This is a genomic window from Candidatus Hydrogenedentota bacterium (assembly GCA_035450225.1).
GTDB lineage: Bacteria > Hydrogenedentota > Hydrogenedentia > Hydrogenedentales > SLHB01 > DSVR01.
Window position 1 is genome coordinate 1 of sequence record DAOTMJ010000025.1, and the last position, 57,671, is coordinate 57,671.

A 57,671-nucleotide genomic window follows, 5' to 3' on the forward strand; every position below is an offset into this window, starting at 1 on the left:
CATGATGGGCGGCATGGGCGGTTATGGCGGCGGCATGATGGGCGGCATGCGTGGCGGTATGGGCGGTTATGGCGGCGGCATGATGGGCGGAAGTTTCGGCGGCGCGGGCGGATTCCCGAACATTTCGATGCTTTTCGGCTCCATCAGCGACCTGTCCGTGGGTGAAACGCCTTCCATCATCGGGATGGCCGGTCTGAGTTCCGGCGGCACGGGCGCCTTGGCGCGGACCGGCGGCCTGTATGGCGGCGGTCTTACCGGCGCCACCGGCGCGGCGGGCCTCGGCGGCGCGGCGGGCCGCGCCTTGAGCGCAATGGGAGACGAACCCGAAATCGTCCGCTTGCTCCGCATGCTCATTGACGATGTGTACGAGCCGGGCAGTTCAGAGCCGGTTTCACGAATGATCTATGTGCCGCACACCAATCTGCTGATCGTGCACAATACCCCCACGAATATCGCCAAACTGGAAAAACAGCTGGCCCAGCTCGATGTTACACCCAAACAAGTAAGCATCGAGGCGAAGTTCCTCACGGTCAAGACCTCCGACCTGAAGAACATCGGTTTTCGCTGGAACGTTCCGCAGTTGTCCGACATGAATAACCAGGCGCGGAAACTCCCGACGCTGACGGGCAGCACCTCGACCACCACCACCGGCACGGGCACCACGGGCACCACAAATTCGCTGACCGGTTATACCTATAATTACGACATAAACGGCGACGGCGTGGCCGAACCCATTCCGTTTTACAGCCGGCCGGATGGAACCAGCATCATTACCAACACAATCGCTTCCGCGGCCATGGCGGCGTTCGCCAGCCCCGGGGCCCAGACGGGCGTCAATCCCGGCTCGTTCAGCCTTACGGGCGTGCTGACCAACAACAAGGATGGCGACAACGCGACCGTGGCCTTCGACTACCTGAGCACGCTGGAAGAATCCGAGTTGCTGAGCGCGCCGCGCGTCACGACGATGAACCGGAAACCGGCCGTCATCGCCGATTTGAGCAGCGAATATTATGTGGCCGAAGTTCGCACGGAGCTCGTTTCCACGACGGGCAATCTTGGCAGCAGCGGCAATATCGGCTATACCCAGAGCGTCATGCCAACGCGGTTCGATTTCGGCATCACGCTTTCCGTGACCCCGCAGATCAGCGGCAGTGATCAGGTTCGCCTATGGCTCAATCCCCAGGTCACCGCCAAGGGATCGGACAAGACCTTCGTGCAACGATCCATCGTCAACGGAACAGAGTTGAACGATCAGATTACGCTGCCCAATATGACGACGCAGGCCGTGTGGACCAACGTCATCGTGCATGACGGCGACACGCTGGTCTTGGGCGGCCTAGTAGCGGATCGCACCGTCAAGGGCAAGCAGAAGATGCCGTATCTGGGCGACATTCCAATTCTGGGTTTCTTCTTCCGGGGCAAATCCAAGAGCGTTAGCCAGTCGAGCCTGTTGATTTTCGTTACGCCGACCATCATTGACACAACGGGCAGCCGCTTCTTCGAAGCGGGAACCACCAGCGCGCCCATCGCATCCGAGAAATGGACGGCGCCGCCCGTGGATAATGCGGGCACGATGGCTCCGACCGAGCCTGCGGCGGCTGCGCCGGTTGATGCGGGTGCTCCCGCGCCTGAAACCGCCCAACCGTCGGACGTGACGGCGCCGGTGGCGGCTGTGCCCAAGGCGGAACCTAAAGCCCCCAAAAAGCCCGTGAAACCGGGGCCGAACGATAAAAGGCGTCTGGACTGAGATCGTGTGGATTGAGTTAAGCAGTCGAAGGCGTGACGCCGAAGTTTTCTTTGGCTGATTCGCCAACGCCCGGGCCGAATCGGATTTCGGCGCTACAAGCGCATGTATCTTTTGTATCGTGCAATTACATCCATGGCCGCTCCCGTGGGTGCGGCGTGGCTTGCCATAGGCAAACGCCACCAGCCCTTGCGTGCCCGTTGGAACCCGCCTCCCCCCGAAACGATTCCGAATCGCCCGTTATGGATTCATGCCTGCAGCGTGGGGGAGATTGGCGTTGCGCGCCCGATTTTGGCGGCCCTTGCCGAACATCGGCCCGGCTTTCCCGTGCTCCTGACCTCCTCGACCGTTGCCGGCCGCCAGTTGGCCCGGGAGACTTGCCCCGGCATTCCCCAGACGTGGTTTCCGTTCGATACAGTAGCGACGGTGCGGCGGTTTCTGGCCTGGGCGCGACCGTGCGCGCTTGCGCTCATCGAAACCGAATTATGGCCGAACGTCCTGCGGGAAACCCGCCGTATAGGCGCTCCGGTTCTTTTGATCAATGGCCGCCTGAGCGACAAGCACCACGCGCGGTATGTGCGATTTGCGCGCTGGTTGCGTCCCGTCGTTCGGCAGTTGTCAGCGGCCGGCATGCAGAACGCGGAATATGCGAAACGCCTTGTCGAACTTGGCGCCGATCCTGTCCGCGTGCGCATTACGGGCAGCGTCAAATTCGACGGATTGCGCATGGGCGCCGATCCATCCGCGGTCGCCCGCCTGCGTTCCGGACACGGTCTTCCGGAAGACGCGCCCGTCTTGGCCTTTGGAAGCACCCGTCCCGGAGACGAGGCGCTGGCCGCGCACTGCTGGAAAGCGCTTCGCGATCGGTTTCCCTCGCTACGGCTCCTCCTCGCGCCGCGCCATGCCGCACGGATTGCGGAGGCTGTGGCGCCTTTCAACGAACCGATTCAGCGGCGATCGGAAATTCTCGGTGGCGGAGCGCCGTCAAACGCGCGGATTATCCTGCTCGATACCGTCGGAGAACTGGCGGATTTCTATGCGCTGGCGACGGTTTCCGTCGTTGGGGGAAGTTTCTATCCGGGCGTGAACGGCCATAACCCGCTGGAACCCGTCGCGGCGGGTTCACCGGTCGTATTCGGACCCTATATGCGCAACTTCATGGATCCCGCCCGCGAACTCGTTGCGCACGGCGGGGCGATTCAGATCCGGACACCGGACGAGTTGTTGCCGGTCCTCGAACGTCTCTTGACTACGCCCGGAGAACGGCGGGAATTGGTCGAGCGGGGACGTGCGGCGATTGCGGCGAACCGGGGCGCCGTCGGCCGCACGATCGCCCTGATCGAGGAATTCGTGCCGGAATTGCGCGCCCACGAGGGTTCCATGGGCGAATGAATATCCTGGAAAGCATCGCGCGTCTTTTCGACAGTTTCCTCGAACGGCTTGATATTCTTTTTGATCAAACTCGGTGCCGTCTTGGCGGCGATGGCGTTCTGGCCGTATTTTTATCGGCCCCAGCCTTGTTGGTGCTGGGGATGTTCGGCGTGTTTCCCCTTTTCCACGCGGTTCACATGAGCCTTTACGGCGGCAAGTACGGCATGGGACGTTTCGTCGGGCTTGCCAACTATGCCGAAGCGTTGCGATCGGAAACGTTCTGGCACAGTTTTTTCGTTACCGTCTACTATGCAATAGGAACGATTCCCGCCACGATGGCTTTGAGTTTCACGATTGCCTACGGCCTTCACCGAATCGTGCGTGGGCGCGGATTCTTTCGCACGGTTTACTTCCTGCCCTATGTGACGTCCGCCGTGGCCGCGGCGATGATTTGGCGCGCCCTGCTCAATCCGCAATACGGCCTGGCGAATGTCGTTCTCGGATATGCCGGCATGGCGCCGCAAGACTGGCTGCTTGAACCGCGCGGCGTTTTGCATCTGCTGACCCAGGGGCATGTGCCCGCAACTATCGGCCCGAGCCTTGCCCTTTGCTGCGTCATCCTCTTCGAGATCTGGCATTCGAGCGGTTTCATGATCGTCGTTTTTCTCGCGGGTCTTACCGCGATCCCGCGCGAGTTGGAGGAGGCGGCGCGCATGGATGGCGCCGGCGCGCTTCAGGTCGTCCGAAACGTTGTGTTGCCGCTGTTGTCGCCGACGATTTTCTTTCTTGCAATTGTCAGCGTCATCAAGGCGTTCCAAGCGTTCAACAACCTGTATGCCCTGACGGGCAACGGCCGCGGTCCCGTGGACACCACGCAAAACGTGACCGTTTACATCTACTCGAACTTCTACGAATACCAGCGATGGGGATACGGCGCGGCCGTGGCCACGCTGTTGTGCATCGCGATTGTCGCGATGACGCTTGTTCAATGGCGGCTGGCCGGGCGGCGGGTGCATTACGAATGATCGGGCGCATTCTTCTTTATATCTTCCTTGCCGCCGGCATGGCCGCCACGACCTTTCCGTTCCTGTGGATGATTACGACCGCGTTCAAAACCCTCCCCGAAGCGCTTTCGCCTTCCCTGCATCTGCTGCCCGTCCAGTGGCAGTGGCGCAATTTCATCGAAACGTTTCAGGCCGCTCCGTTCGGCCGGTATTTCTTCAATTCCTTCCTGGTGGGAACCGCCGTGACGGCGGCGGTGATCGTCTCGTCGCTCATGGCCGGATATGCGTTTGCCCGGCTGGACTTTCGCGGCCGTTCGCTGCTTTTCGGAGTTGTGCTGGCGACGATGATGGTGCCCTTTGAAGCGACGCTCATTCCTAATTTCGCCATGATTCGGAGGCTGGGCTGGTACAATGCCTATCCCGCGCTGATCGTCCCGTGGTGCGCGAACGCGTTTTCGATTTTTCTGATGCGGCAAGCCTTCATGGCGCTGCCCGGCGACTATTTCGACGCGGCCAAAGTGGATGGTTGCGGCCACCTGCGCTTCCTGCTGCGTGTGGGATCGCCGCTGGTCAAACCCGCCTTGGTCACGGTGGGGTTGTTTGCGTTCCTGGGCAGTTACAATTCGTTGATTTGGCCGCTCGTCGTCACCAGCGAGGACACAATGCGGGTCGTTCAGGTGGGCCTTACCGTGTTTTCGGGCGCGGAAGGCGTTCGCCTGCACCTGCTCATGTGCGCGTCCACTATTGTGATTTTGCCTACCGTGGCGTTATACTTCGCCGCGCAAAAAAACTTTCTCGAAAGTTCGCTAGGCTCCGGATTAAAAGGATAAGAAAACCATGTTCCGATGGTGCGTGTGGGGGTTCGTGTGCGCCTTCCTGACTTCATGTGGAAGCGGAGGGCCGGCCGGCGCCCCGTCGGCCTCCGAAAAGCCCCCATTCAAGCCGATTGATCCCTCCGTGGCCGTCTTTTGGGACCGGCAAACCACCGAAACCGGGGCATTGATTCGCACGCTTGTGGATGAATTCAACGCGAAACGGCCCCATGGCCTTTCGATCAAGATTGAACACACCGGCGGGTACAGCGACATTTTCCGGAAAGTGTCCGCCAGCATTCAAGCGGGCGCCTTACCGGCCATGGCGGTGGCCTACCAGAGCATGACCGCCGAATACGCGCAAGCCGGCGCCGTAGCCGATCTCGAACCATTTGTACACGACGCCAAATCGGGACTCGGTCCGGAGGAACTGGACGATTTCTATCCCGTGGTGTTCGAAACCAACCGATACCCGGACTTCGGCGGCAAAATGCTGTCCTTCCCCTTCTGCAAAAGCGTTCTGATGTTATATTTTAATAAAGAAGTATTGTCCAAGGCGGGTTTCGACGCGCCGCCGGCGACGTGGGATGAATTCATCCATCAATGCCGCCGGATCAAGGCGAAAACCGGCAAGCCCGCCTATGCCGTTTCCGTGGATTGTTCGACCATTACCGGCATGATTTTCAGCCTCGGCGGCGACCTCTGCGACGGCAAACGGACATTGTTCGATTCGCCGCAGGCCATCCAGGCTTTCGAGATTATCGAGACGCTTGCAAAAGAAAAATTGGGCTATCAAATAACGCCAGGATCCTACGACGATGAGACGGCGCTTGCGCAAGGCAGCGTGGCGTTTTGCATTCGTTCGAGTTCAGGCCGCACCAACGTGGCCATGCTCATGCAGGGCGCCCAGGATCAATGGGGGATGGCGCGCCTACCCCAGGGCGATCCCGCCAATCCGCGCACCGTTCTGTTCGGGCCGAACATCTGCATTTTCAACACCACCCCCGAACAACAGCAGGCCGCGTGGGATTTCGTCAAGTTTTTTACCTCGCGCGAGATTGGCGTGCGCTGGGCGCTGGGCACCGGCTACCTGCCCATCCGCAAGTCGGCGGCGGACGATCCGGGCCTGAAAAAATTCTGGGATGCGTGGCCCTATAATCGGGCTGCGTTCGATTGTCTGCCTTTTGCCAAGTCCGAGCCGAATCTTGGGGGATGGCAGGAGGTGCGCGCGTTGGTTGAAAAAGCGGAAACGGAAGTCTTGGCCGGGCTCAAGACCGGGCGGGATGCCGCGATTGAACTCAAACGCAAGGCCGACGCGGTTCTCTCCACCCAGTAAAACCGGACCGGATGTTACAAATGCCCGCCGTGTTCTCCGGCGAATTCGTCAAGCGCTTCGTTGATCATGGCGCGGTGATCTGTTTTCAGAAGTTCGCGATCGGCCTTGCGCCGGTACATCCTGCGCCGTTCATGCGCCAGTTCGCCATCCTTCCGCGCCAGCCGACGATCCCCGCCGGATCGCCGGTCCAGCTGCCAGCGTCCATACTTGTCCTTATAATACCCGTCACGGAATTCCTCGCTGGTCATTGCTTCGCCTTTCCTTTCGTGTTCCGGCAATGATCGCCGTTGTTCCATGCGCAGTATAAGCGGCGCCCCAAAAGGCGTCAAGCAATTTGTTTGCGCCGACGGCCTTGAGGTTGGGATCTCCCGAATATCAACCGAGACTATCTTATATTGCTCCGGCGGAGACCGGATAAAACTTGCAGGAGGTTGGACCAATTTCATAATCTGCCCAGACTGGCTTTTGAAAGGTGGAGATGATATGCGCATAGTGGTTCTCGTAAAACGCGTGCCGGATACCGCATCGGTCTTCAAGATTGGCGCGGATGGCAAGTCAGTGGACCTTTCCGGCCTCAAGTATGTGATGAGTCCCTACGACGAATATGCCGTCGAGGAGGCGGTAAAAATCAAGGAAACCGGCGGCGCGGATGTTGTTCTGCTGGGCGTAGGTCCGCCGGAAACCAAGGACATTATCCGCGCGGGCTTGGCGATGGGGGCGGATTCCGGCGTCTTGATTCTATCGCCCGCCGAAACCGCCTTGACACCGCGCGGCACGGCCCACGCGCTTGCGGCGGCTCTACGCGACTTGGCGGCGGATCTTGTGCTTGCGGGCAAACAGGCGGTGGACGACGATGCGTCACAGGTTCCGGAACGGGTGGCCGAGTTGCTCGGCTGGCCGCATGTTTCGACGATTACCCAATTGGCGTTGTCGGGAAATATCGCCACGGTGCACCGCGAAATTGAAGGCGGTTACTATGTGTATGAGACGCCATTGCCGGCCGTGTTCAGCACGCAAAAGGGGATCAATGTGCCGCGGTATCCCACCTTGCCCAATATCATGAAGGCCAAGAAGAAGGAGATCCGCGAAATTTCGCTTGACAGTCTTGGCTTGTCCGGGGCGATGTTGGAACCCGGCATGTCAATCGTGTCGGCGGCATTGCCGCGACAGGCGCGGCTGGGGCGCATTCTCGAGGGTGAACTTGACCAGCAGGTCCGGCAACTGGTTGCCATACTGCGCGAGCAGGAAAAAGTGTTGTGAGAAAGGGGAACCGATGAGTATTCTTGCCATTCTCGAACAACGCGGCACGTTGAAGCCGTGCGCATTGGAAACCGCTTCCGCCGCACGCCGTGTTGCGCGCGACGCCGGCTTGGCGCTCGATGCGGTCTATATTGGCGCGGATCCGGGCGATCAGTTGTCCCAACTGGCGGGTTTGGGCATCCGTCGGCTGTTCTGTCATGCGGATCCGGCATTGGAGCACTACACGAACGATCGCCATGTTTCCATCGTTGCCGACCTTGTGCGCGAACTGAACGCGGCGGTTGTCTTGGGATCCGCGACGGCTTTGGGCAAGGAATTGTGCGCGTCCGTGGCTGCGCGGCTCGATGTCGATCTGACGCAGGACTGCGTGGAAGTGTGGTGGGACGGCGGCCTGATGACCCGAAAACCAATCTATGCCGGCAAGGTGCTGGCCGATGTTCGCATGACGCATGTGCCCGCGATGGCAACGCTGCGTCCGAACGTCACACCCGTCGAACGCGATGGCGACGCCATGCCGGAGATTGTCATGCGCGGCGCGCCTGCCGTGTCCTGCCGCACCGAACTCAAAGAAGCCGTCATGACGGCCGCGGGTGCGATCGAACTAACCGAGGCCAAGCGCGTCGTCTCCGGCGGGCGCGGCATCGGCGGACCGGAGACGTGGCCGGTGCTCCAGGCGTTGTGCGACGCAATCGGCGCGGCGCTTGGCGCGAGCCGCGCGGCGGTGGACGCGAAATGGATCGAACCCAGCCACCAGGTCGGTCAGACCGGCAAGGTGGTCAGCCCGGACCTGTACGTGGCGTGTGGCATTTCGGGCGCGATTCAACATCAGGCGGGCATGCGAACTTCCCGGATTGTCGTGGCCATCAACAAGGATGCGAACGCGCCCGTGTTCAAAATATGCGATTACGGGATCGTGGGCGATCTCTTCGAGGTGGTCCCGCTGCTTACCCGGGTCGTCACCGAAGGGCCGAAGGGATAATCCCGCCGCATGTTGACGCTTCCCGAGAAGGTGGTATTCGCTGTCATTGTGGCGGTTTCCTTGGGGTATTTCACCTACCGGGCGTTCGTGCTCGTGCGCCTCATCCGGCGCGCGGGCAAGCCGGATCCCGAAGATCGCCTCCACGATCTGGGAGCCCGCATGACCGGCGCGGCGATTGACGTGCTGTTGCAGCGGCGGACATTTCGCAAACCGTGGATAGGCTCGCTGCACTTGTTGATCGTGTGGGGATTCTTCGTGTTTGCGGTCAACACGATCAACCATTTTGCGGGCGCGTTCCTGCCGGGCTTCAACCTTTTCGGACAAACGTTCCTTGCGAACATTTACGCGGCGACGGCCGATCTGTTCGCCGTGTTGATCATTGCGGGCATTGCGGGTCTGGCGTTTCGCCGACACGTGCTGCGGCCGGACCTGTTGACGCGTCCTTCGCCGGAATCGGCGATCGTCTTCACGTTTATCGCGGGCGCGATGGCCGCCTATCTTTGCGCGAAAGCCACGGAGATGGCCTTGGGAAAATTGCCTAATGCCGAATGGCATTTCGTGGCGTCGTGGCTTGCGCGCGGGTTTGCCGCTGTTGGACCCGGTCCGCTTGTCGTGGCGGCGCATGTCGCATGGTGGTGCGATGGACTGATGCATCTTGCCCTGATTGGGCTGCTTGTCATTCCCACCAAGCATGTCCACCTTGTCGCGGGACCCTTCAATCTGCTTTTCCGCCGGTTTCGCCCGCGCGGTCAGATGACGACACTCAATCTGGAAGATGAAAACGCGGAATCGTTCGGCGTGTCGCGCATGGCGGAGTACTCCTGGAAACAACTGCTCGATTTGTATGCCTGCATCGAGTGCGGCCGTTGCCAGGAGTTTTGTCCAACCCACGTTTCAAAGAAACCGCTAAGCCCCAAGAAACTCGTCGTGGATCTAAAACATCATCTGTTGTCCAATGCGTCGCCGCTGCTTCGCGGGGACGAAACCGGCGCGCTTGTCGGCGGACCGATTGCCGCCGACGCCGTATGGGCGTGCACGACCTGCGCGGCCTGCATGGAACATTGCCCGATGGCCATCGAGCATATTGACAAAATCACCGATATGCGCCGCCATCTTGTGCTCATGGAGTCCGATTTTCCCGAAACCGCCGCCACGGCGTTTCGCAACATGGAAACCGCCGGCAATCCATGGGGTTTCGCCCGCAACGACCGCGCCGCGTGGGCCGACGGGCTCGAAGTGCCGGTGATGGCGGAGAAGGGCGGCGCGGACGTGCTGTACTGGGTGGGCTGCAGCGGATCCTACGACGATCGATGCAAAAACATCTCGAAGGCGATGGTGCGCATTCTGAAGGCGGCGGGCGTGGATTTCGCCATGCTCGGCGAAGAGGAGCGCTGCACCTGCGAAAGCGCGCGCCGTCTGGGCAACGAATACCTGTTCCAGATGGCCGCGCGGGAAATCGCCGAAACCCTGAATACCTACGCCTTCAAGCGAATTCTCGTGACCTGTCCGCATTGTTACAACACGTTTAAAAACGAATTTCCCGCCTTCGGCGCGGCATACGAGGTGGTGCATCATGCGGCGTTCATTCAGGAGATGATTGAGTCCGGCCGCCTGAATCTCGAAACGAACGGCGGCCCGCTCGTCGCGTTTCACGATTCCTGCTATCTGGGCAGGCATAACGGCCTCTACGATGCGCCACGGCGCGTTCTGGCGTCCGCCGGCCAAAAAATGGCGCCCGTGGCGCGCGACCGGGAAAAAGGTTTCTGCTGCGGCGCGGGCGGCGGCCGCATGTGGCTTGAGGAACATCTCGGCGAACCGATCAACGTCCTTCGTTTCAATGAATTGACGGCAGGCGGGGCGGATTGCATTGCCGCCGCATGCCCCTTCTGCATCACGATGCTGTCCGACGCCGCAAAGCGCGAGGGACAGGACACTGAAGTGCTGGACCTTGCGGAAATTGTGGCGCGGCAATTGTCCCTCTAACGCCGGATCAGGCCTTCGCCTCTTCCAGCGCCTTCGCGAAAATATCGCGGATCTCCCTGGAAAACAGGACAAATCGCACGCGTTCGATGGACGGATTTTCCCGGAGGAAATTCGCGACGGTTTCAACGGCAATCCGGGCGGCATCGGGGATCGGATACCCGTAGACGCCGCAACTGATGGCCGGGAACGACACGGTTTTCAATCCATGCTTGACGGCCACTTCAAGGCTGCGCCGATGGCAACTGGCCAGCAAGGCCGGTTCATTGTGCCTGCCGTCGCGGTAGACCGGTCCGACGGTGTGAATGACGTGCCGCGCCTTGAGATTGCCGCCCGTCGTGATTTTGGCGTCGCCCGTTTCGCAGCCGTTGAGTTTCCGGCACTCCGCCAGGATCGCCGGGCCGCCGGCGCGATGGATGGCGCCGTCCACGCCCCCGCCGCCCAACAGGCTTTTGTTGGCGGCGTTTACAATCGCGTCCACGTCCTCGCATGTCAGATCGCCCTGAACCACCTCGATGATCGAAGAACCTATGCGTTTTTCCATCGTCGTTTCTCCCGGCCCCACCGGCCATCCGAACGGTTCCATTATAGCATTTGCGTGACGGAGATACTCCGGCGGTCGGATCTTTGTAGGGATGATTGCGCGGCATTCACGGTTGCTGGTAGCATGTGGCGTGACTACGGAAGGAGCGGATCGTCATGAAAATCGGCATCATCGGTCTGGCCCGGTCGGGCAAGACCACCTTGTTCAATGCGTTGAGCGGCGCGCATGCGGCCGTCGGCGCATTCGGCAGCCGGGACGCCAACGTCGCCGTCATCAAGGTGCCCGATGCGCGCGTGGACCGGCTGGCGGCGCTTGTGAAACCGAAAAAAACCACCTACGCGGAGATCCAGTTCATTGACATCGCGCCGAACGAGGCGATGGGCGAGAAGAAAGTCCTCGACAGCGCGGCGCTTACTCACCTCAAGAACACGGACGCACTGGTCCACGTGGTGCGGGCGTTCAAGAACGAGGACGTGATGCACCCGGCGGGATCCGTGGATCCCGTGCGCGATGCCCGAATGCTGGAGGAAGAACTTCAACTCACGGATCTCATCGTCATCGAAAAACGCATCGAGCGCATTGAAAAGGAACACAAGAAAGGGCCCGAACACGATTTGCTTGTACGCTGCCGCGCGCATATCGAAGGCGGTGCGCCGCTGCGGACGCTTTCCCTGGATCCGCACGAGGTTCACGATCTGGCCGGTTTCTGCTTCCTGTCGCAAAAGCCGTTGATGTTGCTCGGCAATTACGGCGAGGAATCCATCGGAACGCCGGATCCGTCGGGATTGCAGGCGTTCGCGACAGAGCATCAAATCCCGCTGATCGATCTGTGCGGCGAGATGGAGTTCGAGGTGGCGCAGTTGCCTGAATCCGAGCGCCAGGCCTTTCGGGATGACCTCGGATTGGGCGAGGAGTCGCGGACGCGCTTCATCCAGGCGGCCTACGACATGCTCGGACTCATGAGTTTTCTGACGGCGGGCGAGCCGGAAGTGCGCGCGTGGACCATTCGGAAAGGCACCAAGGCCGTGGACGCGGCGGGCGTCATCCATTCGGACATCCAGCGCGGTTTCATCCGGGCGGAAATCGTCGGATTCGATCATTTCATGCAGGCCGGATCCATGGCCAAAGCGCGCGAGCAGGGCCACATGCGCCTGGAAGGCAAGGAATACATTTTCCAGGACGGCGACATCGTTCTGTTTCGGTTCAACGTGTGATGAGCACCGGCCCGCACATCCATACACACCCTCTATCCGGCACGCCGGAAGAACGTCTGCACGCGCTGCTGCGCGCGTGCGATCGGCGTGGGCGCACGGCGATTCTGCTGCAGGACAATCCCGATCCGGACGCGCTGGCCTGTGCGGCCGTCCTGCGCGAAATCCTGTACGCCCGTCTTGGGAAGCGTTGCACGATCGGCTATGGCGGAATCTGCGGGCGCGCGGAAAACCGCGCCATGATTGAGGTGCTCAAAATTCCCGCGCGGCATGTTTCCAGGGAAGAAGCGGCCCGGTTCGACATCGTTTGCCTTGTGGATGCCCAGCCGGGCTTTGGCAACAACATCGTGGCGGCGGGTCGGCGGGTGGATGTGGTCATTGATCACCATCTGGCGCCGAAACGATGCAGATGGCACGCGACATTTGCCGATATTCGCCCGCATTACGGGGCGGCGACGACGATACTCCACGAATATCTGCTGGCGGCCGGCGTGCCGATCGGCCGCAACCTGGCCACGGCCATGTTTTACGGCATCCAATCGGACACCCAGGATCTGGGCCGGGAATCGGGCCCGGCCGATGTACGCGCCTACCAGGATCTTTTTTTGCAGGCCGACAAGCGCAAACTGGCGCGCATCCAACATGCGCCCCTGCCCAAGGATTATTTTCGGATGTTCGCGGACAGCCTTCAGACTTGCGAGATTGCGGGCACGACCCTAGTCAGTTTCATTCCCCGCTGCCTCAACCGTGACATGATTGCCGAGGTTGCGGATCGCCTTTTGCGTCTTGAAGGCATCACCGCCGCGGTGTGCTACGGCGTGTGCGGCGACCGTGTGTACCTGTCCGCCCGGGCGCGATCGCCGCGGGGGAACGCCGCCGGACGCATGCACAACGCCCTGCGCGGCATCGGCGACGGGGGCGGCCACCTGACGATGGCGGGAGGACAGGCGCCCCTAAACGGCCATGCCGAAAAATGCCTAGCGCAAATCCGTGCGCGGATATTCGAAAACTTCGCACCCCACCACACGCCAAGACCCTTGCTGACACCGGAACGCGCCGGGACAGGTCTGTATTGCATTCAAAAAAAGAAGTAGGAGGCACATTTCATGGATCCGCAAACCGTCCAGGCGCTGGCGCCGTTTCTCCACAAAGCCCAGTTGGCCAACGCCGTCACGAGTTTCGCCACCTGCCTCGGCGGCATCATGCCGCTGCTGTTCACGGCATTGGCCGGACGCCAGCCGAGGCGGTGGGTGTTCGTCTACGCCTGCGTGCTGATTACCGGCATTCCGACGGTCTGGCTGCACGCCTATGAGGGCAACCGCGTCGCGTCGTTTTTCGATGTCGGCACGAACATCCTCCTTGCATGGGCGCTGCAACTGGCAGTGGCGGGCGATTTCCTCAAGCCGGAAGCCCGTCGCCGGCTGGCGTTGGTTTCAACCAGCGCCAATCTGATCGTTATCGGTTGGCTTTTCCTCGAAATCTCCCTCGTGCCGAAGAAACCGTTGCTGGCCTTTGGATCCTTCGGCCAATTTTATGTGGGAGAGGTTGCGCTGATCCTCAACTGTTTCGTCGTGGTGGGATTGTTCGCGGCGAATCACGCCCGCATTCCCCGCGAGGCCCGCGGACTCTTCTACCTGATCGTGGCCATGTTCCTGTGCGGGCTGTTCCTTGCCACGGCGGGAAACGATCAGGTGTCGTTGCGAATCTTCGCGTGGCATTCCGTGTGGCACCTTGTCGGCGCGTTCGGATTCGTCACGCTGTGGCTTTTCAACCACGTCCGGTTTGCCGATCGCCGCGAGGCGTGAACAACGATCATCAAAAAGGGCGAACAGGCGGCCCCATGCCGGTGGATTCGCTTTTCTTTCTCGCCTTGAGCCATTGGCGCCCTTCGGCGGTGCGTTGCCGCTGAGGTTTTTCGTTCAGAGCCGCTCATGGGTGGCGAGGAATTCTTGATCGGTGATTTCCGCGGCGCGAATTAGGCTTCGTGGGGTACCCTTTGCCACTTCCCGATGAGCGGGGATGGCCAAAGTGGCGATGGAACACGGCGGCCGCTTCTTGGCCCCGCAGCGCCGGAAGCTCCAGGAAGATTTCGTCAAAGTTGCTTGGGGCGGCCAATGCGATCATACTATGCGGGAGTCGGATGTCCAACCGGAACGAAGTGAACAGAAGGATCGTGACGCATGAAACAGACTATTTCGCGCAGAGAGGCGATGACGGCGTTGGGCGCCGCGGCGGCGTTGGGCGCCATGCCCGTTGTCGAGGCCAAGGAGAAGAAATCAACCAAGGGGATCGCGCTGCAATTGTATACGATGCGCGAACCGGCCAAGAAGGATCTCGCGGGCATGCTGCAAAAAGTCAGCGCGATGGGCTGGGAGTATGTCCAATGGAGCGGCATGCCGGATCTTCCCGCGGACGAAATCCGCAAGGCGCTGGATGCCGCCGGTCTGGCGGCCATTTCCGCGCATACCAGCGTCGAGTCGTTCGAGACGGATTTTGACGGTGCGGTCAAGTTCTGGAAAACCGTCGGCAACCGCGACGTGGCGCCGGGCGGCATGATGAACGATTGCCGCGATTCACTCGAGGCATGGATACGCGGCGCGAAACGCCTCGACGCCGTCGGCGCGAAACTGCGCGGCGCGGGCATGCGGCTTTCGTATCATAATCATGCCGGGGAATTTGAAAAATTTCCCGAAGATCCGCGCTGTAAACTCGACATTCTCATGGACGAAACCAAGCCGGAAAACCTCTGCGCGGAACTCGATCTCGCGTGGGTCCTTGCCGGCGAGGCCGATCCCGTGGCCTATATCCGGAAATACGCGCAACGCTGCCCTGTGATCCACGCGAAGGATCTGGCATCGGTGAAACCGGTCAAGTTCGCGGCGCTCGGCAAGGGCATTCTGGATTGGAAGGCCATCTTCGCGGCGGGCAAGGAAGCGGGTATCGAGTGGTACGTCTACGAGCAGGACAACTGCTACGGCGATCCCTTTGGCTGCGCGAAGACCAGTTTCGAGTTCCTCGCGAAACATCTGCTGTAAGGGCGCGCGGGGCGATTCGCCGCATCGCGGAATTTGGGCGGTGCGTTTTCTGCGGGCGCGCTAGAGTGTCCAGCCTTCGCGATATTCGCGCTGGAGGAACGTGTTGGCGGTGTCGCAATTCGTCACGCGCAGATTAGCGGAATCCCACCGGATCTTCTCGCCACAACGCAAGGCGACATTGCCCAGGAGGACGGTTTCTGTCAACGGCCCCGCATAGGAAAACGGAGCGCCGGTCGGCTTGCCGGTCTTGCAGGCTTCGATCCACTCGATATAATGATTTTCGACGCGTGGAAGCGTTTTCGGCGGCTGCCGGTATTCCTGCATTTTTTCTTCAGGGATGATGCGTACGCCGTTGGCGCCGTGCGATCCGGTGAGGATCTTGCCTTTTGTGCCTACGTAGATTGCGCCGCCGCAATCGTCTCCCATGCGTCGCCCGTCTTCGAGTTCTTCGGGACGCGGCGGCATAAGCCCGCCGTCGTACCACATGAGTTTGAGCGGCGGAAATCCTTCGCGCGCGGGAAAATGGTAGGTGACGATTTCCGCCTGCGGATAGGTTTCGGTATTTTTCCATTTCTCGCGGCCGGCGCCGGGACGGACAAATAGCGAGGCCGATGCCTCGACGGTCTCCGGCGGTCCCAATTTCAGCGCGGTCACGATATGGTCGAAAATGTGGCAGCCCATGTCGCCGAGTCCGCCGGTTCCGAAGTCAATCCACCCGCGCCAGACGCGGGGATGATACCAAGGATGATAGGGCCGGGAAGGAGCGGGACCCAGCCAGAGGTCCCAGTCGAGCGATTCGGGCACGGGCGGCGTGTCGGCGGGGCGATCGATGCCTTGCGGCCAAACGGGATGCGGCGTCCACGCATGCACCTCGTGGACATCGCCGATGGCGCCGTCCCAAATCCACTCGCAGAGGAGGCGTAGGCTTTCGTGAGCGTGTCCTTGGATTCCCATTTGCGTGACCACGCCGTATTTTGCCGCTGCCTCGGCAATCATGCGCGCTTCGCGGACGCTGTGAGTGAGCGGTTTCTCGCAGTAAACGTGCTTGCCCCTCTGCATGGCGGCCATGGTCACCACGGCATGGTTGTGATCCGGCGTGGCGATCATGACGGCGTCAATGTCCTTCTGTTTGTCCAACATGATCCGGAAATCCTGGTATAGGGTCGCTTTTGGAAACCGCTTGGCCGATTTTGCCATCTGGTTGGTGTCCACGTCGCAAAGGGCGACAATGTTTTCGCTCTCCAACCGCCCCGCGTTGCCGGTTCCGATTCCGCCAAGTCCCACGCACGCGATGTTGAGGCGATCATGGGCGGAGGATCGTTTTTTTTCTCCCCTCGTTTGCCCCGACAGGATTAGTAAAGGCGCCGCGGCCATTGCTGTTCGTTTCAGAAAAGTTCGCCGACTGGTCTTTTTCAACATCTTTCGCTCCTCCTAAATGCACTACGGAAGGAAGAATATTCCCGATGAAGGCCGTAATTCCAACAAAACATTGACAACCCTATGCCGGTCGGAATACGTTATATGTGTGTCGGAAAGATGTACAAGGTTCGTCTTCCGGGAAAGGCATCGGAAAACATGAAGAAGATATTGACAGCGGCCACGTTGGCGGTTTTCGTGCTGGGTGGGGGAATGATCGCGCCCGGTTTGGCCAAGGCGGAAGACAAGCCCGTCCCGGCTGCGGGCAAGGCCGCCCCGGCTGCGGGCAAGGCCGCCCCGGCACAATCAAGGAAAGTGACCGTTACAAGCCGGTCGAGCGGGAAATCCGACCAAAAGAAACGGTCCAATATCATTACGAAGAATTCCAAGAAGGGCAAGGACGATAAGAAAAAAGGGCTGAGCAAGAGCAAGAAGAGCCTCTTCAGCAAGGACAATCCAAGCGCTGCGGGCACGAGCAGGAAAACCAACGAAGCCCAGCGCAAGGATCAGGGCCGGATCCTCGAGTGACGTCGGCGGTACGCGGCGGATCAAGCGTCAGGGGCTGCCAAATGGCGCTGGAGTTCGCCCTTGTCGGTTTCGGCCATGTTCAGGAATTGCACGCCGAAATCGTATTGTTCGTTCGACACGGGGCGCACCCAGCAGACTTTTCCCTCGCACAGAATTGCGCTGCTGGCCAATTGGATAGCGATTCGTACCCTGTCGTTGACTCCGACCCGGCGCAATGCGCTGAATCGCGCACCCTCCGTCGCGATATCCGCCGTGAGCGTGGCATAGGCCGCTTTGTCGCGGGAAAACGAAAGCCACGTACAGATTGCCTCTTCCTTGCGTGAGGCGCGCCGCTTGTCCTGCACCGTCTGGATCATCATCCGCACCCCCATGCTTTCTATGTCCATAATCAGCCTGTTTTTGAAACAAGGCGGAATACCGTTTTATTCCCAAAAAGAATCCGTGCAACCGGTTTTTTTCGATTGTCGTGGATGAAGTAGACGTTGTGGACGCGGTGGGCTTCAGCCGGGCGGTGAAACGCCTTGTCGGACAGGCTGTCTAGCCTGTCCACAGCCGAGAGTTTAGCGGCCAAGGTGCAATTTGGCGTATTGATGCTGGGGGCTGTCCGGCGGAAAGTATTCCATCATGCGCTTGTAGGTGAAGTCGAGGTTCTTGCGGTCGTTCAGCATTTCGTAGCAGGCCATGAGCTGGGTGTAGACGCGCGTAATCCCGTCCCAATTCGGATAGTCCGCCAGCAGGACTTCGTAGTATCGCGCGGCCTCGGCGGGGTCGCCGAGTTTGACGAACGAGAGGTTGCCCATGGCGGCGTAATAGGCGGGCGCGTCGGGATCCTTGGGGTCCTTTCGCACGCGGTCGTTGTAGTCGGCAATCGTCTTGCGCGCCTCTTCTTGTTCCACGCGGGGCGGAAGCAGTTGCGACGCCTCATAGGCGGTGTCCGCCTGGGGCTGCGCTTCGGGAACCGGCGCGGCGGGTTGTCGCGCGACGGGGGGGGCGGCAATGTCTTTCGGCGGCGCGGTTTTTTCGCGGTGGTAGGCGAAGATCGTTGCGGCGGCGACAATCAGCAACAGGCCTATCCAGAGAGCATTGTCGCGTAGGATCTGCTTGATGTTCGACGTTTCCATGTACCGTGCTCTTTCCTGTTTAGAATTCGCGCCACGACGTCCGGCTGATGGACAGAATGGGGTAGTTGCCGATCATGCCGAGCGGGAGGTTGTTGGCCAATTCCGGCACCTGCCAGATGCTGGGGACGTTGGTGCCCATGTCGAAATAATTGGCGACGAATGTGCCCATTACGTTGGTCTGTTTTTCGCATCGGATCTGGTTTCCGGCGTAAAACGCGCCCATGAGGTTCAATTGCGAAAGAGCCCCCACAGTCATGTTATTGGTCGCCATGATCCCAAAGCAATTGTTGACCGGGAAACTGTTGGCGGTCGTGCCGTTGGCGTTGCGGCTGTAGAGGTCGGTATTCAATGTGACGTCGCCGTTGACGAGGATGGCGGCGCGCCCGGTGTAGTGGATGGTCTTGTCGTTTCCACTGCCGCGGGTGATGATCAGATTGCCGTTGATCCGAATCTGGCCGTTGATTTCCATGACATTCGTATCCGCGTTGAACCGGATATAATCGTCGGTGGGCTGCGGCGTGCCGGGATAGGCGGTCGAGTTCTGCGTGGCGTTCCAGTAGAAATTCTGGTTTGCGGCAATGGTGATATTGCCGTTGTAGATGCCGTCGGTTTGGTTATTTGGGTCTGCGATGAGCACTTCCGAGAAGTAGTTGATGTGCGAGTAGTTTCCGCCCCGGTAGGGGTCGGGCACGAAATGGCCGTCAACCGGGTCGCGCCACGGGTCGTTCAGCGTGGGAAACGGCACCTTGTTGCCCAAGTCGTAGGTCTGATCCCAGCCGTTGTCGCTGTAGAGATTCGTGGGGTGCAGCCGCCCGCCGCCGGCGCTGGTCAACTGGTTGCCCGACCAGCCCGTGGTGACGTAAGTTCCGTCCATCGTTTCCTTGTAGGAATTGCCCGCCACGTTCGGCTGGCCGATTTCCGAGTTGCCGGAACTTCCCACCAGCCCGTTCTTGACGCGCAGTTTGGCGTTCAACGTGCTGATGGTTTCGCCGCCGAACACCGTCGTGGGCAAGGCGGGAACCCGCGCGGCCAGATCGGCCGGACAATCGGCGTAGTTGTTGTGGATGAGGCTCGTGCCGCTGAGGTCGAGGGCGTCCACCGCCAGCGCGCCCGTCAACAAGTTGTTGCCGAGCAGATGGACCGATCCATGGATGCTCACGTTGCCGTTGATCAGGCCGCCGGCTTGGCCGTTGCCGGCGAAAATCGCGTTGTTCCAGACGTTGATGTTCGTCGAGGAATACACGGTTTCGACACGGCGTGCGCTGGAGGCCTCGCCCGTGATTGGATTGACTATGCGCGCATAGGCCACCAGGGTGTGGTAGCCGTTCTCGGAACCGTTGTCGGCCACCCCATCGTTGTTGTTGTCCCGCCCATCCGTTATCCAATTGACATGATAGGCAAAATACTGCACGTCCGGCATGTTGGGGACGGTTTGCGGGACGACCCCCGCGCTGTCCCATGTGGGCAGGACGACTTGTCCGCCCTCGCGGATTTCCGAGGACCCGATCAGCCCGCTGCCGGTCGTTTCGAGTCCCTGCATGCTCCGCGCCAGCGCTGTTTCGATGCCGAGCATCACCTGTTCGTTGTCCACAAAATAGTCCACATGGCGTTCCTGATTGACTACCCGCATGGTCAGGGCGCCCAAGATGACAATGGCGATCGCGATGAACACGGTCGCGGCCAACAGCGCCATTCCGTCGTTACCCCGGCAGGGAACGCGAAGGGAAATCTTTTGGCAAGCATGCGTAAACATGGCTAGGGGTTCCTCGGTACAACCGTTTCGGACAGGGTCGTGACGAACAGCGTGCCGCGGCGCAGGCGCTGCTGCGACTGAAGCGTCACCGTGACGGCGGAACCGGTTCGCGTGAACCAAATGCCCCGGTCGAGCCGTCCGTTTCGATTGGCGTCCTCGCCCGCGTCGAGCACGCCGTTGTTGTTTGCGTCCTCGTTGTTCGGGACGCCGTTGGCGAGCACAATGTTGTTCGCGCCATTGCGTAAAAGTATTTGCGATGTTGTGACGCCGTCGCCGTTGAGGTCGGCGGTGTCGCGCTGGATGGTGCGGACCGTGCTTAGTTCGAGTCCGCCGCTGGAGTTGACGGCGACGCCGTTGCCGTCTACATCGGTCGCGACGCGATAAGTCAGGGTGGCGCCGGGAATGCCCGTGAGGGATCCCAGAGACGCCTGTCGCAATTCGCGTACGATGTCCTGGATGGCGCGACGGGTGTCGTCGGTGGTGATGATCCGGGTTTCCTGGACTTGGGCGGCATCGCCGATGCCTATGGAAAGGCTGAAAAGGGTGCCCATGACGATTGTGAGGATGGTGATGGCTATCATCACTTCCAGTAGCGTCATGCCCCGGTCGGAATGGAATCTTAGTTTCTTTGTCCGCAACTTCTGTGCATGGGACACAGAAGTTGCGGACAAAGAAATCATATCCTTGATTGAGGCATTGCGGCTGAGCCGCGTCAGGGTGTGTTCAGACATGGCCGGCTTCCTAATACGCGTAGAAAAGTTGGGTGGCGGCAAGGGACAGGTTGCGTCCGAGATCGCCCTGCCATGACACGGTGCAACGGACCGGCAGGGGGCTGGGTATCGGCAAGCCAATTAGGGCGTAGGTTGTGGGCAGTGTCAACGCCGTGCCGTCCGACTTGAAACATTCCAGCGTGACGGTTTCCCCGCGCAAAGCCGTCCGCGCCGGCGGCTGGCATGCTATCAACGTGTCGAGACTCATGCCCTGCATGGATTCGAGCACGCTGGTTACTTCCGTCGCCGCCACCGCGCGATCCTCACTGATGCTCCCTGCCGCGGTGACGGCCAGAATCGAACCGAACACATAACTGAGGGTGAGGGTCAGCACGCCCGCGGCCAGCATCAATTCCAGCAGCGTCATGCCGCTTGACGAATCCCGCGGCCCGTTTCTGTCGCATGAGTGCTTCATTTCACGCTTTCCTCATTTTCAACGCGTGATTTTCGAATCTATTGGTTGTCACGCGATTCTTTTTGAGGAAGAGCATGTTTCATGCCGATATGAAAAAACCTTGGATTGCTTTGTTTTACAGGGGGTTACGGTTTTGGGGGAAATAAAGCGCGACCATGATGCTTGGATTTCTGCGTAAATTTACGCACCGGGGCGGCAAAATTCCCCGAAAGGACAGACTGGACAATCTGTCCCACGGCTTTCCGGACGATTCAGCCGCCATAGAAGCGGCGGCGGTGTCCGGAACGTTCAGGAAATCGGCACGCGGTACAGCCTGATTTCGTGCGTGAGATTCGGACGGGCGACCTCGGCGTAAATCCACAACCGGCCATCAATCATGAGCCAGTGCGAGTAACGGAACGTGGCGAAGCGATCGCCGGGCGTCGAACTCACGAGCAGTGGCGATTGCGGCGTCAGATCCGTGACGCGGTGAAGATCGAAGGTGAAACCGAGACCCGTCGCGATGTTGTACACGGGGTCGTACCAGCCTGCGCTGGAGCCCTCATAGACGAACAGCCAGCCGAGGCCGATCGGCACGACGCAGGCCGGGCGAACAAAGAAATCATGCCAGCCGTCGAGCGGCATGACGGCCTCGTACGGATTGCCGACGGGATCCCACTTCTCGCCGTCCACGCTTTGGAAATGGAAGATCTTCTCGTTTTGGCGCACATACCCGATTACATAACAATGATACGTCCCCGCGGTGTGAAGGATGAATGGGTCCTTGTATTCGACGGGGATGACGTCGCGATCATAGGTTTTCGGCAACGGCTGGATGACGGGATAGGCGGACGCGGGATCGATCGTGTCCGGCGTGTCCGCGTCCGCGAATTTGATGATAGACCATGGCCCATCGCGCCAAGGCCCGCACGCATACAGTTTGAACCGGCCGGTATGGGGATCGTTCACGAGGGCGGGGCGTTCAAAGCCGGGTATGGGCACGTCTTCACGGCGGATGGAAAGGGCTTTTTCGAAATGGACGCCGTCGGCGCTGCGCAGAATGCGGATTTCATACCCGCGGCGTCCGCGCGGCGCTTCGGCCATGCGCATCCGGCAGGCCATCCAAAAAAGGCCGTCTTTTCCCCTGGCCACGGACGGCGCGCCCGCCCACCATTCCGGTTCGTTCTTGTCCGGTTCGAGCACGACCGCATAATCGCGCAGATTTTCCAGCGCCTTGCCGAATTCATGGGCGACCTGCGGCAAAACAGGCCGCGGGGCCTGGGCAATCGCCCATCCGGCAAACAAACATGCACAACCTGCCATTACGCCTCTCAACATCGCTATTCCTCCGGAACGATGGCCGTTTCGTTTCGGCTTGCCAACGCTTCCAGCGCCTTTGCCTACCGCATGCGCGCTTCCGCGCCCAATTCCATGGCGCGCACCAAGCGGCTCATGCAATCAATTATGAATATTGCCACGCCTATCGCCACGGCCCAAATGATCAGGAAAGCCACAATACCCAGAATCGTGTGCCTAAGGCGGCTCAGCCGCAATGCCTCAATCAAGGATATGATTTCTTTGTGCGCAACTTCTGTGTCCCATGCACAGAAGTTGCGAACAAAGAAACTTAGGAGCCTCCATGCAAAATATGCAAGACGCCGGATGTATCCTATTCGTCAAAGGTCCTTTTTCTCAAGTAGCGGCGGCGGTTTGTCTTTGTTTGGGCGATGGGCTATGCTTGGCGCTTGATGAACAAAGGAACAGACTGGACAGTCTGTCCCGCGGGAATCGTTTCAAGGATTTTTGGAATATACCCAACTAGAAACATTGCCCGGCGCCGGGTTTAGCGGCCTTTCCGTATGCGCGTGTCGGGACTTGTGACAGGAAGGATGTTGTGCATGTTTGCCGCAACTTGTCTGATTGTAGTGGCTGTGTTGGGCGCGAATGAAAAAGCCGCAGCGCCGACAGTGGAACCGCCGGAGGGAAAATCCATGTTGAAGTTCGAAAAGTCGCGCATTGGAACCGCGACCTACGAGGCCTGCGCCGTGTTCGATGTGAACAACGACGGCATTCTGGATATCGTGTCGGGGGAATATTGGTTCGAGGGACCGGACTTCAAAAAGGCCCACAAGATTTGTTCGGTGCAGCAGGTCGAGGACTATTACGACGATTTTAGCGATTATCCGATGGATGTCAACGGCGACGGTTATCTCGACATCATCACGGGCGGCTGGTGGGGCGAAACGTTGCGGTGGCGCGAGAATCCGAAGGGACAATCCGTCGAATGGACCGTACACGACATAGACAAGACGGGCCATATTGAACGGTGCTGCTTCTGGGACATTGACGGCGACGGACAGGTCGAGGCGGTGCCGAATTGTCCGGGTCGGCCGTTTGTGGCCTTCAAACTCGAATGCGATGCGCAAGGCAAGGGGACCGGAAAATTCCGCAAGATTGTGCTTTCGGAAACGCCGCAGGGACATGGATTGGGATTCGGCGATGTCAATGGGGACGGACGGCCCGATCTGATTTCCGCGGGCGGCTGGCTCGAAGCGCCGGCGGACCCGCTCACGGGCAAGTGGGAGTGGCATCCGGAGTTCAATTTCGGCGGCGCGAGCGTGCCCATCCTTGTGCACGACGTCAACAACGACGGCGTGCCGGATATAATCGTGGGCCAAGGCCACGATTACGGATTGGCGTGGTGGGAGCAGAAAATCGAGAACGGCAACCGTTCGTGGACAAAACACGATATTGACACGGCCCGGTCGCAGTACCACGACATGCAACTCGTAGACATAGACAATGACGGCCAACTCGAACTGATTACGGGCAAGCGGTACCGTGCGCATCAGGAGCACGATCCCGGCTCGCTCGATCCGCTGGGACTCTATTATTTCAAGATCAAGGACGGCGTGTTCGAGCGGCATGTCATTGATTACGGTCCGGCCGGAAAAGCCAGCGGCGCGGGGATCTATTTCTGGGTCGTGGACATTGACGGGAATGGATGGAAAGACATCGTCGCTCCCGGCAAGGACGGACTGTTCCTGTTCAGGAACATGGGATCGGTCTAAAGAAACGCGTGGTGCGTGGTGTGTAGTGCGAAGTGTGCAGGTGTAGTGCAAGGTGCGAAGTGAGCGATGGACGGAGTGTACCGGGCGGGTATGGTGGACACAGCCGTTCATTTTCCCATTCCCTCTTTCCGTCATTCTTTGCGCCGGGGAGGTGTAGTATGAAGAAAAGGTTTCTCGTGATTGTGGCGGTTGCGGTGATTGCGGCAAGTCCCGTTCAGGCGGGAACGACGGACGTGCCGCGGATTCTGGTGGCGGGGGACAGTTGGGGGGCGTTCATGCAGTTGTTGCGTTCGCTTGATTCGGCGTTGCCCGATTTTGGGTGGACCGGCATTGGCCAGCGAGGCCACAACACGACGAGCGTCGGCGCACGTGCGTTTTCCAGCGAGGATCCCGATCCCCGGTGGCTCGCCCGCATTCAGCAGGAACTGGCGGACTATCCCACGATTGATATTGTCCATTTGAGCCTTGGCGGCAACGATATCGTCTTCGACTCGTTCTGGTATCCCGGAATGAGCGAGCAGGCCATTCAGGCGCGGATAGACGGCATTGTGGGAAAGATCGCCGAAATCGTGGACGGCATTCTGGCAATCCGCCCAAATGTCCGGGTCGCCTTGTGCGGGTACGATTTTGGGAACCACCCGATTCCCGGCATGAGCATTTCGCAAATGAACGCGATTTGGGTGCGATTCGAGCAGGCCCGGAAGGAAATGGCGCTGGCCAAGAGTCCCCGCGTGTTCTATGTGCACAACCTGGGCCTGATGCAGTACCACTATGGAATTCCGCTGGCAAATCCCCCGATTGCGCCGGGACAGGTTCCCTATCCTGGCGGTTTTGCGGAAAATTACGTTCCGATGCCCGGCGGCGATCCCAATTACAACGGCCCGCTCGAATCGCTGATGGACGACGACATGCACCTGACCTTGGAGGGATACGATTACATTGCGCACCGGTGTTTCTCGGAAATTTACAACACATGGCTTTCATGGCCGGTTGTTTACGAGATCTTGCCGGAAGCCCAAACGGCCAAGTCCCCGTTGCAAACATTCCGCGTGACCTTCTCGAAACCGGTTTCGGGGGTGGACGAGACGGATTTCGCCGTGAGCGGCGTGGCCGGCGCAACGGTGGCCAATGTGATCGGCAACGGTGCGCAATACACAGTGGCCGTGAATTTGAACGGAGGAACCGGCACGGTGCAGCTCGCGGTGGCGGATGACGATACCATCGTGGACGATCAGGCGCGTCCGCTCGGCGGTAATGGCGCAAACAACGGCAATTTTGCCCATAACGGCCCACTGCAATTCGCCGATCCGGAACTGGCGGGACCGGCCGATTTCGACGGGGCCATGTGGTCGCTCTCCCGGGCGTTCACAGTGGTGTCGTGGATGCTTGGCGGCCAACAGTTCGATCCCGATCATTGCGATGCCAACGGCGGAAGCATCGCCGTCAATCCGCCCTCGATTGTCGGGAACAACATGCTCGACAGCGCGGAACTGGCCCTGGTGTACGAATGCCTGCGCGACAATACGATCGATCTAAGCGGTACCGGCGGCATCGCGCATTGGCAGGTCGTCCACGCCTACGCACACAACCATACGCAAATCCTCGCGGATCTTGGCGGTCCGGACGGGCGCGTCCTCCGTTCGGTGCCGGGCATGGATATCATGATGGCCGGTTTCATGACCCTGGGCGACTCCGGCTCGACGCTGATCCCCGTTCTGCTTATCACGGCGGTGAGCGCCTTTATCCAATTTCCGGGCGTTTCGACTCCCGACATCCTGAATTACGAGCGATCGCTGGCGCAATACCTTGGGCCGGGCGGCGATGCCGATGGCGACGGGTTTACGAACCGCCAGGAATACGAGCAGTTTTTTACGTCGGGCGGCCGCGAGGCGTATGTGCGCGCCGCGCTGAATCCCTTCATCACGCCGCCCAGTTGCGCCAATACGCAGGGCGGGACGTTTGACGAGGGCCAGGCGTTTTGCCTGGGCGTGCCGGGCCAGTTCGACATCGCGGGCGGATTCCAGTGGTTTCATAACGGGGAGCCGATCGAGGACAACGGGCGTATCACGGGTTCGCGAACGCGCGATCTGCATATCCATGCACTCAAGGCGTCGGATGCCGGCGAGTACGAGTGCGTGTACGACAATGAGTCCAAGCGTTTCGGTCCGGTGCTACTGGGCGTGACATCGCATACGCCCGTCTCGGGCATGGGCGGTCTTTGCGTGCTGGCCGCCGCGTTGATTGCGGGCGCGATGGCGGGACAGCGCGAAAGACGTTGAACGGACGCATGCCCATTGCTTTATCCATGCCGTTCCTTTCGTCCATACTGTTCCCGTTGCGTGTGAATCCGGCACAAGGACGTTGAAATGACTTTGATCGTTACTTTTTTGGCATGCGCGGCGGCCGCGCCGCCGCTGGTTTACGATAACGTGGCCGCGTTCTTTGACAAAGTCGTCCCGGAGGAAATGGCGGGCGCGGGCACGCCGGGCGCGGTGGTTGCGCTCGTGCATGACGGACAGTGCGTCTTCAGCAAGGGTTACGGCACCGCGCGGCGCGGCGAAGACATTCCGATCGATTCCGCCGAGACGCTCTTCCGCGTGGCCTCGTTGTCGAAAGTCGTTTGCGCGGTGGCGGTCCTGCAACTGGTCGAGCAGGGCCGGCTTTCGCTTTCCGAGGACGTCAACCGTTATCTGTCCATTTTTCGCGTACCGGGCGCACCCGCGATTACGCTCGATCATCTCCTGACGCATACGGCGGGATTCGACGATCGTTTTCTGGGCATGGGCGCCCCGACGCCGGAATCGCTGATCCCGCTGGGCGACTATCTGGCCGACAACTTGCCGCCGCGTGTGATGCCGCCGGGTAAATACATCAGTTATTCGAACCACGGTTTCGCACTGGCCGGGCATATCGTGGAGTGTGTCAGCGGCCTGTCGTTCGCCGAATATGCGCGCCGGCGCCTATTCGAGCCGCTGGGCATGACGCACAGCACCTTTGCGCTCGTTCCCTCTCCGGACACGCCGCTGGCCACGGGGTATAATTTCTATCTCGGCAAGTATCATGAGGCACGCTACGACTATCCGGAAACCGTGCCGGCCTCGTCGCTCGCGACCACCGCGGACGACATGGCGAAACTGATGTGCGCCCTGCTCGGCGATGGCGCGTATGGGGGCGTGCAGCTGCTCCGCCCCGAAACCGTGCGGTTGATGTTTGCGCGTCATTTTTCGCATCATCCGGATTTGCCGGGCCGGGCGTATGCGTTCGACGAAAATTATCATGGCGCGGTTCGCCGTCTCGAACAGGCGGGACTCATCTGGGGATTTGTCTCGCTCCTCATGCTCATGCCCGAAGAACGCACCGGCCTGTTTATTTCCGGTACTTCGGACAACGGGCGCCTATTCCACATGATCCGCGGACGTTTTCTGAATCGTTTTTTCCCGTCGCGTTCCACCGTGCCGCTGCCGAACGCGCCGATCTTTTCCGAAAAGGATTTGCAGGCCGCCGCCGGTTATTACCGCCATAACCGCCATTGCCGCACGACCTTCATCAAGTTTGGCATGTTGTCGCCGCGTTTTGTGCCGGAACTACTGGTAAGCGTCGGTAAGAAGCCCGGCACTTTACTGCTTTCGCGGACGTTGGATCGCGGCGCGCCCGAAACCTTCCATGCCATTGGAAACGGCTGCTTCGCGACCGTGGAGAAATCGGAAGCCGGCGAATTCGTCTCGCCGCAGCGCCGCATGGCGTTTGAATACGGCGCGGACGGCCGTAGCACGCACATGTTCATCGCCGACAACGCCTACGAGCGCATCCGGTGGTACGAGACGAGGTTGGCCCTGTTGTGCGGCCTTTCAGCCTCGATGGCGGTTTTTTTTGCGACGGCGATCCTGTGGCCGATTCAGGTGTGGCGGCGGCGCGACGGCAAGGAGGAAGAACCCCGGCTGCTTGGGCTCGTGCGAACGTTTGCCCGCATCGTGTCCGTGCTCGACATTCTGTTCGTGGCGGGATTTGCGGTGTTTTTGCTGACGATGGATCCGTTGGTCATCGGTTACGGGCCGCCCCGTATTTTGATTGGACTGCTGCTGATACCGTTGATGAGCCTTGCGCCCGGAATCGTTCTCACCTTCTTGACGATCGTCGCATGGGTGCGTCCGGGCGCCGGATGGTCCGCCCGCTGGCACGGGCTTTTCGCCACGACCGCCGCGTGGCTGTTTCTCGCGGAATTGTACTACTGGAACCTGCTCGGATTTCAGTTTCAGTGATTAGGGCGGACATTTTGCGCACACGCTGCGGAAGAGCATGGTGCTGAGATAACGGTCGCCGCGGTCGGGGAGAAGGACCACAATCACTCTGGAATTCATCCGGCCGGCGACATCGTTCGCGCCGACCACGGCCGCGCCGATCATGGCGATGGCAATGCCCGTGTTGCCCGAAGTCGGTTCCAGGATGGTTTTGCCGGGGGGCATCGTCCGATTTCTCCGCCTTTGCGATCATGTAATACGCGGTGCGATCCTTGACGGAACCGCCGGGATTGTTCCCCTCGAGTGTTGCAAGAATCTTGACACGGGGGTTCTGGTGCAATCGTTTCAATTCAATCAGCGGGGTTTTTACGATGACAGACACTACGCGCATGACAAATCGCTCCCGTTCCATTTCGCCTGCTTGGATTATGCGGAAAAGGGCTGGCAAAGGCTTCGGGCCCTAGAGACTGTAAGGCAAAGAATTCGCCCCCTGTAAATCGGCGGTGAATTCCTGTCGCCGCGCATTCTCAAAGAAATGTGTTCAGGACCCGTTTTTCTCTGAAAAAAACACTATATATTGCGGTTTCCGGCTTGTTTTCAGCGCCGGTTTTTGATAGAATAGACCCATTCCCAAGGCATGGTCGCCAATGGGGTCTTCAAATTGAGGCAACTATAATGGCTGAAACACGTTACGACGCTGGTTCCATCCAAGTTCTTGAGGGGTTGTCGGCGGTTCGGCGGCGTCCCGCAATGTACATCGGCGACACGTCGGTCCGGGGTCTTCATCACCTTGTGTTCGAGGCGGTGGACAACAGTATAGACGAGGCGTTGGCGGGATATTGCACGCGTATTGATGTGACCGTTCACATTGACAACAGTGTGTCGGTTGTGGACGACGGCCGCGGCATTCCCGTGGATAATCATCCGAAGTACAAAAAGAAGTCCGCGCTCGAAGTCGTCATGACGATTCTTCATGCCGGCGGCAAATTCGACAACACCTCGTACAAGGTGGCGGGCGGATTGCACGGGGTGGGCATTTCCTGCGTCAACGCGTTGTCCGAATATTGCGAAGTGGAAGTGAAACGCGACGGGTATGTGTATTTCATGTCCTTCCGGCGAGGGATACCCGAAGGCGAACTCGAACAGCGCGGACGGACGAAATCCACCGGCACACGCGTGACGTTTCATCCCGATCCGGACATCTTCGAGGAGACGACGTTCAATGCGGAGATTTTGTTGACGCGCCTGCGTGAACTCGCGTTTCTGAACAAGGGCATCCGCATTTCGTTCAAGGACGAGCGCGTCGAGGACGAGCCGACCGTCATGCAGTACAAGGGCGGCATTATCGAGTACGTAACATGGCTCAACCGCAACCGCGAAGTGTTGCACCGCAAGCCGATCTATTTCGAGGCGGAAAAAGACCGGGTGCAGGTGGAAGTCGCCATTCAGTACACGACATCGTACAGCGAGACGGTTTCGAGTTTCGCGAACAACATCAACACGCACGAAGGCGGCACGCATCTGAGCGGATTCCGCGCGGCCCTGACGAAAGCGGTCAACGACTATGCCAAGAAAAGCAACCTGTTCAAGAAGGCCAATGCGGCGATTTCGGGGGACGATACGCGCGAAGGGCTGACGGCCATCGTTTCGGTGCGAATTCCCAATCCCCAGTTTGAAGGCCAGACCAAGATGAAACTGGGCAACAGCGAGGTGCAAGGCATCGTCAATTCGATGGTCTATGAGGGGTTGCAGACCTATTTCGAGGAGAATCCGCCGGTCGCGAACCGCATCATCAGCAAGACGATTGACGCGGCCCGTGCGCGCGAGGCGGCCCGCAAGGCGCGCGATCTTACCCGGCGCAAGGGGGCGCTGGATTCGATGTCGCTTCCGGGCAAACTGGCCGATTGCAGTGAACGTGACCCTGCCTATTGCGAGTTGTTTATTGTCGAGGGCGACAGCGCCGGCGGTTCCGCGAAACAGGGCCGCGACCGCAAGAACCAGGCGATTCTGCCGTTGCGGGGCAAGATTCTCAACGTCGAAAAGGCGCGCGAAGACAAAATGCTCAACAACGAGGAAATCCGCGCCTTGATTACGGCGCTTGGCACCGGTTTTGGCAAGGAGGAATTCAAGATTGAAAACCTCCGCTATCACAAGGTTATTATCATGACCGATGCCGACGTGGACGGCGCGCACATCCGCACGTTGCTCCTGACGTTTTTCTTCCGGCAAATGCCCGAGCTGATTCGACGCGGCCATCTCTACATCGCGCAACCGCCGCTATATCTCGTGAAAAAGGGGAAGAAATCGCGCTACCTCAGCACGGAAGAAGAAAAAGAGAAGTTCCTGTTCGAAATCGTGCTCGACAACGCGAAGGTAACCGCCGTCAACGGCGACGGAAAGCGCGCGTCCGTCAATCTCCGCACCCTGATGCGTGCGGTCAATGCGGCCTTCGACCGGGAGCGGATGTTCGGACGGCTTCGGCGCGTCTACGGTGTGCCTCGCGAGGCCGTCGAAGCGGCGGCGGCGCTTCCGCGTGAGAAGCGGATCGAGCCGCGCAACCTGTCCCTGCGGGAGATGAACGCCATTTTCGGGCATGGAGCCGATCTGATTGACACGAGCGAAACCCAGCAGTTTTTGCTGGACGACGGCAACGGCAACGGGAATGACAACGGGAACGGGCGCAAGACTCTTGTCCGCGGCGAGCACCAGATTGATTTGGCTTTCTTCAAGAGTCATGAATTTTCGGCCATCATGAGCCAATCCGAACCCATTGCCGCCATCGGCCTGCCGCCTTTTCGCGTCGAGAATGAAAACGGCGAGGTACAATTTGAAACCTCTGACTTGCTCGCCTTGCGCAACTACCTGTTGACGGTGGCGCAAAAGGGTCTTACCATCCAGCGTTACAAGGGCCTTGGCGAAATGAATCCGGAACAGTTGCAGGAAACCACCATGGATCCGGCGAAACGGACCTTGCTCCGCGTGGAAGCCGAAGATGAAACGGCCGCGGACGACATTTTTGTGACGCTCATGGGCGATCTGGTGGAACCGCGAAAACAGTTCATCGAAAAGCATGCGCCTGAAACGAGGAATTTGGATATTTAGTGGCAAGTGGCAAGTGGCAAGTAGCAAGTAGCAAGTAGCAAGTAGCAAGTGGCAAGTAGCAAGTGGCAAGTAGCAAGTGGCAAGTGGCAAGTAGCAAGTGGCAAGTAGCAAGTAGCAAGTTGACGGAAACGGGTAGTCAAGTACAAGGAGACGCTAATCCGTGAGCGAACGATCTCGAACGTTTCGAGATATCATCGCGTGGCAAAAGGCGCATGCGTTTGTATTGTCAGTCTATCGAATGACGGCTGCCTTCCCGAAACAGGAAGCATATGGTCTGACCTCTCAGTTTCGGCGAGCGGCCATATCTATCCCCGCCAATATGGCCGAAGGGTTTGTTAAGAATAGCCTTGCGGACAAGGTTCGCTTCATGAACATTGCACAAGGGTCTTTGGAGGAGTGCAGGTACTACCTGATACTTGTCCAGGATCTTGGATACGGCAATACCGAGACTTTGACGATGGAGTTGGAAGAAACCAGCCGATTACTTAACGCATACAGCAGGGCCATACGAAATGCGGACGACTGACCACGTAGCGTCCGGATCGCTACTTGCTATTTGCCACTTGCTACTTGCTACTTGCTACTTCACCAAGGGAACTTCATGGAAACGGTAAACGAACGCATCAACAGCATCGAAATCGAACAGGAGATGAGAACCTCGTTCTTGGATTATTCCATGAGCGTGATCGTGAGCCGTGCGCTGCCGGACGTGCGCGACGGACTCAAGCCGGTCCACCGGCGCATTTTGTACGTCATGCACGAGGCGGGGCTTCGCCACAATCAAGCATACCGCAAGTGCGCGACGGTCGTCGGCGACACTTTGGGCAAGTATCACCCGCACGGCGATCAATCCGTGTACGATGCGCTCGTCCGCATGGCGCAGGAATGGAACATGCGGTATCCGCTGGTGGACGGCCAAGGCAACTTCGGTTCGGTGGACGGGGACAGCCCAGCAGCCTACCGGTACACGGAATCGCGCATGGCGCCCATTGCCGCCGAGATGCTGGCGGACATCGAAAAAGAAACCGTGGACATGCGTGAGAACTTTGACGGCCGCTTGCAAGAGCCGACGGTGTTGCCTTCGGCGATTCCGAACCTGCTTGTCAACGGTTCATACGGTATTGCGGTCGGAATGGCCACGAGTTGCCCGCCGCACAATCTCGGCGAGGTGTGTGATGCGATAGTCCATTCCATCGATCATCCCGAAGCCACTTCCACCGAACTGATGCGTTTTATCAAGGGACCCGATTTTCCCACCGGCGGAATCATCTGCGGCACCGAAGGGCTTCTCGAAGCATACCGAACCGGACGCGGCCGCATCACCGTCCGCGCGAAGGCATCCGTCGAGAGCAACAAGAGCACGGGCAAGGATTCCATCATCATTCATGAAATTCCGTACCAGGTGAACAAGGCGCGGCTTATCGAAAGCATTGCGGGGCTGGTCCGATCGAAAACCATCGAGGGCATCACCGATCTGCGGGACGAGTCCGACAAGGACGGCATGCGGATCGTCATCGAGGTCCGCAAGGGCGATGAGCCGCAGGTCATTCTCAACCAGCTTTTCAAGAACACGCAGTTGCAGGACACGGCCAGCATCATCATGCTGGCGCTGGTCAACAACACGCCCAAAGTGTTGTCGCTTGCGGAACTCGTCAAACACTACATCAAACACCGCGCCGAAATTGTCGAGCGCCGGACGCGATTCGATCTGCGCAAGGCGGAGGAACGCGCCCACATCGTCGAGGGGCTGCTCAAGGCCATCGATCATATTGACGAAGTCATTGCGATTATCCGGAGTTCCGAAACGGTGGATATCGCGCGCGAACGGCTGATGACGCGGTTTCACTTTTCCGAGATTCAGGCGTCCGAAATCCTCGCGATGCGTTTGCGCCGTCTGACCGGTCTCGAACGCCACGAACTCGAAGCCGAATACGCCGATTTGATCAAATTGATCGAAACGCTACGCCATATCCTGTCAAGCGAAAAGACGATCCTTGCCGAAGTCCGCAAGGAAATCCTTGCGGTAAAAGCCAAATACGGTGATGAACGCCGCACGCAAATCCTGGGGGAAATTTCCGAGTTTTCGGTCGAGGACCTCATTGCGGACGAGGAAATGGTCGTCACGGTTTCCAACATGGGCTACATCAAGCGCCTGCCCATCACCACCTATCGCAAGCAGCGGCGCGGCGGAAAGGGCGTCGCGGGCATGGACACGAAGGAAGAGGATTTCGTCAAGGATCTCTTTATCGCCTCCGCGCACCAGTACGTGCTTTTCTTTACGTCGAAGGGGCGCGTGCATTGGCGCAAGGTGCATGAGTTGCCCCGCGCCAGCCGCACGGCGCGCGGCCGGGCGATGGTCAACCTGCTCAGCCTGGAAGGCGACGAGCGTGTGACCACGTGCCTGACCGTCCGCGATCTCAAGGAAGAGGGCAAGATGGTTTTCATGGTTACCGCCAAAGGGGTGGTCAAGAAGACCGAGTTGCTTGCGTTCAGCAATCCGCGTACGGCGGGCATCATCGCGATCGATCTCGATTCGGACGATCAACTCATTGACGTGCAAATCACGTCGGGCGACGACAACATCCTGATCGCGACGCATCACGGGATGGCCATTCGTTTTCCCGAGAAGGACGTTCGCCCGATGGGCCGTGCGGCGCGCGGCGTGATCGGCATCCGCCTTGACGAGGGAGATTCCGTGATCGGCGTTTCGATCGCGGGCGATGACATGACCGTGCTCAGCGTTACCGAAAACGGATACGGCAAGCGCACGGAAGTCGGCGAGTACCGCTTGCAACATCGCGGCGGTTCCGGCATCATCAATATCAAGACCAGCGAACGGAACGGCAATGTCGTCGGCATGCTGACCGTGGACGACCGCGACGAGATCGTCTTGGTAAGCACCGATGGCGTTGTCATTCGCACGGCGGTGAAGGATCTGCGCACGATCGGGCGCAACACGCAAGGCGTGAAAGTGATGTCGCCGAATCCCGGCGCCAAGGTCAGCGCTGTCGCGCGCGCTTTTGCCGAGGAAAAAGAACAGGAAGTGACCGAAGCCGCCGCGGCGGCGCTGCCCGAAGACGCTCCGTCCGCTGAATCCGAAGACTTGCCCGACGACACGGATTGACCGTCGCGTCCATGGTGAAACGGAAGGAGGCCGCATGAAACGAAAGAAACCCGTGCCCAACATGGAGGACATGGACGAGTTGGACGGAGGGGATACTGAAAATTTCGGCGATTTTCCCATGCCGCCGGTATCGCACGATCCGTTCTTGACGGAACGATTCAACCGGATCGTCGGCCGATACTTCGAACAGAACACGCCGCGTACCATCGAGGAAGCCAATCGCGTCATGCAGTCCCGTTTCATGGGGCACAATTTAGACGAACTCCTCGCGGAAACCCGCAAGAAGGGCTGGAGCGACGCCGACGAGGCGCAAGAGATCATGTTCGAGGCCATGAGCACGGATTCGTTCGAGGAAGCGCAGAAGGGCGTGAAGAAAGCGCTGCAACTCGATCCGAACAACGCCGATGCGCTGTTGTTTGCCAGCATGAAAGAAGCCGAGGACCTGGATGATGCCGTTCGCCGGATACGGGAGGCGATTGCGCGGGTTGAAACGGCTTTTGGGGCCGAGTTCATGGAGGAAACCAAAGGCCATTTCTGGGGCGATGTATTCACGCGACCCTATATGCGCCTGCGGTTGGGACTCTTTCACGTCCTGAACGAGGCGGAACGTTGGGATGAAGCCATTGCCGAGGCCGAGGGAATTCTTGAACTCAATCCGGACGACAACCAGGGGGTGCGCGATCATCTGCTGCTGGCCTATCTGGTCGTCGGCAACGCAAAGCAAGCGCGCGCGCTCATGAAGCGCTACCCCGAAAGCCACAAGGCGGTGCAGGCGTGGGCCAGTGTGTTCGAGAAGTACATTTCCAACAATAAGGAAGAGGCGAAAAAAGCCCTCCTGAAAGCGGTCAAGAACAATCCGCATATCCTGAAGTATATGTTGGGAGTCGAGGCACTTCCCGATTCGCCACCTCCTTATTATAGCCCCGGCACGGAATCGGAGGCCATTTATTGCATGGAGTTTCTTATTCCCGTGCTCTTGAAGCGTAAGAATCTCCTGCATTGGATAACTGAAACCCTGGCCCGGCATGGAATCTTTGTATAGGCGGCAGGACAACCGCCTGCCGGCCCGGTCGTTTCGTTGATTCCGCTTGGGCTTGATTCATACAATGCAATCGTATGTTGTGGACGGCCGATGGCCTTGGGGATTGTGGCGCTTCGTGAATTGCCCTGCATGTGAAGAACCGATGATGGCGCTGGAATACGACGCCGTGGAGGTGGATTATTGCGGCGCGTGCGGGGGCGTGTGGCTCGATGCCGGCGAATTGGAACTGCTGCTCGGCGCGCGCGAAAATGTCACGGCCTTTATGCGCGGCGGCGCGATACGCCCGGAGAAGCCGCGACGCTGCCCGATTTGCGGCGTCAAGATGGTAAAAGAGGCCACGAGCGGCGAACCGGCGGTAACCTACGACAGTTGCCCGTCCGGCGATGGATTGTGGTTCGACCGCGGCGAATTGGACCAGGTGCTTGCGCGGAGCCGCCCGGAGGCGGACGGCGAATGTGTGGCGGCGTTTCTGCGCGAAATATTTGGCCGCGCGTCGGATGGAATGCGGAAGGAGAACAGAACATGATCAAGGGCAAAATCGTACGCGTCCGGCTGCGGCGCGATTTTTTCGAGCAACGGCTCTGGGTGTTCGTGGGCCGGGTCGTCGAATTCACCGAACACTGGGTCATGATTGAAGGCAAAGGCCTGACGGTGCTGCGCCGGGCGCTGCTCGACGTGGACATCGAGCCGGAAATGCGGATCGTCCTAATCCCGCGGGACAACATCGCGGTCATCCGGGTGCTTCCGGACGATTTCGACATGAACAACATCCGCACGGTGAACAAGGGCCATAAACTGTGCCTGGTCGTCGAGAATGGCCCCGATGCCACGATAGCCGAACTCGGCGAAGTATGAGAACCGGCCGGCATCCATGAAAATCGCGTTGAAAAAAGACACCTTGGACCTCTCGGTGGTCATTGCGAGCCTCAACGAGGCCGCGAATCTTTTTCGCCTGCTTCCCGCATTGCGCGAGGCCCTTGACGCGCTCGGGGTCTCTTGGGAAATCCTGGTGGTGGACGGCGATTCGCGTGACGGCACGCAGAAAGTAGTCGAAAGCGCCGGCGCGGTTTATGTGCGCGAGACGGCGCCCGGTTATGGGGCGGCCGTCCTTCGCGGCATTCAGGAGGCCCGCGGCGCCCATGTGTTGACGATGGATGCGGACATGTCGCATCCGTCCGAATTCATTCGGGCGCTGTGGGATGTGCGCCGGCGGGCGGATATCGTTATCGCGTCGCGCTACGTGCCGGGCGGCTACGCGGATCAGCCGATCGTTCGCTTGGCGCTCAGCCGCCTCCTCAATGGTTTCTTTTCGGCGGGGTTGAGCATTCCGGTTCGGGACCTGTCCAGCGGATTTCGGTTGTACCGGAAAAGCCTGTTCGACGGCATGGAAATAACCTTCACGAATTTCGTGATCCTGATCGAAATTCTTCTGCTGGCCTACGGCAAGGGCCTTGCCATCCGGGAGATTCCCTTTCACTACCGTCCCCGCCACGCCGGATCGTCCAAAGCCCGAATCATCGCGTTCGGCAGGGATTACCTGCGCCTGTTTTACCGCGTGTGGAAGATGCGCAATTCGGTGGATTTTCCCGACTACGACTGGCGCGCCTACGACAGCCGGATATGGCTCCAGCGTTACTGGCAGCGCAAACGCCACGAGATTATCATGCGTTTCACGCCGCGTTTCGTCGCGACGTGCGACGTCGGCTGCGGCAGCAGCCGCATCCTCGCCGATTTGCCCAATGCCGTCGGCGTGGATGTGCGCCGCGACAAACTGGCGTTCATGCGCCGGACGAACCACCTGCTTGCGCAGGCCGACGGGCTGCATCTGCCTTTCGCGGATGCGTCGTTCGACGCGGTTATCTGCTCGCAGGTCATCGAGCACATTCCCGAGGAAAACGGACGGCTGCTGGATGAATTGTCGCGTATTCTTCGGCCGGGCGGCACGCTGGTGCTGGGCACGCCGGATTACGACACATGGACGTGGCCGATCCTGGAATGGCTTTATGGTAAAATGGCGCCCGGCGCGTATGCCGATCAGCACGTCACGCACTACTCGTATCGCACGCTTGACGATGCCCTGCGCCGGCGCAATTATGAAATCCTCGCCCACGATTACGTGGGGGGCGGCGAACTCATCGTTCAGGCGCGAAAGCCGGCGGCCGCAGCCGTCGAAATACATGAACAAGACTGAAAGCGCGCATGAATCCGAAGTCATGCGCGTCGCTTGAAACACGGACAAACGAAGGAGAATTCAATCATGGCAAGACTTGCGGTATTGGGCGGATCGCCCGTGCGTCCCGAAAAACCGTGGCCGCAATGGCCGATTCACGACGGGAAAGACGTCAAACTCGTCACGGAAGTGACGAAATCGAACCGGTGGTCCTACGACGGGCCGATCGAATGGAAGTTCGCCGAAGCCTTCACGAAATACCAGGGCGCCAAGTTTGGCATGTGCTCGGCCAACGGCACGGTCGCGATTCAGATCGCGCTCGAAGCGCTCGGCATCGGCGCGTACGACGAAGTGATAGTCCCCGGCATGACGTGGCAGGCGACCGCCGCCGCGTGCATTGACGTCAACGCGATTCCGGTGCTCGTGGACGTCGAACCGGACACATGGTGTCTCGATCTTGCCAAGGTCGAGGCGGCCATCACGAAAAAAACGAAGGCGGTCATCGTGGTCCATCTGTACGGCTGCATGGCCGACATGACGAAACTGCAGGCGTTGTGCAAGAAACACAACCTGTTCCTGATCGAGGATTGCGCACATCAGCACGGCTCCTTCTGGAAGGGCAAGGGCGTCGGCAGCCTCGGCGACATGGGCAGTTTCAGTTTCCAGGAATCGAAGACGCTCAGCAGCGGTGAAGGCGGATTCAACACCTGCAAAACGAAGGAACAGTTCGAGAAACTCTATTCGCTGCGCAACTGCGGGCGCGGCTACCGCGGCGATTTCACCCATGCGATGCAGTCCGGAAACTATCGCCTCACCGAATGGCAGGCCGCGATTCTCCTGTGCGGCCTCGAACGCCTCGACAAACAGGTCAAGTTGCGCGATGCGAACGCGATCTACCTCAACTCGCTGCTCGCGCAAATCCCCGGCATCCTGCCGATGCGCCGCCGGAAAGAAATCACGCAGCAGAGTTATTTCAATTTCACGTTCCGGCTCGACCTGCCCAAACTCAAGGGCATCACGAACCGGCAATTCATCCCCGCGCTCAACGCCGAACTCAGCACCGCCGAGTTGTTCGAGCCGCCCTACGACCCGCTCAACAACTGCTCGCTCTACAAGCCGCACACCAAGGCGCGCCACAACCTCAGCCCGGCATACTGGAAGGCCATAGATCCAAAACGGTTCAAACTCCCCGTCTGCACCGATGCGACCGAAAAATCCGGCCTCGCCGTCCATCACATGCTCCTCATGGGCACGAAGAAAGACATGGACGTCGTCGCCGACGCCGTCGCGAAGGTGGTCGAAAACCTCGACGAACTCCACGGCTACGATCCCACCGGCCCCCGCCGCAAATACCGCGGCCTCGCAAAATAACGCGCTATAACGATCCTAACCGCCCTGGAAGCCAACCGGCCTCCAGGGCGCTGTGTTCATGCCGTCACACGAATCCGTAAAGGTCCCGTGAACGACGTGAGGGTGTGGCGCGTGCCCTTGGCTGGTTGTCGCGGAAACATTCAAGGCGTTGTTTTTAGCCGGTGTATGCCGGTTGTGGTGTATAATCACGCCATTGGGATTGATGGAATCGTTCAATGGAAGGGCGTTTCGGTTTGTTCGCCCAATCGGGTACGGGAGAGGGCGCGTCGCTTGAGAAAAAGATGGCAGGGGTGTGAATCAATGCGGTACCATTTGGATCGGACAACAACCCAATGATGTGGCGGTGCAAGATTGGCCGTAGGCAGGAGGGATGTTCAACCGAGAGGAAGGTGTAAACCATGCGACAGATTGCGCGCGTCCTAAAGGGGTTGGTGATGCTCTTGGGCCTTTTCTGCATCGGTTACGGGACTTTGGGCGTTGTCGGATTGAATCCCGGTGGTTTCCATCAGGAACTTGGGATCAGAATGGCCGGAGCGTTCATGGTATTTATGGGGATCCTCTATCTGTTCCCGAACTCGCGAATCGCATTCGACAGGCGAAGAAAATTCGCGTACTATATTATTAGTATTCTGCCGGCGTTTTTGGTCTTGGGTTACGGTCTTTTCACGATCCTCCACAACGGCTGGAGTTCGTTCGTGTCGCAAGGCGGGGGGGAAATGACCCTCGGCATCATGATAGGTGCGTCAATGGCGCCGGCTTCGTTGTACCTATATGATAAAAGCCACATAACCCGGGAATAATCCGGAAGCGAAAAACCGCGCGCCTTGATTCGGCGCCGTTCATCATGAGGAGAGGACGGATTATGGACAATAGGCGGGGCGAGAAAATCGGCTGGACCGCGGGATGGTTGGGCGGATTTATATGGGTGGCCATTCTGTCGGTCGTCTTTCTGATTCAGGGCAACTATGCAGCGGGCGTAATCGGCTTGATTGTCACGGGTTGCGCCGTTGCCGCCATTGTCCTGTTTTCGCCATGGCGGCATCCAACGACGCCCTATTGGAAGTTATTGCTGGCGCCGTATAGCGTTTTTTTGCTTTCGATTGTGTGGGCTATCGTGTCCTATGGCGGCCTTGCGGCCTCCGGATTGCGATGGTGGAATCTGTTTTGGTTGTTGCCGCTATTGGTTCCTTTGGGTCCGCTGGCCCGAAGAAAGTGGTCCGATGCCGATGGACCGAAACTTTCATCGCGGGATGATACATCCGTTTGATCCGTTTGATTCGTTGAGCCGTTCCGTCGTTGTTTCAGTACGGATGACGACAATCGGAATGGAAAGGGACGTATTCGATGAAGCGTGGGATGATTTTGGGATTGGCGGCGGCGTTGTTTTTTGCACGTTCCGTCATGGCGCAGGATGCGCCGTTGCGGGTGTTGATCTTTAGCGGATTGAACAACCATGATTGGCGTTCGACAACGCCGGTGCTGTTGGAAATTCTCCAGGGGTGTCCCCGGTTCGGCACGGTGGACGTGACGGAGGCGCCGGGCCAGTGCGATGCCGCGACGTTTGCACGATACGACGTCGTGGTGTCGAACTGGACGCCGTATCCGAAGACGGCGCGCGAATGGCCGGAGACTGCGGAAACGGCGTTTCTCGATTTCATGCGCAATGGAGGCGGTTTCGTCGTCGTTCACGCGGCGGCATGCACGTTTCAGGAGTGGCCTCCGTTCCAGGAAATCATCGGTCTGACATGGGACGACAAGAAAACGAGCCACGCGCGGTACGGCCCGTTCACGGTGAAGGTGAGAAGTGCCGCCCATCCCATCGCGCGGGGCCTGTCCGATTTTTCAATCACGGACGAACTGTACCAAAACATGGCGGCCCTGACGGACAAGTCGTTCGATACCGTTTTCGACGCGTTTTCCGCCAAGGAGGCCAACGGCACGGGCAAGGTCGAACCGATGCTGATTGCGACCACCTTCGGCAAGGGGCGCGGTGTCAATCTCATGCTGGGCCACGATGCGGCGGCCATGCGCAATGCGGGATTTCGGACCCTGCTGCTGCGCGGCGCCGAATGGGCCGCCACGGGCCGGGTAACCATTCCCAAGCCCGATGATTGGCCTTCCGTTTCCGCCGATGCAAACGCCGCTTCTGCCGAATCCGGAGCGAAGGGGCGATAACCGTTGTTCCGGCCTTTGAACCGCGGATGGACATGAAGAAACGCCGATACAGAACCTTCATGGGAATCGCCGGCATAATTTGCCATGCGGTCACGAGGGACCACAATTCGACGCAAGGTTCACGGTAAATCACAAGGAACTATTCGCATTCCTTTGTGTTGATTCGTGGTTGAAATGCCGGTTTCAGGGCAGAGAAGACGGTTTCTGTTTTACGCGTTCGATCCGGCCGCAGGGTTGTTACTTGGCGGAGGGATGCCGCGACGAAACCGAATAACACACACGCAGGATCCGTTTGGCGCCGGGTTCGATCGGATCGCTTTTCGGTAGCGCTTCAAGGTTGCATTGCCGCGCATCGGGCGCGGTGTTGACGTACCAGAACAGGCCGCCGAGATCCTGGGCATCGCCTCCGCACTCGACCGCCAGTTTTTTTTCGGGCATCCAACACGCCACGCGCGTTGCGTCCTCCGCGGGGATGAAGCGGCCGGACGTGCGCGCGGTTCCGTCGTTTTGAGCATTCTGCCGCTGCCACACACCGCGGATCGGCGCCCAGATTTCCGGCGTGTCCGCCGCGTAAAATTCGGGATGTATCTTTACATTGGCCGGCAAAGGCTTGTCGGATGCATTCGCAAGCACAAGGGTGATGTCGAGCGAATCCGACCCGGGTTTCAATTCCATTGTCCGTTCGATTTGCAATCCGTCCGCGCGCGCGGCGCGCAAGACGAGCCGGTTTTGTGAGCCTTCGACGACTTCATACGTGTCCGCTGCGGGGCCTTCGGGTAGCGGCGGGGCGCTCGTCCATTCCTGGAGCGTGCCCGGGGCCGATCCGTATGCTTCGTGGCCGCGCAGCAGTTCGGCGGCCTGCGCCTTGGCATTCCATCGAACGACGGAACCTTTCAACGCCGGGGCGACCCATGCCAGGTGCTTCTCGTTTTCCAGCGTAATAATCGGCGATTCCTCGTGCCGTGGCGGAGCCGTCTTGCCGGTGCGCGCCATGATGTAGTCCGGCAAAGACACATTTGGGTCCGGCGATCGCGCGCCCCGCTCGCCGACGTGCGCAATGTAATCCTCGACGCTCATGCACGGCGGGCGATCGAGCGATATTTTGCCGTCGGCGATCGTGACCTTGGGCGGGCACACGATGGCCGCATAACGTATGGAACAATAGGCGTCCTCGATGCGCTGCTTGACGATATCGGGGACGCTTGACGCCAACGCCCCCCTGAAAATTTCATCCGCGCGCGAAACGAAGTCCGCATCCATCCATTCGCCTTTTCCAAGGCTGTGAAGGTATGCACCCTTGTCGCGTACGGTCTTTGCCGCAAGGGCGATATATTCGCGGATGAACGGCGCGGCGTCCTCATAATAAAGGCGGATGAATTCATCCATCACCGCCTGCGCGTCCGCGTTCGGCTGCCACATCAGCCGCGACACCAAGTAACAACGCAGGACGCCCAAATCGTCCGTGAGAAGGTCGCCGCCGAGCGACAACACGCCTTTCACGTTGTGCCGGGCGTAAAACGCGAGATTTGCCCCTATTGCGTCGAAACATGGAAACGGTATCGGCGAGTAGTAGCCATTGGCTGGATAATCCCAAACATGGACGTTATGGGCGATCTTCGACCATTCCGCCAGAATGCCGGCAAAAGGCTGTAATTCGGATGTCTTCTTGTCGTGCAGCGGACGTGAATAATCCACATCAACGGCACATACGTTGACAATGACATTGTCGCGCGGCCTGAGGTTTCGCGGGGGCTTGAGGGTCCATTGACATGCGAGCGTTTCAATGAAGTTGTTCGGAAAATCGGACTTGATGGCGTCGGCCACACGGTTGACGCCGGTTAGGATGGACCCCATCGGCGAGTCTTCGGCCTCGTCAATAGCCTTGCACCCTGGGCATTCGCAGCGCCCGTCCCATTCCATTGGCGACACGCTCCAGACGGTTTTGTCAGGATGGGCCTGCATCAACGGCCGCAATTCAGCGGCGATGGCTTCGGCGACTTTCGGGTTGCTGAAACATAACTGGCTTTGCCATTCGGGAGGCGGGGCGGCCATGGCCGGGCGGTTCGGATCGAATCCGGTGGGCGCGATACGTTTTCCGTTGATTTCGGAGTAGAAATCGGGATGTTCCGCGAAATATTTGCCCGGCGGCAGGAGGGTGAAGGCCGAGTGTGCTGGCAGGCCGCATTCGGGCGAGGAAGACCAGCGCATGTGGCGCTGAAACGCCGCGCGTTGATCCTCGGAATAAGCCTGCAAGCCATGGATGCCGTGCGCTGTTTGTCTGCGAAGGATGGGCGGAACGTACCGCACATCAATGTCCGGCAGCGACGCCGGAGGCTTTTTCGGAATATGGGTGTAATCCGGCGCAAGGAATCGGATTCCGAAGTAGTCCTCGAAAAACGCATAGACTCCATACATCGTCCCGCGTTCCTTGCCTCCGAAAATGGCAAGGTGTCCCTGTTTGGCTTTTTTGAGGTAAAGCGTGCGGATGCAATACCCGTCCGGTCCCAGTTCGCCGGGTTTCACATAGCCCAAGAGTTCGTCCGGCACGCCATCCTGTCCGATCCAGACAATAACGCCCCGCTTCAGATACGGCACATTCGAAACGTATACGCCCTTGCCCGTCGCCTGTTTCCATAAATCGGCAAACTCGCGCGCGGCCAGTTTTTCCGAGTCCGACGCGGAATCCGCGACGACCGCGTTCAATGACGCATAATCGTCCGATGAAATCCAACCGCCGCGCACAGCCGCGGCTTCCGCGCAAAATGCCGCAATCAATACAACCGGCACGCATCCTCGCATACGCATTCCGAGTGACCTCCTTACGCTTTTGCGGGAATGAAAACAATTCGCCTTCCATGGCGTGCATCAACACGTCGCGATCGGTCGTGCGATGGTTGATACATGGCCACACTGAATGTTATCGGCGCGGACAGAAAAAAGTTCCATCCGCGCCGTTTGAGAGGCAAGAACCTGAAAAAGGACAAAGACAAAACGGGGAAACCTCTTTGGCGGAAGTTTCCCCGTTCGATGCTGGGCTGGACGGCGGCGTTGCCGTCTGCCGGATTTATGCGTATTGCTTGTAACCGCTCCGGTAGGTGCGCCGAATGTATTGATTGGCTTCGGGAACGTTGGTTACTTTCATTTCCTTGGGATCGAATTCGATTTTTTGTCCCGCGCGTATGGCCAGATTGCCCAAGAGGACCATCTCTGTGAAGGGGCCGGCGTAATCGAAATTGCCGCAGAATCCGCCCTTAGGAATCTCGACGCCCTTGCAGGCTTCCAGCCATTCCTTATAGTGGCCGATTGAATTCGGGATGGTTTTTTCGGGCCGTTTGAATTCGCTCATTTTTTCCCGGGGATGCAGGCTCGGATTGCCGCCGTAGCAACCGCAGGACAAGTATCCCTTGTCGCCGACGAACAACGTGCCATTGTCGCCGTCGCCCAGTTTTTCGTCCGCCGGAATTTCCGCCGGGCGTTCGGGCAATTTCTTGCCGTCGTACCACACGAGTTTGACGGGCGGAAGATCGCCGCGCGCCGGGAATTGGTAGGTGATGATGGACCACTTGGGGCACGATTCTTCGTTATTGCCTTCGGAAATGGCCTCGACGCTCGTCGGGTAACCGAGTTTGAGCGCCATGTAGGCCGGGTCCATGATGTGGCAGGCCATGTCGCCCAGGGCGCCGCATCCGAAGTCCCACCAGCCGCGCCACGCGAACGGCGCATAGGCCTTGTGATACGGGCGTTTCGGCGCCGTGCCGAGCCACAGATCCCAGTCCAACGTCGCGGGGACCGGCATCGTGCCCGCCGGCCGCGGAATGCCCTGTGGCCAAATCGGGCGGTCGGTCCAGATATGCGCTTCGCGCACGGTTCCGATCGCTCCCGCCGCGATCCATTCCATCAGGCGGCGGACGCCTTCGCCGGAATGGCCCTGGTTGCCCATCTGCGTCGCGACCTTGTACTGGCGCGCCACTTCGGTGAGACGGCGTGCCTCGTAGATGTCGTGTGTGAGCGGTTTCTGGACATACACATGCTTGCCGAGTTGCATCGCGGCGATCGCGATTGGCGCGTGCATGTGATCCGTCGTGGAAATCGTCACCGCGTCAATATTCTTGTGCTCCTTGTCGAGCATGACGCGGAAATCCTTGTATTGCGTGGCGTTGGGAAAACGCTTGAACGATTTGGCCGCGCGCTCGAAATCCACGTCGCACAAGGCCACGATATTGTTGTTGCCGTCGTCGTATGCGCCTTCGACGTCACTCGTTCCCTTTCCCCCGACGCCCACCCCGGCGATGTTCAATTTTTCATTGGCCGAAATCTTGCGCGGCCCGACCGCTCTGCCCGATCCCGTTGCGCAGCCCGCCGCCATCACAGCCGAACTGAACAAGAAGAACCGGCGCGACACTCTGTTGTTGCTCATAGACTTTCTTTCCTCCTCGCTGCATCTCGCATTCATGCCCGATCAAGGGCGCCGCCATTGGATACCGCATTATAGGCCACCGCCGATTTCAATTGCCAACCCATGCCAGCAGGGTAAATGAATACAACAGTGCTAGAAAACCAAGTGCCTGTTTTAGCCGCATGTGCATGAGCACGAGCACGAGCAAGAGCAAGAGTAAGAGCAAGAGCAAGAGCAAGAGCAAGAGCAAGAGCAAGAGCAAGAGTAAGAGCAAGAGATAACGAATCTGCCGGATTCATGGGCATTTTATCCGCGCCTGCCCTGCCCATGCACTCACCATTTACGCGCCTTGTCGGCGTGCCCGGAGCAGGTTGCCGCAAGGGACGAAGTGGACGAGATGGGCAATACATCCGATGATTACGGGCGGACCGTTCACAATTTCAGGCGTTTGAAGATACATTCGGGCACATGGATGATGATCAGCATAATGTAGCGCCAGAACCACGGCACATAGGCCACGTTCTTGCGCTTTTTGATGGCGGCGGCGGCCGCCTTGCCGGCGGTTTCCGGGCTGGCGAGCATAACGAGGCCCGGCAGTCCGAAAGTCATCTTGCTGTCCACGAATCCGGGCTTGAGAGTCGTGACGGATACGCCCGCGCGGAACAGGCGGTTGCGCAGTCCTTGCAGGTAGACCGACAAGCCGGCCTTGGCCGCGCCGTAATGGTAATTGCTCTGGCGTCCTCGATCGCCCGCCACGGACGATATCGCCGCAATGAATCCTCCGCGGCGTTGCTCGAAATGGGGCGCGAACGCCTCCAAGATCGAGACCGCCGCCGTGAAATTCACGTCGAGGATCCGGCGTGCGCGCGTGAAATCCGCCTGTAGTTCGTTTTGCGGTTCGAGCGCTCCGAAACACACCACGACCCCTTCGAGCGCGCCGCCCATGTGTTCGATGCAGGTCCGCACGAAAGCCGGATGCGAGGGGAAATCGAGTGCTTCGAACGGCAAGGCGACGGCGGGCGATCCCGTGCGCACGCGGAGATCGGTCGCGATGCGTTCGTTTTCGTCCATGTCGCGCGCGGCCAGCAGGATCGCATAGCCCTGCCGGGCGAGTTCGATGGCAATTGCGCGGGCAATGGCGGACGTGGCGCCAATTACGACGACACCCTTGCCCCATGCCGCCATTTGAACGTTTGGGTCCGGAGCCGGTGTCCTGACGTCCAGATCATTCATGGGCCGTACCTCCCGCCGACGGACGCACAATGCCAAGCCGGCGCGCCAATGACGACGAAAAGGCGCCGTCCGGGTCGAGCCGTCCGGCAATCGTCCGGAATTCGTCGAGCCTCGGATACATCGCCGCGAAGGTTTCCGGCAGCGCCACGGCGTCCTTGGCGCAATAGAGCCGCCCGTTGTGTTCGATTACGCGCTGGTCGAATTCCCGCAGGAGCGGCACGACATCGTTGCGCATCGGAATGTCGAAGGAGATGGTGTAACCTTCGCTGGGGTAGGAAAGCAGGCCCGGTCCGCCCGGCCCCAACCGTTTCAATACGGCCAGGAACGAGGCGCATCCGGACTGGCTGACGCGCTCCATGAGTTTGGTCAGGCCGCCGGCTTCCTCCAGGGGAAACGTGACCTGGTACTGGCAAAAGCCCCGGCGTCCGTACATGCGGTTCCAGTGGTGAATCGAATCGAGCGGGCAGAAATACGAATCGTAGTCCACCCATTGCCGTTCGCGTGACGGGTGCAAGGCGTAGAAAATCTGATTGAACGCGCCTATCGAAAATGAATTCAAGACGAATCCCGGAAAATCGAAAGGCACCGGTTTCCCATGCCTTGGCTTGGGCTGCAACGGGTCCCGGCATCCGGGGGGTGCGTCGGCGCGCGCCGCGAAATTGCCACGCATCAAAACCGATCGGCCCAGCGCATTACCCTTGGCCAGGCAATCCACCCATGCGACCGAATACTCGTAGTTCCGGTCGGACTCGGCAAACGCCGCGAGCGTGTCGTCTATATTTTTCGTTCGCAGGTAGTCTACCCAGCAATAAGCCGTTTCAATGCGTTTGAGGCGTATCTTCGCGGTGAGAATCACGCCCGTCAGCCCGACACCGCCCACGGTCGCCCAGAACACGTCCGACTGTTCCTCCGGCGAGCATGTCACGATCTCTCCCGCCGGGGTCAACAACGTTATCTCGACGACAAACTGGCTGAAGGAACCGTCCCGGTGATGATTCTTGCCGTGGACGTCGTTGGCGATGGCGCCGCCCAGTGTGACGAATTTCGTGCCCGGCATTACAGGCGGGAAAAAACCGCGCGGTATAAAGACGTCCAGAATGTCCGCCAGGCTGACACCGGCCTCGCAATCAAGGATGCCCGATTCGGCGTCGAACGCGCGCATGCGGTTCATGCGCGAGTAATCCAGGACATCCCCGCCGCCGTTGATGGCCGCGTCGCCGTAACTGCGGCCCAATCCGCGCGGGATGATTGTCCGGCCTTCGCGCGTCAGTACCGGCGGCCGGACATCCGCGCACCGCTCCGGGCGAAACACGCGGCATTCCTGCACCGGATAACGTCCCCATCCGGACAGTCGTTGAAACGCGCCTGTCATGCCGTCTCCTTTCCCTTGAACAAACCACAGACGCCTTTATCCTAGGCCGTGAACCGCCGGGAATCAAGAGGAACGTTGACTTTGTCCTTACCGGATGCGAGAATAGCCGAAACGCCGGGGCCGCGACTGGCGAGATTGCGTGGAATAGACCACGGGGAAGCGGCGCCGGATGGATAAGCCGTTCGCCTGGGCGCTGGGGCAAACGCTTGGGCGCGTTTGTTTTCAGGCACATCGAGGAGATCGTTCATCATGGTGGAAAAAGACCTGAAACAGATGTACCGTTCGCGGACGGAAGGGAATTTCCCGGAAACGGTTGAAATCCTGGGGCGTCCCTACGTCAAGATCGAAAACCTGCGGTACGGAACGAATCCGCATCAACCCGCGGCGTTCTATCGCCCCGCGGACGGCCGCCCTGTCGTGTTGGGCGCCTACAAGATGCTGAAATCGGGCAAGAGCGGCCTTTCGCAAACCAACATCGAGGACATGCACCACGCCGTGGGCATGCTCAAATACATGCAGCGGCCCGCCTGTGCGGTCATGAAGCACTGCAACCCGTCCGGCGTCGCCATTCAACAGGAGGGAATGCCGCTCTCCGAAGTCTATCGGCGCGCCCGTGATGCGGACGCTCAGGCCGCTTTCGGCGGCGTGGTGGTGTTCAACACGACAGTGGATGCCGAGACCGCCGGGGAGATCATGCAGAGCGTCATGGAAGGCGTGGCGGCCCCGAAATTCGATCCGGAAGCGATCGATATTCTAAATGACGCGGATCGTTTCAAGAAGAATCGCGAGATTCGCGTGGTCGAACTGCCCGATTTTTCAGCCTTGCCGAAGTTTATTGACGAAGGGACGGACGTGCTCGAAATCAAGGTGTTTGATGACGGCAGCGTGGTCCTGGCGACGCCGTATTTGTCCCGCGTGAGAAGCGTGGCCGACCTTGTGCCGGCCTACAACGAACACAAGACGAAAGGCCGGATAGAAATTGCGCGAAAGCCCACCGCGCGGGAACTCGACGATCTGTTGTTTGCATGGTATGTCAACATTCACGTACGCTCGAACGGCTGCGTCATCGCCAAAAACGGACAAACGCTGTGCGTGGGCACGGGCGAACAGGATCGCGTCGGCGCGGTGCGAAAGGCGCTATCGAAGGCCGCGGAGAAATACAAGGGCTGTGAAACCATGGACGGCGCCGTGATGTCGTCGGACGGCTTTTTCCCGTTCCGCGACGCGGTGGACGCGGCGCTGGGCGCGGGCGTCACGGCGATTGTGCAGCCGGGCGGCAGCGTCAACGACTACGAGGCCATCGAAGCGTGCAACGAGGCCGGCGCCACGATGATGTTCTCGATGGAACGTTGCTTCTCGCACCACTGAGAATAAGGCGGTAGGCTGGAACTACATCAAGGATGAAAGATAAAGGATGAAGGATGAAAGGCCCGTCCATTCCGTTGCAGGTTCTTTGTTTTGCCAAGAACGTCGAATTCCCACCGCCATCCGCCATCAGCCGTCAGCCTATGGCCTAACGCGAGTCGTATTGATGGTTTCACTATCGTTGTTTCCCCGGTTGCTCGTCGCGCAGGACCTTGATGTCCGGTCGCTGGTGGGCGAGGACTGGTATGGGCTGTATCTCAACGGCCAGAAGGCGGGCTATTCGATAAACAGCGTGTCGGTGGACGAGAATGAACAGGCCGCGGTTTCCGAGGACGCCCATTTCCGCGTCAAGATGTCCGGCCAACATCAGGATATGCGCATCTGCATGCGGCGTCTCTATGCAAAGGACGGGTCGCTTATCCGCATTGACCAGCGGATTGACGATCCCGGAGGCGCAAAGCAATTCGAGGCATGGGTGGACAACGGCGTATTCCGGTTGAAGAGCACCGTGGGCGGACTCGTCAAGGAATCCGAACTCCCCAAGCCGCGGGAATCACTGAAGGATGCGTTGAAGCAGGTCGAATTGACCGGCCCGAATGCCAAGATCGGCGATTCGGTCTCGTTCAGCATGTTCGAGCCGATGTACGAACGCGAGATAGACGGTACGAGCCGAATCGAGTCCATCGAGGAACGGATGTTCGAGGGCGCGCCGACCACAGTGTACCGAATCAAATCCGTCATGCCGGATCTCGGCATCGAATCCGACACCTATGTCGCTGCGGACGGCCGGACGCTCGAGGATCGCATCGGGGGCATCATTACGATGCGGCTCGAACCCAGGGAAATGGCCCAGGACATTGATTACAGCAACGACGTGATAGTGTCGAACGCGGCGCAGGCCGACCGGCGCGTCGAAAATCCCCGGACGCGCGATTCGCTGCGGCTGCGCATCATGGGGCCGCTGGCGGAGAACCACCTTTTCAATGACGGCCGGCAGCGGATGGCGATGAAAGAGGGCTTTGTGGCGTTCGAGTCGAAGCGGAGCGATCCATCCTCTTTTCGCGGCACTCCGCGACCGGTGGGCGAGGCGTCCGTGCAGGAATGGCTGAAGCCCACGCTGCTGGTGCAAAGCGGCGATCCCCGGTTGATTGCGAAGGCGCATGAGATAATCGGCGATGAACGGGACGCCTTTGTCGCGGGCGAGGCCTTGTGCCATTGGGTTTACAAGTATGTAAAGACGACCTACTCCGCCCGGTTGAGCAACGCGCTGGAGGTGCTCGACGATCCGCAGGGCGATTGCACCGAGCACAGCATTCTGTTCGTCGGGCTGGCGCGGGCCGCCGGCATTCCCGCGCGGGAAGTCGCGGGCCTGATCTATGTCAACGAGGGGGAACCGGCTTTTTACTTCCATCAATGGGCGATGATCTGGGCGGGCCAATGGGTGGATGTGGACCCGACCTTTGATCAGCCGGTAGCCGATGTCACGCATGTCAAACTTGCCGAGGGCGATTTGTACCAGCAAGCCAAATTGATCCCGGTCATTGGACGGCTGAAAATTGCCGTCGAACCCGAAGAGGAGAACGATACGCCATGAGTCAGCCTGCCGCCGAACCCGCTGTTGCGCGCAAGCCGCGCCGCTGGTTGAAATGGATTGTACGAAGCCTGTTGGCCGTTGTGGGAACCGTTGCGGCCATTCTGATTGTTGCCGGTTTGTTGCTGGCGTCCGGCTGGCCCCAGCGGCGGTTGCTGGAAAACGAACTGGGCAAGGCGCTGAAGGCCGACGTCAAGGCCGGCGGCCTGTCCATCTGGAATCCGTTGCGCATCGCCGATTTGAAGGCGTTCGACAAGACGCCCGGCGGCGATTCGCAGACGCCGATGATCGCGCTCGAAAAGTTTTCGCTGGCCTACACCCTGTTTCCGGAAGACGGACGTTATTTCCCGTCGCTGTCCGTAGACCGTCTTTCGATCAATATCGATCGTTCGCGCGAAGCCTTTACCGCCCCCGAGGCTCCCGCCGCGCCCGCCGCCAAGCCCGGGCCAAAACCGTCGAAGTCGAAACGGGGGCGGGGGAAGATTGACACGTCCAAATTGCTGCCCAAGACCGTCAACCTGGCGCGGCTCGACGTGGGGTATTCGCTGCCCTATATGGGCGTGTCGCTGGGCGGTTTCGGCATAAAGGGCGACATCGAGTCGAGGCGCAACTATTCGGTGCAGATTCAAGGCAGCCAAATGAACGGATTCTTCTGGGCGGGCGGCCGCGCCGCGCAACGCGACTTTACGGATGCCGCCATCGATCTCCGTTATGAAAACAAGGACAAGGGAACGCGCATCGAACCACTCAAGATCGTGTTGCCGGGGCTGATCGAAATCGAGGGCGGCGCATCGGTCGGCAAGTCCGGGGACAAGACGATGGTGGACATCCATTTCGAGAAAGGACTCGCGCAGAACATAGACATGTCGCAGTCCGCCTCGGGAAAAATACCCTTCCCGTTCCGCTTCAAGAAAGTGGACATGTCCGGCACGGCCATTCGCGGCTTCGGCGCGGCCAAGGGCCTGAATGTAAAAGTTTCGTTCGACGGGACGAACATCAGCGTCGCCGGCGAGGACTTGGCGATTGGCCCCAAGGACCATGAGTATTACGAGGGCAATCTGTCGTTGCAAGGCAAGGGCGGCGGCGGCGAACAACTCAAACTCGATCTCGAAGCCACGCTGAACCGCGGGCAAAAAATCGCCGCCTCGATGAACGGAACCGAAGTGGCCGACATGAAGGCCCGTGTGGAAATCAAGGATTGGTCGCGAGACGATCTGGTTGCGGCGCTTCCAAAGGATGCGCGGGCGGCGATGGACTCCTTGCCGGGTTTCCACGGGTTGAGCGGCGCCGTGGATCTTCAATTTGAAAAAAATCTGACCTATACGCTCAACGCGCGCGTGGCGCCCCGGTGGATCGGCCCCAACGGCGAACCCGCTGATGTTTCGTTTACGTTCAACAGCACCGCTCCGCTGTTGCGACTGGCTTTCGACAAGGGCATGGACGGAACCCTTTCCGCCCAAATCGGCGATCAATCCGTCGCCGCCACGGTAAGGGCTGGGATGGGGCGCGGCACAACGCCGTTCCGTGTCGAATACAAGGCCTCCCTCGATCAACTGGATCCCCGCGCCGTGGCCGCGACGTTGGCCGGAAGCGACGTGCTTGCGGCGCTGGATGCGCGGCTGAACGGAACGGCCGAACTGACGGCGATACCCTCTTCGCAGACGTACAAGGCGGCAATGGACCTTTCCGCGGCGCCGTTCCGATATGGCGCCCTGCGCGCGCCGGAGGGCCAGGCGCTTTCAATCAAGGGCGTGATCAACGCGAACAACACGCCCTACTGGAATGTGGACGGTCCCTCGCTGGAAGTGCGTTTGGGCGAAAACGCCTCGCTGGTCTTGAAAGACTATTCGGCCGATTTCAGTACTTTCGAGGTCGGCGCGGACGTGGCCGGGGAGTTCGATCTGGCCCTCCTGCCGTCGCTGGGGTTGAGCGGACGCGTGAAACTGACCGCGCCTGTCGAAAACAAGAACGGTGTCACGACGGCCACTCTCGATGTGAAGGTGGAAGGGTTCGGATACGCCGGATCGGCCTTGCCGACCACGGCGACCCTTGCGGGCGCCATTCAGTTCGACAACATCAAATCCAAAGGAACCGCCGAGAATCTCCAGGCATCGCTCGGCGCGGGTACGATCCTGTCCTGTCCAAAGGCCGAATTCACCTCCAGCCCGTGGGGATTCACCGCGCCCTGGACGTTCCAAACGGACTTCCAAAGCCTTGTGGCCATGGGGCTGCTCGACGAGGCCAAGGGAACGGCGGCGGCGGCCTGCACGGCCGCATGCGCCGAGGGGCGCTGCACGAACAAAATCGAATTCACGACCGATGCCGAAACGCTTTCCTTCGGTGGCGGCACGGTTGCGATTCAGGGGCTAACCCTGAAAACCGCCGGCGAATGGTCCTGTACGGATGGTCTGGCCGCCACCGGCGACGTGCAGGCCGCGCAGCTGGCGATTGCCGGCGTTGCGGCGGGCGACGTCAAGGGACCGGTTGCAATCGAAGGCGATACAATCAAGTTCAATGGGCTTCAGGGTACAATGTTCGGTGGCGGCGTTGCCGCGGATATCGCATTCGCCGTCTTGCGGGAAGGCCGGCCGCTGACGGTCAAGGCCCAATTCACCGGCGCGGATCTCGGCCTTTTGTCCAAGACCCTGCCGGTATTGAATCTGAGCGGAAAAGGCAGCGGCAGTCTGACGGTTGAATCTGACGCCTCCGGCCTCAAAGACTGCCGGATTGACGCCGTTTCCGACGGGCCGGTTTCGGTGAGCACAAGCGCCCTCAAGGCCTTGCTGGCCTCGCAATTCGCCAAAATGGCCGGCAACAAGCCCGTGGATCGCATCGTGGGCGAACTCCTCGGCAAGGAAGGCGAACGGCCCTTCGACGGCGCAAAACTCACGCTGGCGTACACGCCCGACGGTTTCGTGGGACAAATAACGCTTTCCAGCGATAAAATGGACTTGACCATTGATCTCAACATCGAACCGGGCGCCATCGCCGACGGAATCAAATTGCTGCAATAGGAATACACACTTGAAACAACGGCCGGGCGAATAATTTTGGAGCATGAATCGTCTATGCCAACGAGGGGCCGCCTGCGGCCCGGCAAGGAGGTATTGGAAATGAAACGGATGGTCGTCGTTGTCGTTCTGGCCGTCTTTGCGGCCGCGATGGGTTGCGTTCGCATTCCGAACAAATTCGAGGCGCATATCACGGTGGATATCCGACAGGAAATCCAGCAGCGCGCCGCGTCTTCGCTGGATTTTATCGAAGGGAAAACCGACACCGTGCCTGTGCCGGAGCCGAAGAAGACGTCGTGGCGAGATCCCGTGCGTTCGTTTCTCCTTCCGGCGGCCTGCGCGGCGGCCGCTGATACGAAAGCGGCGGTTCTGTCCTCGTTGCGCGAGCGTAGCGGCCAAGTTGCCGATCTCAAGGCCCGTCGGATTGCGGGCGAAAACAACCGCGGCTACCTGGAATTCCGGGACGATCCGTCGCTCGATGCCCGGCAGCGGGACGAGGCCCGGCAAATCGTCGCGGCGGAAAACAAGGACCGCAAACTTCTGTACGAGGAGGATGCGCGCGCCGAAAAAGACCGCAATGCGACGGTTTCCATGATTGAGCGGGGTTATGCGGTGGAGCGGCTCAAGCGCGCCAAGGCGGGCGAATGGGTCCAACTGCCACCCAAGGGAGAAGACTTCGATGCGTTCAAAGCCTCGCCGGCGGGCCAGCGGCTCGGCGCGGATTGCGTGCCGGAGGCATGGGTTGTTCTGAAGTAATCGCATGAAAAACATCCTGATTGAGAGGGGGCTGTTGAAACGCGGCGGCCGTCCAATCGCAAGCGACAGCGACGTTCGCTTGGCGCTGGGGCTTCGTCTCGAAAAAATCGGCCTTGTTTTCCGGTATGTGGCGTACGTCGTTTTGGCGGGGATTTTTCTCACCGGATTCGCCGTCGGTTCCTACACGGATTTGGCCGTCATCACCGTTGTGGTGCTGCTGCATGCCGCTTTTGTGCACACGGTGTTGTTGACGCATCGCTACGAATGGTTCGCTTCCCCGTTCAATTTCGCCATCCATGTCGCCGAAATTTCATGCGTCGTTTTTTTTACCGGCGCCGAGGAGAGCGAGTTTTTTACGCTTTACCTGCTGTTTCTGGTTGGATACACAGTGTATCGCCGCAGTTTCGGAGGCATGTTGCTCGCGTCCGCCGTTACCTGTGGCGCGTACCTTTTGGTCATCGCCATCGAATGGGCGTTGGCCGGGCTGGCATTGCCGCCCGGCGTGATCTTCGTCAAGGTGGCCAGCATCCCCGTCTGCGGCTGGATTGTCGCGACCACCAACACGCTCCTTCAACACACGGAAGAGGCGCTGGAGGCGCGGGCGGATGCGCTGGCGTCCTCCGAAACGATGCTCCGCACCATCATTGACCATGCCGCCGAACCCATTCTCGTGTACGACGAAAACGAACTCATCACCGAAGCCAACAACCGCGCCTGCGAGTTTTTCGGCATCTTTCGCGAAAATTTGCTGGGCAAGCCGTTTCGAAGCCTGCTGTTCGACGACGGAACGTTGTCGGAACAACTGGCCGCCCTGTATGAACGGAACGAATACCACGGCGAACAGATTTTTCTCAACGCCGACGGCATCGAACGGACCGTGGATTTGCATGTCCGCTCATTCATCCGCAACGCGCGCAAGTTTTTCGTGGCCATCGCGCGCGACATCACCGAGCAGAAAGAACTGCAGGAAGCCACGCAACTCGCCAACGCCCGTCTCGGCCATCTGAACCGGGAACTTCGCCAGGTCAATGAACTCAAAACGGGCCTGCTGACCAGCGTCTCGCAACGCTTGCGATCGCCCCTCACCGCCCTGCTCGGATACCTCGATCTCCTGCTCGATGACGAACTCGGCGCCACCACGCCCGAACAACGCCGGGCTTTGCTCGGCGGCCGGCGAAGCGTCATGCGAATCTTTGGATTGCTGGACGAGGCCTTCGACAGCAAATCCCTGCGCACGGACGCGGCTCTGGCCCCCGAAGCGCCGCCGCGTCCCGTTGCCCCGCCATCCGCCCAGCGATAAACAGCCCATCCACGGCCCTTTCGCCCGCTTTGCAAGGCATGTCGTCAAACCGATACTATTTGCTTGTTGGGCAACGGCGCGGCTCGCGCTATCATGGATCCCCGCGCATTTGGGCGACTGGCCGAGAGTCCCAAAGTCTCGCTGGCCGACATCAAGGCGCTGAACGGCTGGCGCGAGGTGATACCGGAATACGTGAAGGACTATGTTTCATTGAACGTTGTTGCCGTATGAGAGCACCGATGAACGAGGAAACCACAAGAAAAACCTAAAGCGGCTCAGCCACAATGCCTCAATCAGGCGTATAATTTCTTTCTCCGCAATTTCTGTGCTTTACACACAGATGTTGCGGACCAAGAAACCAACAATCGCTTACAGCGGACGTGGACAAGCCGCGCCGCTAAGGCATGATGATCGCTTTATGATAAAGAGAGGAAACCTTGTGCCCATGAATCCATGTCAGGCCTATTTGAAAAAGACCCCGCCGGAAGCACTGGACGAGGGATTTCTGGCCTATATCGCCAACCTGTCCGAGACGGCCAAGCAGGCGCCGGCTGTGGCGAAGGCCATCGTCCAGGAACTGGCCGATCAGCGCCGGTATCTCAAGTTGATCGCCAGCGAGAATTATTGTTCGCTCTCGACCCAGTTGGCGATGGGCAATCTGCTGACGGACAAATACGCGGAGGGCGTTCCCGGCACGCGGTTTTACGAGGGCTGCGACAATGTGGACGCGGTCGAGGCGTATGCCTGCGATCAGGCGCGCAAACTGTTTCAATGCGACCACGCCTACGTCCAGCCCCACAGCGGCGCGGACGCGAACCTGATTGCCTATTGGGCGGTTTTGCAGGCGCGCGTGGAAACGCCGGAACTCACGAAACTGGGGTTGACGGATCCCGCGAAGGCGACGCGGGAACAATGGGAAGCCGTGCGTGACGCCCTTGGCCATCAACGTCTGCTCGGCATGGATTACTATTCCGGCGGCCACCTCACGCACGGGTACCGGCGCAATGTGTCGGCCAAAATGTTCGATGCGTACAGTTACGGCGTGAACCGCGAGACGAATCTGATTGATTACGATGAAATCGAGCGCATGGCGCGC

Annotated in this window: 49 protein-coding genes, 1 pseudogene and 1 riboswitch (1 of these 51 running past the window's edge); of the genes and pseudogenes, 34 read left to right on the forward strand and 16 right to left on the reverse strand. The window is 59.5% G+C overall.

All coding sequences use genetic code 11. The annotated features are described in order from the left end of the window. From P5540_13295 to P5540_13315, 5 genes are all read left to right on the forward strand, one after another. A partial coding sequence (locus P5540_13295; GenBank protein ID HRT65790.1) for a hypothetical protein occupies positions 1-1,747 on the forward strand: 1,747 nt, incomplete at its 5' end. 102 nt (positions 1,748-1,849) lie between these two features. After that, positions 1,850-3,136 carry a glycosyltransferase N-terminal domain-containing protein gene (locus P5540_13300; protein HRT65791.1) on the forward strand — a complete coding sequence of 429 codons (1,287 nt, stop codon included), beginning with the start codon at positions 1,850-1,852 and terminating at the stop codon, positions 3,134-3,136. After that, a complete protein-coding gene (locus P5540_13305; protein HRT65792.1) occupies positions 3,133-4,140 on the forward strand; it encodes a sugar ABC transporter permease in 1,008 nt (335 codons plus the stop codon). The genes P5540_13300 and P5540_13305 overlap by 4 nt, the downstream gene beginning before the upstream one ends. After that, entirely contained in the window at positions 4,137-4,949 is an 813-nt protein-coding gene (locus P5540_13310; GenBank protein HRT65793.1) for a carbohydrate ABC transporter permease, read from the forward strand. Before P5540_13305 ends, P5540_13310 begins: the two co-directional genes overlap by 4 nt. A 7-nt stretch (positions 4,950-4,956) precedes the next feature. Then, the gene (locus P5540_13315) at positions 4,957-6,267 is read left to right on the forward strand and encodes an ABC transporter substrate-binding protein (GenBank protein ID HRT65794.1); all 1,311 of its coding nucleotides are present in this window, start codon (positions 4,957-4,959) and stop codon (positions 6,265-6,267) included. 14 nt (positions 6,268-6,281) lie between these two features. On the opposite strand, the gene P5540_13320 is transcribed toward P5540_13315, so the two are convergent. Then, positions 6,282-6,515 carry a hypothetical protein gene (locus tag P5540_13320; protein HRT65795.1) on the reverse strand — a complete coding sequence of 78 codons (234 nt, stop codon included), beginning with the start codon at positions 6,513-6,515 and terminating at the stop codon, positions 6,282-6,284. Positions 6,516-6,750: 235 nt separating this feature from the next. Here P5540_13320 and P5540_13325 point away from each other — a divergent pair, with 235 nt between their 5' ends. Genes P5540_13325 through P5540_13335 form a run of 3 tightly spaced genes read left to right on the forward strand, consistent with a single transcriptional unit; the run spans position 6,751 to position 10,489 of the window. Continuing rightward, positions 6,751-7,527 (forward strand): electron transfer flavoprotein subunit beta/FixA family protein, encoded by a 777-nt coding sequence (locus P5540_13325; GenBank protein HRT65796.1) that lies wholly within the window; start codon positions 6,751-6,753, stop codon positions 7,525-7,527. A 13-nt stretch (positions 7,528-7,540) separates the two neighbouring features. Continuing rightward, positions 7,541-8,506, forward strand: a complete 966-nt coding sequence (locus P5540_13330) for an electron transfer flavoprotein subunit alpha/FixB family protein (GenBank protein HRT65797.1) — start codon at positions 7,541-7,543, stop codon at positions 8,504-8,506. Between the two features lie 9 nt (positions 8,507-8,515). Next, complete coding sequence (locus tag P5540_13335; protein HRT65798.1) at positions 8,516-10,489, forward strand: (Fe-S)-binding protein; 1,974 nt, start codon at positions 8,516-8,518, stop codon at positions 10,487-10,489. 7 nt (positions 10,490-10,496) lie between these two features. Here the strand turns inward: P5540_13335 and P5540_13340 are convergent, their stop codons facing one another. Further along, positions 10,497-11,030, reverse strand: coding sequence for an O-acetyl-ADP-ribose deacetylase (locus P5540_13340; protein ID HRT65799.1), 534 nt, complete (start codon positions 11,028-11,030; stop codon positions 10,497-10,499). 155 nt (positions 11,031-11,185) lie between these two features. Between P5540_13340 and ychF the strand changes: the two genes are divergently transcribed. The 4 genes from ychF (at position 11,186) to P5540_13360 (ending at position 15,276) form a co-directional block, all read left to right on the forward strand. Continuing rightward, positions 11,186-12,244: a redox-regulated ATPase YchF gene (ychF, locus tag P5540_13345; GenBank protein ID HRT65800.1), complete on the forward strand. Its 1,059-nt coding sequence runs from the start codon at positions 11,186-11,188 to the stop codon at positions 12,242-12,244. Continuing rightward, positions 12,244-13,335: a bifunctional oligoribonuclease/PAP phosphatase NrnA gene (locus P5540_13350; protein HRT65801.1), complete on the forward strand. Its 1,092-nt coding sequence runs from the start codon at positions 12,244-12,246 to the stop codon at positions 13,333-13,335. Before ychF ends, P5540_13350 begins: the two co-directional genes overlap by 1 nt. A 12-nt stretch (positions 13,336-13,347) precedes the next feature. Then, positions 13,348-14,046 (forward strand): hypothetical protein, encoded by a 699-nt coding sequence (locus P5540_13355; protein HRT65802.1) that lies wholly within the window; start codon positions 13,348-13,350, stop codon positions 14,044-14,046. Between the two features lie 375 nt (positions 14,047-14,421). Further along, complete coding sequence (locus P5540_13360; protein HRT65803.1) at positions 14,422-15,276, forward strand: sugar phosphate isomerase/epimerase; 855 nt, start codon at positions 14,422-14,424, stop codon at positions 15,274-15,276. 60 nt (positions 15,277-15,336) lie between these two features. Here the strand turns inward: P5540_13360 and P5540_13365 are convergent, their stop codons facing one another. Next, the gene (locus P5540_13365) at positions 15,337-16,695 is read right to left on the reverse strand and encodes a Gfo/Idh/MocA family oxidoreductase (protein HRT65804.1); all 1,359 of its coding nucleotides are present in this window, start codon (positions 16,693-16,695) and stop codon (positions 15,337-15,339) included. Positions 16,696-16,851: 156 nt separating this feature from the next. Between P5540_13365 and P5540_13370 the strand changes: the two genes are divergently transcribed. After that, a complete protein-coding gene (locus P5540_13370; GenBank protein ID HRT65805.1) occupies positions 16,852-17,220 on the forward strand; it encodes a hypothetical protein in 369 nt (122 codons plus the stop codon). 20 nt (positions 17,221-17,240) lie between these two features. Here P5540_13370 and P5540_13375 read toward each other — a convergent pair whose 3' ends face one another. From P5540_13375 to P5540_13405, 7 genes are all read right to left on the reverse strand, one after another. Further along, positions 17,241-17,606, reverse strand: a complete 366-nt coding sequence (locus P5540_13375; GenBank protein ID HRT65806.1) for a PilZ domain-containing protein — start codon at positions 17,604-17,606, stop codon at positions 17,241-17,243. 174 nt (positions 17,607-17,780) lie between these two features. Next, positions 17,781-18,341, reverse strand: a complete 561-nt coding sequence (locus P5540_13380) for a hypothetical protein (GenBank protein ID HRT65807.1) — start codon at positions 18,339-18,341, stop codon at positions 17,781-17,783. A 19-nt stretch (positions 18,342-18,360) separates the two neighbouring features. After that, a complete protein-coding gene (locus tag P5540_13385) occupies positions 18,361-20,094 on the reverse strand; it encodes a hypothetical protein (protein ID HRT65808.1) in 1,734 nt (577 codons plus the stop codon). Positions 20,095-20,096: 2 nt separating this feature from the next. Further along, complete coding sequence (locus P5540_13390; protein ID HRT65809.1) at positions 20,097-20,825, reverse strand: prepilin-type N-terminal cleavage/methylation domain-containing protein; 729 nt, start codon at positions 20,823-20,825, stop codon at positions 20,097-20,099. Positions 20,826-20,835: 10 nt separating this feature from the next. Then, positions 20,836-21,279: a hypothetical protein gene (locus tag P5540_13395; GenBank protein ID HRT65810.1), complete on the reverse strand. Its 444-nt coding sequence runs from the start codon at positions 21,277-21,279 to the stop codon at positions 20,836-20,838. Between the two features lie 288 nt (positions 21,280-21,567). Further along, on the reverse strand, positions 21,568-22,596 hold the full coding sequence (locus P5540_13400) for a hypothetical protein (GenBank protein HRT65811.1): 1,029 nt from the start codon (positions 22,594-22,596) through the stop codon (positions 21,568-21,570). Positions 22,597-22,658: 62 nt separating this feature from the next. After that, complete coding sequence (locus P5540_13405; protein HRT65812.1) at positions 22,659-22,823, reverse strand: hypothetical protein; 165 nt, start codon at positions 22,821-22,823, stop codon at positions 22,659-22,661. A gap of 426 nt (positions 22,824-23,249) precedes the next feature. Here P5540_13405 and P5540_13410 point away from each other — a divergent pair, with 426 nt between their 5' ends. From P5540_13410 to P5540_13420, 3 genes are all read left to right on the forward strand, one after another. After that, on the forward strand, positions 23,250-24,329 hold the full coding sequence (locus P5540_13410; protein ID HRT65813.1) for a VCBS repeat-containing protein: 1,080 nt from the start codon (positions 23,250-23,252) through the stop codon (positions 24,327-24,329). 158 nt (positions 24,330-24,487) lie between these two features. Beyond that, positions 24,488-26,608, forward strand: a complete 2,121-nt coding sequence (locus P5540_13415; protein ID HRT65814.1) for a hypothetical protein — start codon at positions 24,488-24,490, stop codon at positions 26,606-26,608. Positions 26,609-26,695: 87 nt separating this feature from the next. Beyond that, the gene (locus tag P5540_13420) at positions 26,696-28,588 is read left to right on the forward strand and encodes a serine hydrolase domain-containing protein (GenBank protein HRT65815.1); all 1,893 of its coding nucleotides are present in this window, start codon (positions 26,696-26,698) and stop codon (positions 28,586-28,588) included. A 135-nt stretch (positions 28,589-28,723) separates the two neighbouring features. On the opposite strand, the pseudogene P5540_13425 reads toward P5540_13420, so the two are convergent. Then, a pseudogene (locus tag P5540_13425) lies at positions 28,724-28,958 on the reverse strand (pyridoxal-phosphate dependent enzyme). A 284-nt stretch (positions 28,959-29,242) separates the two neighbouring features. On the opposite strand from P5540_13425, the gene gyrB reads away from it, so the two are divergent. The 11 genes from gyrB (at position 29,243) to P5540_13480 (ending at position 41,551) form a co-directional block, all read left to right on the forward strand. After that, positions 29,243-31,669 carry a DNA topoisomerase (ATP-hydrolyzing) subunit B gene (gene gyrB / locus P5540_13430; protein HRT65816.1) on the forward strand — a complete coding sequence of 809 codons (2,427 nt, stop codon included), beginning with the start codon at positions 29,243-29,245 and terminating at the stop codon, positions 31,667-31,669. Between the two features lie 160 nt (positions 31,670-31,829). Continuing rightward, on the forward strand, positions 31,830-32,195 hold the full coding sequence (locus tag P5540_13435) for a four helix bundle protein (protein ID HRT65817.1): 366 nt from the start codon (positions 31,830-31,832) through the stop codon (positions 32,193-32,195). A gap of 75 nt (positions 32,196-32,270) precedes the next feature. Next, the gene (gene gyrA / locus P5540_13440) at positions 32,271-34,793 is read left to right on the forward strand and encodes a DNA gyrase subunit A (protein ID HRT65818.1); all 2,523 of its coding nucleotides are present in this window, start codon (positions 32,271-32,273) and stop codon (positions 34,791-34,793) included. A gap of 34 nt (positions 34,794-34,827) precedes the next feature. After that, positions 34,828-35,835 (forward strand): hypothetical protein, encoded by a 1,008-nt coding sequence (locus P5540_13445; GenBank protein ID HRT65819.1) that lies wholly within the window; start codon positions 34,828-34,830, stop codon positions 35,833-35,835. A 64-nt stretch (positions 35,836-35,899) separates the two neighbouring features. Beyond that, positions 35,900-36,361: a zf-TFIIB domain-containing protein gene (locus P5540_13450; GenBank protein HRT65820.1), complete on the forward strand. Its 462-nt coding sequence runs from the start codon at positions 35,900-35,902 to the stop codon at positions 36,359-36,361. Then, positions 36,358-36,690: a hypothetical protein gene (locus tag P5540_13455; GenBank protein HRT65821.1), complete on the forward strand. Its 333-nt coding sequence runs from the start codon at positions 36,358-36,360 to the stop codon at positions 36,688-36,690. Before P5540_13450 ends, P5540_13455 begins: the two co-directional genes overlap by 4 nt. 16 nt (positions 36,691-36,706) lie before the next feature. Then, entirely contained in the window at positions 36,707-38,026 is a 1,320-nt protein-coding gene (locus P5540_13460) for a glycosyltransferase (GenBank protein ID HRT65822.1), read from the forward strand. Positions 38,027-38,092: 66 nt separating this feature from the next. Continuing rightward, a complete protein-coding gene (locus P5540_13465) occupies positions 38,093-39,376 on the forward strand; it encodes a DegT/DnrJ/EryC1/StrS family aminotransferase (GenBank protein ID HRT65823.1) in 1,284 nt (427 codons plus the stop codon). 398 nt (positions 39,377-39,774) lie between these two features. Beyond that, positions 39,775-40,176: a hypothetical protein gene (locus P5540_13470; GenBank protein ID HRT65824.1), complete on the forward strand. Its 402-nt coding sequence runs from the start codon at positions 39,775-39,777 to the stop codon at positions 40,174-40,176. Positions 40,177-40,238: 62 nt separating this feature from the next. After that, complete coding sequence (locus tag P5540_13475) at positions 40,239-40,643, forward strand: hypothetical protein (protein ID HRT65825.1); 405 nt, start codon at positions 40,239-40,241, stop codon at positions 40,641-40,643. A gap of 77 nt (positions 40,644-40,720) precedes the next feature. Beyond that, positions 40,721-41,551: a ThuA domain-containing protein gene (locus P5540_13480; GenBank protein HRT65826.1), complete on the forward strand. Its 831-nt coding sequence runs from the start codon at positions 40,721-40,723 to the stop codon at positions 41,549-41,551. Between the two features lie 237 nt (positions 41,552-41,788). Here the strand turns inward: P5540_13480 and P5540_13485 are convergent, their stop codons facing one another. The 5 genes from P5540_13485 to P5540_13505 all read right to left on the reverse strand — a co-directional run bounded on the left by P5540_13485 (position 41,789) and on the right by P5540_13505 (position 48,552). Then, a complete protein-coding gene (locus tag P5540_13485) occupies positions 41,789-44,356 on the reverse strand; it encodes a DUF4838 domain-containing protein (protein ID HRT65827.1) in 2,568 nt (855 codons plus the stop codon). Between the two features lie 259 nt (positions 44,357-44,615). Then, positions 44,616-45,968: a Gfo/Idh/MocA family oxidoreductase gene (locus P5540_13490; protein ID HRT65828.1), complete on the reverse strand. Its 1,353-nt coding sequence runs from the start codon at positions 45,966-45,968 to the stop codon at positions 44,616-44,618. Positions 45,969-46,000: 32 nt separating this feature from the next. Next, positions 46,001-46,246, reverse strand: coding sequence for a hypothetical protein (locus tag P5540_13495; GenBank protein ID HRT65829.1), 246 nt, complete (start codon positions 46,244-46,246; stop codon positions 46,001-46,003). 133 nt (positions 46,247-46,379) lie between these two features. Beyond that, positions 46,380-47,180, reverse strand: coding sequence for an SDR family oxidoreductase (locus tag P5540_13500; protein HRT65830.1), 801 nt, complete (start codon positions 47,178-47,180; stop codon positions 46,380-46,382). Next, complete coding sequence (locus P5540_13505; GenBank protein HRT65831.1) at positions 47,173-48,552, reverse strand: FAD-binding oxidoreductase; 1,380 nt, start codon at positions 48,550-48,552, stop codon at positions 47,173-47,175. The genes P5540_13500 and P5540_13505 overlap by 8 nt, the downstream gene beginning before the upstream one ends. Positions 48,553-48,664: 112 nt before the next feature. After that, positions 48,665-48,751: riboswitch (ZMP/ZTP riboswitch) on the forward strand. Between the two features lie 50 nt (positions 48,752-48,801). Between P5540_13505 and P5540_13510 the strand changes: the two genes are divergently transcribed. The 7 genes from P5540_13510 to P5540_13540 all read left to right on the forward strand — a co-directional run. Next, a complete protein-coding gene (locus tag P5540_13510; protein HRT65832.1) occupies positions 48,802-49,920 on the forward strand; it encodes an IMP cyclohydrolase in 1,119 nt (372 codons plus the stop codon). A 163-nt stretch (positions 49,921-50,083) separates the two neighbouring features. Continuing rightward, the gene (locus P5540_13515) at positions 50,084-51,511 is read left to right on the forward strand and encodes a transglutaminase-like domain-containing protein (GenBank protein HRT65833.1); all 1,428 of its coding nucleotides are present in this window, start codon (positions 50,084-50,086) and stop codon (positions 51,509-51,511) included. Then, positions 51,508-54,522, forward strand: a complete 3,015-nt coding sequence (locus tag P5540_13520) for a hypothetical protein (GenBank protein ID HRT65834.1) — start codon at positions 51,508-51,510, stop codon at positions 54,520-54,522. The genes P5540_13515 and P5540_13520 overlap by 4 nt, the downstream gene beginning before the upstream one ends. A 99-nt stretch (positions 54,523-54,621) precedes the next feature. Then, positions 54,622-55,275 carry a DUF1318 domain-containing protein gene (locus P5540_13525; protein HRT65835.1) on the forward strand — a complete coding sequence of 218 codons (654 nt, stop codon included), beginning with the start codon at positions 54,622-54,624 and terminating at the stop codon, positions 55,273-55,275. A gap of 4 nt (positions 55,276-55,279) precedes the next feature. Further along, on the forward strand, positions 55,280-56,575 hold the full coding sequence (locus tag P5540_13530; protein HRT65836.1) for a PAS domain S-box protein: 1,296 nt from the start codon (positions 55,280-55,282) through the stop codon (positions 56,573-56,575). A gap of 93 nt (positions 56,576-56,668) precedes the next feature. Then, entirely contained in the window at positions 56,669-56,806 is a 138-nt protein-coding gene (locus P5540_13535; protein ID HRT65837.1) for a hypothetical protein, read from the forward strand. A 214-nt stretch (positions 56,807-57,020) separates the two neighbouring features. Then, positions 57,021-57,671 carry the beginning of a glycine hydroxymethyltransferase gene (locus P5540_13540; GenBank protein ID HRT65838.1) on the forward strand. The gene runs 858 nt beyond the window's last position, so the window shows 651 of its 1,509 coding nt (coding positions 1-651); it begins with the start codon at positions 57,021-57,023; its stop codon lies beyond the right edge, outside the window.

What these genes read in the sequence shown, in the direction of transcription:
- P5540_13415 (HRT65814.1), top strand. Translation starts at nt 24,488, where the DNA reads ATGAAGAAAAGGTTTCTCGTGATTGTGGCGGTTGCGGTGATTGCGGCA.
- P5540_13530 (HRT65836.1), top strand. Translation starts at nt 55,280, where the DNA reads ATGAAAAACATCCTGATTGAGAGGGGGCTGTTGAAACGCGGCGGCCGT.
- P5540_13535 (HRT65837.1), top strand. Translation starts at nt 56,669, where the DNA reads ATGGATCCCCGCGCATTTGGGCGACTGGCCGAGAGTCCCAAAGTCTCG.
- P5540_13450 (HRT65820.1), top strand. Translation starts at nt 35,900, where the DNA reads ATGCAATCGTATGTTGTGGACGGCCGATGGCCTTGGGGATTGTGGCGC.
- P5540_13520 (HRT65834.1), top strand. Translation starts at nt 51,508, where the DNA reads ATGAGTCAGCCTGCCGCCGAACCCGCTGTTGCGCGCAAGCCGCGCCGC.
- P5540_13360 (HRT65803.1), top strand. Translation starts at nt 14,422, where the DNA reads ATGAAACAGACTATTTCGCGCAGAGAGGCGATGACGGCGTTGGGCGCC.
- P5540_13315 (HRT65794.1), top strand. Translation starts at nt 4,957, where the DNA reads ATGTTCCGATGGTGCGTGTGGGGGTTCGTGTGCGCCTTCCTGACTTCA.
- P5540_13395 (HRT65810.1), bottom strand. Translation starts at nt 21,279, where the DNA reads ATGAAGCACTCATGCGACAGAAACGGGCCGCGGGATTCGTCAAGCGGC.
- P5540_13370 (HRT65805.1), top strand. Translation starts at nt 16,852, where the DNA reads ATGAAGAAGATATTGACAGCGGCCACGTTGGCGGTTTTCGTGCTGGGT.
- P5540_13305 (HRT65792.1), top strand. Translation starts at nt 3,133, where the DNA reads ATGAATATCCTGGAAAGCATCGCGCGTCTTTTCGACAGTTTCCTCGAA.
- P5540_13480 (HRT65826.1), top strand. Translation starts at nt 40,721, where the DNA reads ATGAAGCGTGGGATGATTTTGGGATTGGCGGCGGCGTTGTTTTTTGCA.
- P5540_13460 (HRT65822.1), top strand. Translation starts at nt 36,707, where the DNA reads ATGAAAATCGCGTTGAAAAAAGACACCTTGGACCTCTCGGTGGTCATT.
- P5540_13445 (HRT65819.1), top strand. Translation starts at nt 34,828, where the DNA reads ATGAAACGAAAGAAACCCGTGCCCAACATGGAGGACATGGACGAGTTG.
- P5540_13470 (HRT65824.1), top strand. Translation starts at nt 39,775, where the DNA reads ATGCGACAGATTGCGCGCGTCCTAAAGGGGTTGGTGATGCTCTTGGGC.
- P5540_13500 (HRT65830.1), bottom strand. Translation starts at nt 47,180, where the DNA reads ATGAATGATCTGGACGTCAGGACACCGGCTCCGGACCCAAACGTTCAA.
- P5540_13350 (HRT65801.1), top strand. Translation starts at nt 12,244, where the DNA reads ATGAGCACCGGCCCGCACATCCATACACACCCTCTATCCGGCACGCCG.
- P5540_13495 (HRT65829.1), bottom strand. Translation starts at nt 46,246, where the DNA reads ATGAATCCGGCAGATTCGTTATCTCTTGCTCTTACTCTTGCTCTTGCT.
- P5540_13330 (HRT65797.1), top strand. Translation starts at nt 7,541, where the DNA reads ATGAGTATTCTTGCCATTCTCGAACAACGCGGCACGTTGAAGCCGTGC.
- P5540_13525 (HRT65835.1), top strand. Translation starts at nt 54,622, where the DNA reads ATGAAACGGATGGTCGTCGTTGTCGTTCTGGCCGTCTTTGCGGCCGCG.
- P5540_13365 (HRT65804.1), bottom strand. Translation starts at nt 16,695, where the DNA reads ATGTTGAAAAAGACCAGTCGGCGAACTTTTCTGAAACGAACAGCAATG.
- P5540_13455 (HRT65821.1), top strand. Translation starts at nt 36,358, where the DNA reads ATGATCAAGGGCAAAATCGTACGCGTCCGGCTGCGGCGCGATTTTTTC.
- P5540_13475 (HRT65825.1), top strand. Translation starts at nt 40,239, where the DNA reads ATGGACAATAGGCGGGGCGAGAAAATCGGCTGGACCGCGGGATGGTTG.
- P5540_13410 (HRT65813.1), top strand. Translation starts at nt 23,250, where the DNA reads ATGTTGAAGTTCGAAAAGTCGCGCATTGGAACCGCGACCTACGAGGCC.
- P5540_13340 (HRT65799.1), bottom strand. Translation starts at nt 11,030, where the DNA reads ATGGAAAAACGCATAGGTTCTTCGATCATCGAGGTGGTTCAGGGCGAT.
- P5540_13325 (HRT65796.1), top strand. Translation starts at nt 6,751, where the DNA reads ATGCGCATAGTGGTTCTCGTAAAACGCGTGCCGGATACCGCATCGGTC.
- P5540_13375 (HRT65806.1), bottom strand. Translation starts at nt 17,606, where the DNA reads ATGGACATAGAAAGCATGGGGGTGCGGATGATGATCCAGACGGTGCAG.
- P5540_13420 (HRT65815.1), top strand. Translation starts at nt 26,696, where the DNA reads ATGACTTTGATCGTTACTTTTTTGGCATGCGCGGCGGCCGCGCCGCCG.
- P5540_13515 (HRT65833.1), top strand. Translation starts at nt 50,084, where the DNA reads ATGGTTTCACTATCGTTGTTTCCCCGGTTGCTCGTCGCGCAGGACCTT.
- P5540_13355 (HRT65802.1), top strand. Translation starts at nt 13,348, where the DNA reads ATGGATCCGCAAACCGTCCAGGCGCTGGCGCCGTTTCTCCACAAAGCC.
- ychF (HRT65800.1), top strand. Translation starts at nt 11,186, where the DNA reads ATGAAAATCGGCATCATCGGTCTGGCCCGGTCGGGCAAGACCACCTTG.
- gyrA (HRT65818.1), top strand. Translation starts at nt 32,271, where the DNA reads ATGGAAACGGTAAACGAACGCATCAACAGCATCGAAATCGAACAGGAG.
- P5540_13335 (HRT65798.1), top strand. Translation starts at nt 8,516, where the DNA reads ATGTTGACGCTTCCCGAGAAGGTGGTATTCGCTGTCATTGTGGCGGTT.
- P5540_13390 (HRT65809.1), bottom strand. Translation starts at nt 20,825, where the DNA reads ATGTCTGAACACACCCTGACGCGGCTCAGCCGCAATGCCTCAATCAAG.
- P5540_13465 (HRT65823.1), top strand. Translation starts at nt 38,093, where the DNA reads ATGGCAAGACTTGCGGTATTGGGCGGATCGCCCGTGCGTCCCGAAAAA.
- P5540_13310 (HRT65793.1), top strand. Translation starts at nt 4,137, where the DNA reads ATGATCGGGCGCATTCTTCTTTATATCTTCCTTGCCGCCGGCATGGCC.
- P5540_13300 (HRT65791.1), top strand. Translation starts at nt 1,850, where the DNA reads ATGTATCTTTTGTATCGTGCAATTACATCCATGGCCGCTCCCGTGGGT.
- P5540_13485 (HRT65827.1), bottom strand. Translation starts at nt 44,356, where the DNA reads ATGCGTATGCGAGGATGCGTGCCGGTTGTATTGATTGCGGCATTTTGC.
- P5540_13510 (HRT65832.1), top strand. Translation starts at nt 48,802, where the DNA reads ATGGTGGAAAAAGACCTGAAACAGATGTACCGTTCGCGGACGGAAGGG.
- P5540_13400 (HRT65811.1), bottom strand. Translation starts at nt 22,596, where the DNA reads ATGTTGAGAGGCGTAATGGCAGGTTGTGCATGTTTGTTTGCCGGATGG.
- gyrB (HRT65816.1), top strand. Translation starts at nt 29,243, where the DNA reads ATGGCTGAAACACGTTACGACGCTGGTTCCATCCAAGTTCTTGAGGGG.
- P5540_13505 (HRT65831.1), bottom strand. Translation starts at nt 48,552, where the DNA reads ATGACAGGCGCGTTTCAACGACTGTCCGGATGGGGACGTTATCCGGTG.
- P5540_13380 (HRT65807.1), bottom strand. Translation starts at nt 18,341, where the DNA reads ATGGAAACGTCGAACATCAAGCAGATCCTACGCGACAATGCTCTCTGG.
- P5540_13490 (HRT65828.1), bottom strand. Translation starts at nt 45,968, where the DNA reads ATGAGCAACAACAGAGTGTCGCGCCGGTTCTTCTTGTTCAGTTCGGCT.
- P5540_13385 (HRT65808.1), bottom strand. Translation starts at nt 20,094, where the DNA reads ATGTTTACGCATGCTTGCCAAAAGATTTCCCTTCGCGTTCCCTGCCGG.
- P5540_13320 (HRT65795.1), bottom strand. Translation starts at nt 6,515, where the DNA reads ATGACCAGCGAGGAATTCCGTGACGGGTATTATAAGGACAAGTATGGA.